This window comes from Mesorhizobium sp. B2-1-1 (assembly GCF_006442975.2).
In the GTDB taxonomy this organism is placed as follows: domain Bacteria; phylum Pseudomonadota; class Alphaproteobacteria; order Rhizobiales; family Rhizobiaceae; genus Mesorhizobium.
Genome location: NZ_CP083954.1, coordinates 4037013 through 4091622, shown reverse-complemented (window position 1 = coordinate 4091622; position 54610 = coordinate 4037013). Strand labels below are relative to the sequence as shown.

The following is a 54610-nucleotide window of genomic DNA, read 5'->3' as shown; positions in this document are numbered from 1 at the left end:
GGCGAGAACCGAAAGATGCTGGTGTTTCCGCTGTCCGACATTCCGGAAATGAGCCGCGGCAAGGGCGTGCGGCTGCAGAAATACAAGGATGGCGGGCTTCTTGATCTCAAGCCATTTACGCTGGAGACCGGTCTTTCCTGGCAGGATTCGGCCGACCGCACCTTTACAAGGTCGCGCGAGGAATTGGCCGAATGGATCGGCGCCCGCGCGTCGGCTGGCCGCATGGTGCCGAAGGGTTTCCCGAGGACCGGGAAATTTGGGTAATCTCCCCCCTCGAGGGGGAGATGCCGCCGAAGTCGACAGAGGGGGTCGGTTCGACTGGACGCAACCTCATTGCTTTGAACAAAGAATGCTAGCGCCTTACGCGCGGCTACCCCCTCTGGCCTGCCGGCCATCTCCCCCTCGAGGGGGAGATCCGCAGCTTCACCATCACCTTTTGAACTATCGTCACGATTGCTGCACTATGTCAGAGCATAAGCCGCGGGATGGCCGGGGAGAGACGAGCGTTTGAAGGAAGCGAAAATCCAGAAACCGGGGCAGCGCCTGTTCGGTCTGTCGACGCCGCTCAGAGCCGCCGTCATCCCACCGCTCTCGGCGGCGCGCTGGCTGCTGGTGCTGATCGTTGCCGCCGGCGTCTATTTCTTCCACGGCTTCCTGTTCCCGGTGCTGGCCGCGCTGGTCATCGCCTTCGCAAGCTGGCCGCTTTACCGGCGGCTTTTGGCCGGTGTCGGCGGCAACCGCACCATCGCCGCCACCTTCGCCATATTGTTCATCCTTGCCTTCCTGGTCATACCGATCGCGCTCGCGGGCACCTACGCCATCAACGAGGTGCGCGAATGGGTCGGCTGGGCGATCGAGACCAACCGGCACGGCGCCCCGACACCGCACTGGATCGCCACGCTGCCTATCGTAGGAGAATGGCTGAACCAGCAATGGACGACCAATCTCGGCCATCCCGGCGGCATCGGCGAACTGATCCAACTGGTCAGCGGCGCCAATATCGGCAGCATCTATCGCGGCGTCCTTGCCGCTGGCGGCAGCGCCTTCGGCCTGCTTTTGACGCTTTTGTTCATGATGATCGCGCTGTTCTTCGCCTATCGCGACGGCGAGCATTTCGCGGGCCAGGTCGATCGCCTGGGCGAGCGCATCCTGCCGACGAGGTGGGAGCGCATCTCGCGGGTCGTGCCGGCGACCATTTCCTCGACCGTGACCGGCATGACCGTCATCGCCATCGGCGAGGGATTGGTGCTCGGCATCGCCTACTGGCTGGCCGGCGTGCCGTCGCCCGTGACGCTTGGCGCGCTCACCGGGGTCATGGCGCTGATTCCCGGCGGGGCACCGCTGTCCTTCACGCTGGTTTCGATCTATCTCGCTGCCAGCGGCTCACCGGTGGCCGGCCTGGCTTTGTTCATCTGGGGGACGGTCGAACTGTTCATCGTCGACAAGACCTTGCGACCGAAGCTCGTCGGCGGGCCGATAAAACTGCCCTTCCTGCCGACCTTTTTCGGCCTGATCGGCGGCGTCAAGACGATGGGCTTTCTCGGCCTGTTCATCGGCCCGGTGCTGATGGCACTGCTGGTGGCGATCTGGCGCGAATGGCTGCGCGAGGTGGAAATGATGGACGAGATGCCTGCTTCCCCTGAACAGGAAGGCTCGCCGTCGCTGATCGAGATCGACGGCGAGGCGAAGAAGATTCAGGCCGGATGACGCACCGCAAGGGCGGCGCGGCGCCTGCGTCCGTCATGCAACTGCCACACCGAATGGACCACCAATGTGACGATCAGGATCGCGCCGCCGATCAGGCTGTTGCGTGACGGCGTTTCGGAAAAGATCAGCCATACCCACACCGGTGCCAGCACGGTCTCCAGAAGGTAGAACATCGCCACTTCCGGTCCGGAGATGTATTTGGGGCCGGCCGCCAGGCAGAAGAACGAAATCGGCATGATCACGGCGCCATTAAAGATGATCCACCAGGGCGCGCTCACATGGATGCCTTCACCTGACACCATGAAGGCCGCCAGCACGAGCGACGGAACCACCCCGACGAGCGCCGTGAAGCCCATGTCCTTGCCGCTGGCCCGCGAAATGGTGATGGCCACGGAAATGAAGAAGGCCGAACACAGCGCCATGAAATTGCCGAACAGGTGTCCGGTGCCGACAGATCCGCCGACGATTACCAGCACGCCGAGGATCATGACCAGCATCGCCGCGAGCGTCACCGCCCGCGGCTTTTCCTGGAGAAACAACCAGGACAAGAGCGCAGCGAACACCGTGTTGAAGGCCAGGATGAACACCAGGTCGGCGGTCGAGGTGTAGAAGACGGCGGTGACGAACGTGATCGAGGTCAGCCCGTAGCATATCGCGGCCGCAAGTCCCGACCAGCCTGGAATGAGCTCGGGCGCGTTTCGGCTCAGCGCCCGCCAGACAGCCCAGATGATCATTGCGGCGATGAAGGTGGCGGCCCCGCGCAAGAGCAGGATCGTCCATGCGCCGCCATCGGCGAGGCGGATCAGCGGAATGTCGAGGGTCAGCGTCAGGCCGCCAATGGCGGTTATCAGAAGGCCCTTCTGGTGGTCGCTGTGGGACGTCATTTGCAAACTTTCGTAATGAAATACAGATGGGACAGCCGATCGGCGCAATGACGCACTCTCCCGCCAAGCGGCTGAAAGACCAGCATCCCCTGCGTTGAAACAGTCAAACGTGGATCTTGGAAAAACTCAGCGTGAGACCGCTTCGTTGGTGTAGCGCTCCCAGCCCTTCGGGCCGAGATGCTCCTGCGGCATGAAGCGCATCTTATAATTCATCTTGCGCGAGCCGTTGACCCAGTATCCCAGGTAGACATGGGGCAGCCCCATCGCCCTGGCGCGAGCGATGTGATCGAGGATCATGAACGTGCCGAGAGACCGCTCCTCGAAGTCGGGATTGAAGTAGGAATACACCATCGACAGGCCGTCGGCCATCTTGTCGGTGAGCGCCACCGCGATCAGCTCGCCCTGTCCCTTGCCGGTGATGAAAGTATCGGGCCCGCGCCGGCGATATTCGATGACCTTGGTGTCGACATGGGTGTCCTCGACCATCATGGCGTAGTCCAGAACCGTCATGTCCGACATGCCGCCGCGGCGGTGGCGGGCATCGAGATAGCTGCGGAACAGCGAATATTGTTCGGTCGAGGGCTCGGCATTGTGCATGGCGCCGACGAGATCGGAATTGTGCTGCAGCACGCGCTTCATGTTGCGGCTGGCGACGAATTCCTGCGCCAGGATGCGCACGGAGACGCAGGCGCGGCAGGTTTCGCAGGCCGGCCTGTAGGCGATGTTCTGGGAGCGGCGGAACCCGCCTTGGGTCAGGAGATCATTCATCTCTGACGCCTTGTCGCCGACCAGATGCGTGAACACCTTGCGCTCGAACTGGCCGTCGAGATAGGGGCACGGCGACGGCGCGGTCAGGAAGAACTGCGGCGACTGGGTCGGGTGCTGCGTCATCGAGTCTCGGAAACACTCCTTCGAATCGCTCTACCTTTGGCGCGGAAAGCGAAAAATTCAACAGGATTGTGAAGGCGTGGCCATGCGGACGCCTTCACATTTGTGCCGACGCCGCGGCGATGCCTGCGAAAATGCGCCTCAGCGGCCGGTGCGGCTGACCACCGTGCCGAGCAGCAGGTCGTGCAGCGTGCGCTTGCGATCGGAAAACAGCGTCACCAGCAGCACCAGCGGCGACAGGATGACGTTGCCGGCCCAGAACAGCACCGAATGGACCACTGCCGTGAGCCCGTCGATCGGCCTGCCGTCGAGCCGATCGAGCCGGATGCCCATCATCTTCATGCCCGTGGTCGCCTGGTTGGCGCTGCCAAGCGTGTTCCAGATGTAGAGAATCGCGACGGCCGGGACCAGGACGCCGAACAGCATCCAGCCAAGGCCGAGGGTCAAAAGCCCGAGGAAGAACACTAATATGGCGACAGGGATGATGAGCAGCGCGACAATGACATAGTCGATCATGACCGCCAGGACACGCCGCGTGCGTACGCCTTCATAGGCCCTCACGTCGTCGAGCCTGGTATTGATGATTTCACCGTCGAGAACGCGAGCGTTCATGTAATTTCCTCGTAACAGGGGCCTGCTTAGCCTGCGCCCCACCTGCTGGGAAAATGGTAAAGGCTGATGGCGGAATCAAGATCGAGCCTTTCCCGGTGCGCAAGGCGGGGGAAGCGGCCGGCGGGCCGGTTGAATTCGCGCCTGACATGGCGTTAGCTTGTTGCGGCGCACCAAAAGCGCCAAGGGGCAGGGACGGGCAGGATGGATTACGACATGCTGGTCATTGGCAGCGGCCCTTCCGGCCGTCGTGCCGCTGTACAATCGGCCAAACTCGGCAAATCGGTACTGGTCGTCGACAGGGGGCGGCGCCTGGGCGGCGTTTCCGTGCACACGGGCACCATTCCGTCGAAGACGCTGCGCGAAACCGTGCTCAATCTCTCGGGCTGGCGTGAGCGCGGCTTCTATGGGCGCGGCTATCGGGTTAAGCAGGACATCTCGGTCGGAGACTTGGTCGAGCGCCTGCACAAGACGCTCGACCACGAGGTCGAGGTGCTGCAGCACCAGTTCATGCGCAACACGGTCAAGAGCTCCCGCGCCGCGGTGAAATTTCTCGGGCCCAACAGGGTCAGCCTGACATCGGACAATGGCGACTACAGCGAGGTCGGCTTCGCCAATGCGCTGATCGCCGTCGGCACCAGGCCGCACCGGCCGGGCGACGTGCCGTTCGACAAGAGCCGCGTGTTCGACAGTGACGAAATGCTCGAGCTCGACCGCTTGCCGCGCACGCTGACGGTCATCGGCGCCGGGGTCATCGGCGTCGAATACGCGACGATCTTTTCGGCACTCGACGTGCCGGTGACGCTGGTCGAGCCGCGCAACACGATCCTCGATTTCGTCGACCGCGAGATCGTCGACGACTTCATCCACCAGATGCGCGACCGCGGCATGACCATCCGGCTGGGAAGCGCCGTGAAGGAGATTGCCTCCAGGCCCGACCATGCAGAGGTCACGCTGGCCGACGGGCGCACCATACGTTCCGAGATCGTGCTCTACGCCGCGGGCCGCACCGGCAATGTCGGTAGCCTCGGCCTCGATGCGGTCGGCATCGAGGCTGACTCCAGGGGACGCATCAAGGTCGATCCGCACACCTTCCAGACCAGCGTGCCCAACATTTACGCCGCCGGCGACGTGATCGGCTTTCCGAGCCTGGCCTCCACCTCGATGGAGCAGGGCCGGGTAGCCGCGTGCCATGCTTTCGGCGTGACATTGCCGCCGCCGCCGGAAACCTTTCCTTATGGCATTTACGCGGTGCCCGAGATCTCCACCGTCGGCCAATCCGAGGAACAGGTGCGCGAGAGCGGCGCCGCCTACGAGGTTGGCGTGGCCCGTTTCCGCGAGACCTCGCGGGGCCACATCATGGGCGTCAACACCGGCTTCCTGAAGCTTCTGTTCTCGATCGAGACACGCCGCTTGCTCGGCGCGCATATCGTCGGCGAGGGCGCCACCGAACTGATTCACATCGGCCAGGCGGTGATCAATCTGGGTGGCACGGTCGACTTCTTTGTCAACAATACATTCAACTATCCCACGCTGGCCGAGGCCTATAAGATCGCCGGGCTGGACGCCTGGAACAGGATGGGGCAGGGATAACCCTGTCGCCGGCCACTATTATCCTCACTCCGCCGCCTCCCGTTTGGCCGTGGGCGATCCGGTTGCGAGCAGCAGGGGCAGGCAGAGGACATAGAGCGTCGCGCCCGCGACCCACACCATGCCTGGGAAGACCATTCGAGTGCGAAAATAGAGCATGGCGATGACGAGTGGTCCGAGCACCGAGACCAGGCTCGTCATGCTGGTGAGCACACCTTGCAATCGCCCCTGGTGATCTGCCGCGACACGTGACGTCAGCAACGATTGCAGCGCCGGGGCTCCGATGCCGCCGAGACAGAAAAGCGGCAACAGCGCGAACGCCATCCAGCCTTGCCAGGCCAGCGCGATCGACACATAGGCCGTGCTGTCGGCAAGGATGGCGACCATGAGCGCTCGCCTTTCGCCCCAGCGCTCGGCGATCGGTCCCGCGACGAAACCCTGGGCTCCGGCATGGAAGAGGCCGAACAATGCCAGCGAGATGCCCACAGTGAAAAGGCTCCAGCGGAATTTGTCCTGCACGTAGAGAACCCAGACGGTGCCGCCGACTTCGCCGACAAGGCCGAGCACGGCAAAGGCGCCGAGCAGCGGCAGGAGGGCCGGAAAAGTCAGGGCCCAACGCAGCGGCGCCAGCGGGTTGAACGACAGCGGCTCGCCTGTGCCGCCGACCCGCTCCGGCTCCGGCAGCAGAAGGAAGGCCAGCACCAGATTGATGCCGGTGAACCCTGTCGCCGCCAGGAACGGCGCGCGCAGCCAGACATCGCCGAGCAGGCCGCCGAGCGCCGGACCGGCGATGAACCCGACGCCAAAAGCGGCGCTCAGATGGCCGAAGGCGCGGGCGCGCCGCTCTTCGCTGCTGATGTCGACCATATAGGCGGAGGCCACCGCCATGCTGGCGCCCGTTAGGCCGGCGATCAGTCGGCCGACGAACAGCAGCGGCAGCGACGGCGCGAAGGTCATGAACAGATAATCCAGCATCGACCCGGCAAGCGACAGAAGCAGCACCGGCCGGCGGCCGTAGCGGTCGGACAACGCGCCGAGCAGGGGCGAAAACAGCACCTGCATTGCGGCATAGGCGGCGAGGAACGCGCCGAAAATCCAGCCAATGTCCTCGACATGGCCAACCTCGCGCAACAGCCCCGGCAGCACCGGCATGATCAGCCCGATGCCGGCCGCGTCCAGCGCCATTGCCGTCAGCACGACGAGATAGGCCCTTTTCATCGAGATGCTTCTTTCCTAAAGTTTATCGGTGATAAGGTAGCGTTTATCACCGATAAATTGGCTGGGCAAGCGAGGTGCATATGAAGCTGGACAAGGCGCTGATCGTGGCGCAGGCGCTCGAGCTGTTGAACGACGTCGGCATCGATGCGCTCTCGACCCGGCTGCTGGCGCAGCGGCTCAAGGTCCAGCAGCCGGCACTCTACTGGCATTTCAGGAACAAGCGCGCCCTGCTCGACGCAATGAACGAGGAGATCCTGCGGCGCGGCCATGGACATCAGGTACCGCTGCCGGGCGAGAGCTGGCAGGAATTCGTACGCAACAACGCCCGCAGCTTCCGCGGCGCCTTGATGGCCTATCGCGACGGTGCGCGCGTCCATGCCGGTACCGAGGCCGATCCGGGCGATCTCGAACATGTCGAACGGTTGCTCACTTTTCTGCGCGAGGCCGGCATGCCTTCCGTCATGGCCATGCGGTTGCTGATGATCGTCGGGCGCTACACGGTGGGCTGCGTCCTCGAGGAACAGGCAGAATATCCGGCCGGCCCGGGTCGAGGTGCAGCGCTCGATGCCAAGGCAAGCGGTTACCCGCTGCTCAGCCAGGCCCTGGCCGATTATCGTGCGGGCGGTCACGAGGCGCTGTTCGAAAGCGGCCTCGACTTGCTGATTGCCGGGGCGCAGGCCGGCATCGCTGAAGGAGGCTGAGCGCGGCGATCCGCGTCTTGCCCGTCAGGCGGCAGGAGCGGGCGGAGCAAGCCATTGCCGCACGATCGCGGCATCGGGGTCGCCGATTTCATGGCCCGAAGCGACGATACGCGCGTCGACCTCGGCGCCGCGCTGGCTGAGCAGCGTTACCAGGGCCGGCGCGAAGGGTCCGTAGGTCAGGTCGGCGGCGCCGGCGACAATCAGCGCCTTGATGCCGGTCAGATCGGTTGCCGGCGTCTCGTCCAGCACCGGCATCGGCCGCAGCAGTGCCGCCCGTCCGACAAGGCCGGGATGGAGCAGCATCAGGCTGGAAACCAGATTGGCGCCGTTGGAATAGCCGAGGAAAGCCGCGCGCTTCGGATCGATCCGGTGCCGCTTCATGGCCTCGGCCATGAAGCGTGCGAAAGCGGCCGTCTCGCGGCGGATGCTGGCCTGCTCGAAGCTGGTCGGCGTGATCCGCTCGAACCAGCGGAAGCCGTCGTCCTGGACGATGCGGCCACGCACGGCGACCAGGCAGGCATGCGGTGCGATCTGCCTCGCCAGCGGCACCAGGGTCGTCTCGTCGACACCTGATCCATGCAGCAGGAACAGGCATTCGTCGCTGGCCCCGCCGGATCCGAAGAAGCGATAGGGAAAGGCCAGATCCAGCCGCGGCAGGCTGTTTTCGACGCTTGTATCGCTCATGCCGTATCCTTTTGATTACATTTCGTTTCACTCAATTTGCCGGCTTCAAAACGCAATATTTTCATGCTCCGCGAAAGTTGATTGAACCGGGCGCATTTCAGTCCGTTTCTGCGCCGATATACTCCATCGCGGAGGAATCGAAGCGGTGCGCCGGGGGTCGCATTGCTGGGCATGAACAACCAGCTTTGAGGCCTTTTGTCGATGACCACCCCAGTTCCAACCGAGCGCGATACGCGCATCGATGTGCTGCGTGCGCTCGCGCTGCTGACGATCTTCGTCGACCATGTGCCGGGCACGGCTTTTGAGACCCTGACCTACAAGAATTTCGGCTTTTCGGATGCGGCCGAGGCTTTCGTGCTGATATCGGGCATTTCGGTCGCGCTTGCCTATGGCACGAAGTTCCGCCCGGGAGGCCGGCTGCTCGCGACGCTGAAAATGTGGCGGCGGGCAGGCGTGCTCTATATCGCCCATATCGTCACCACGATGGCGGTGATGGCATTGTTCTGTGCCGCGGCGGTGTTCGGCCGGCGGCCGGAACTGCTGAAGCTGATCAACATCGAACCGCTGATGAAGGACACGCCCGAGGTGCTGGTCGGCATCGTCACGCTCGGCCACCAACTCGGCTACAACAACATCCTGCCGGTCTACGCGGTGCTGCTTTTGCTGGCGCCGGCCTTCTTGCTGTTCATCAGCTACAGGCCGCTTGCAGCGCTGACAGTGTCCGGCTTGCTATGGCTTGTTGCCGGCATCTGGCAGATCGCCCCGCCGAACTATCCCGAGCCCGGCCTCTGGTTCCTCAACCCGCTGTCTTGGCAATTCCTGTTCAATATCGGCCTTGCCGCCATGCTGCATGTCAGGCGCGGCGGCGTCATTCCAGCCAACCGCTGGCTGATCGGTGCCGCCGCGGCCTATGTGCTGGCCGCGTTGGCATGGGTGCATAGTCCGCTTTGGGGCCAGGTGACCTGGTTCGACCTGCCGGTGGTGCTGACCGGCTTCGACAAGACATTCCTGTCGCTCCCGCGGCTGCTGCACATCCTGGCGGTCAGCTATCTGGTGGTGGCACTGCCTGCGGTCTCGAACCTGTTCCGCACCGGCCCCGACCATCCGCTGGCGATACTCGGCAAGCGTTCGCTTCCGGTGTTCATCGCCGGCACGCTGATCGCCATGGTTGCCCAGGTGATGAAACTGATCAATCCCGGCGGCCTCGCTTATGACAGCCTGTTGCTCGCCGCCGGCATTGCCATGCAGTTCGCGCTCGCTTTCTATCTCGAATGGTTGTCGACCATCGGCGGTTCGGGGAAAGCCAGGACGACGCAAAAGGACGCCAAGCCCGTCCAGCCGTCTTTCGGTATCTCGGCCGTAGCAAGAGCCAACCACTGAGGGTCAGCGAGCCCGGTTTCAGCGGCGCGGTGGAGCCGAGGAGGCGCGCACGATCAGTTCGACCGGCAGCAACTGCCGGCTGACCTTGCCGTCGCTTTCCAGGATTGCCTTGACGGCAAGCCGGCCCATCTCGGCGATCGGCTGTGCGACCGTGGTCAACGGTGGCTCGGACAACTCTGCTTCGGGAACGCCGTCGAAACCGATGACCGAAACATCATCGGGGACATTCAGCCCGCGCGCGCTCAGCCATTCAAGCGTTGCCAAGGCCATCCTGTCCGACATCGCCAGGATGGCCGTGGGTGGTTCGCCGGAAGCAAAGATCGTTTCCAGCCCCGCCTTTGTGGTGGCGGCATCGTTGGCGGTTTCGTAGACGGGCACTTTGGATGTATCGATGCCAACCCGCGAAAGCTCCCGGAAGTAGCCGGTGAGGCGATCGCGTGTCCCCGCATAGGCCGCGGCGCGAAGCTCCTCGGGCGAAATGATGCCTGTCCTGCCGTCGGCGAAAGGCAGCGCCAGCACGGCAAAGCGGCGATGCCCGAGTTCCGTCAGATGGCGCGCCGCCAGGCTGGCGCCGGCGATGTTGTCGACGCCGATCGCCGCGACGGATCCATCCTCCGAATCCAGGTCCAGCGCCACGAAGGGCAGTTTGCGCTCGCGGGCCAATTCGACAAGGCGCGAGCCGCCTTCGATACAGAAGACGATGAAGCCGTCGACCAGGGCGCTCTGGATATTCCAGGCAAGCTGTTCGTTGTTGGCGGCCGAGACTAACGAGATACCGGCCCCGGTCGCATCGCAGGCCTGCGAGATACCGGCCATCATCACGCGCGCGAAGGGATCCTCGAAGAAATAGGAAAGGGGCTCCGCGGTGGCCACGCCGATGGCGTTGACCTTGCCGGCCCGCAGCAGGCGGCCCTTGGGATCGGGGCCGGCATAGCCCATCGCCTCGGCCGCCGCACGGACCCGTTCGCGGACTTCTTCGCGCACGATCTCAGGGCGGCTGAAGACATTGGAGGCGGTACCATGCGAAACACCGGCCGCCTTGGCGATGTCGGCCAGCCGGACGGGTCGTCGATTGCCTGCGGTGAGTGACGCCATTTGCGCGTGCCTCCTGATATGCATTTAGCACGTTCCCGACTTGCATCTAGCACTTTCGTTGGATCGATTCAAATTTTGCTTGACCGGCGGCTTCCATAGGCCTATCTTTGAATCGATCCAACTAAGATCTGCCTGCTGGATTAAACCTGGATGGGAGGTGCGCCATGCATCCTGTTAACTATCTGTTCGAAGACATCTACCGCAACGACTGGAGCATCGGGTCGGCCGCCAACAAGTCCAAGCGCCGCGGCGGAACAAGCCCGTGGATTCGCGATCTGCGCTTCCTGGTGGCGCGCAAGCGGAGCTGACTGGCGTGAATTTTTTGCGTCGGCCTATTGGATCGATTCAATTCAAATCAAGAGGAGAAGAGCCATGCATCCCATGAAGCATCTGTTCGACGACATTTATCGCAATTATTGGGGCATCGGCACGGCCGCGGAGCGGCCAGAGGCGCCGCGCCGCGCGACGCTCTCGGCGCGCAACCGCGATCTTTGGATCCGACTTGAACGTCGCCGGGATTGAAACCGGCCGCGCATCTCAGGGTCGCCGACGCACCACGGCGGAGACAGCTATGGTCAGCCAGCCTGCGATGAGCAGGGTGCCTCCGATCGGCGCCGACATCGGAAACAGCCTCGATCCGAGAAAATCGCGGGCGAGAAGATCGCCCGTGAAAAGCACGAGCCCGACGAGCAGCACCAGGCTGGCTAACCGCAGCGGGCGATTCGCGTCGAGGAGACCGACGGCGAGAAACACCGGTGCGTGCATCAGCAGGAACGATGCCGCCGTACCGGTGAAGGCGCCGCCGAGATGTGCGGCGGCCGCCGACAGCGCCACGCCGGCCGCGCCCACGATGCCGGCGGCGAGCACAAGCAGACGGCTGCCGGTCGTTTCGGTCAGGTTCATGTCGACGCTCCTTCGGTTGATCGGCTGGGCAGTTCGTCAGGGCTTGCCCGCTTCCATCAACATATTCCGCGTCCGCCGCGCCTGGACAATCCAGTTGTAGACCGCGCCGAGCGCCATCAGCACCGACGTGCCGAGAAACACCGCCCGCATGCCGAAATGGCCGCCGACGAAACCGCCGGCAAGCGGTCCGGCGACCTGGCCGACATATTGGGCCGAGATCGAAAGACCGAGCACGTTGCCGCCGACGCCGTCGGGAATGTTGTGGCGGATGACGCTGGTGATGCAAGGCAGCAAACCGCCGAGCGCCAGGCCCATCAGGAAGCGCAGCCCGATCAGTTGCCAGCCGTCGGTGACGAAGGCCTGCGGAATGAGCAGCAGCGCCGACACGGCCAGCGCGCCGACGACGACGTTCCAGTGACCGACGCGGTCGGCGAGCCTGCCAAGCCATGACGCCGACAGGATTGCGCCAAGGGCGGCCGCCGACATCACCACGCCGGCAACGAGCGTCACCCGGCTCTGGTCCTCGATCAGCTGCTGCACATAGACGGTGATGATCGGCTCGATCGACATGGTGGCGAAGGCCAGCAGCATGCCGGTCGTCAGCATGGCCACGACCGGACGCTTGTCGGCAATTTGCGACCAGCCGCTCTTCGGCTTTGCCGCCGTCGCGGCTTTGCTTGCTTGCGGGCGCTGGTTCTCCTTGATCAGGAATGTCGTCGCCAGAAAGGCAAGGAAGATGACGCCGCCGGACAACAGAAAGGTCGCGCGGATGCCGATTACCGGCGGCAGCGCGCCGCCGAGCAAGGGGCCGACCAGCGAACCTGCCGTGATGCCAGCGGACAAGACACCGAGCGCCCAGCCGGAGCGGTCCTTCGGCGTCTGCATGGCCACCAATATGGTCGAGCCGGAGGAATAGCCGCCGGCAAAGCCGATCAGCAGGCGCAGCAGCACCAATTGCCAGACCGTCTCGACCATTCCGGTCAGCGACATGCAGATCGCCATGCCGAAGGAGGCGCGCACCAGCATCAGCTTGCGGCCGTAGCGGTCGCCGAGCCGTCCCCATAACGGCGCAACGAGCGCCGCCGCGAAGAAGGTCGCCCCATAGGCGATGCCCGACCATTGCACGATCGCCGCATGGCCCTCGACGCCCAGTTGCTCGACATAGAGCGGCAGGAACGGCAAGAGCAGGGTCATGGCGATGAGCGTGCTGAACGAACCCGCGAAGCAGACGGCGAGATTGCGCCGCCAGTGGATATTGTAGCCGCCCTGTTCCGTATCGTTCTGCGTCATGCCGTGCCTGCGTGTGCCAGGGATTGTTGTGGATACCATTTTGGGATACCAAGTCGGTATCCGTCATGGACCCACAGCCCGACCGCTGTCAATGCGGGCACGTGAAAAGGCAACAACGATGTCGCAGATGCACAACGTCGAACGGCAGCTCCGCGAGATGATCCTTGGACTTGAGATCGGCCCGGGTGAGAAACTCACCGAGCGCTGGATCGAAAGCCGCTTCGGCGCCTCGCGCACGCCGGTCAGGGCTGCGCTGCTGCGGCTCGAAACCGAAGGGCTGGTCGGCAGGGACGGGCGCGGCTGGACGGTCTCGCCCATCAACCTGGCCGAACTCGAGCAGATCGCGGTCTACCGCGAAGCGGTCGAGGTCGCGGCCTTGCGGCTGACATGCGGGCTTGCCGACAGAAGTGCCGTCGATGTCATCGAGGCTATGCTCGTCTCCTGCGACGACGACACTCCGCGCGAGGAATGGCATCGCGTCGGCATGGATTTCCACATCGAGCTGGCGCGACTGTCCGGCAATGAATTCCTGTTTCGGGCCGTCCGCGACGCGATGACCAGGCTTTCGCGCGCCCGTTGGCTGGAGGTACGCGATGGAGCGGCCCTTGGCCGCGCGTGGGCCGAACATCATGCCATCCTGGCCGCCGTGCGGAGCGGCGATGCACAGGAAGCCGCGCGCTTGCTCTCGCAGCATATCGTGGGCAGTCGCGACCGTCTGTTGACGTCGCTGGCCAATGATCGCCGCGGCCTTCGCGCCAGGGGATTTGCCGTCGTGGCGGCATAATGCGGCCTGCAGGGCAGGCCACTCGCCGCCGAAAAAAGGACCACCGGCCCCGAGCCCCACTTTCGGCCTCGCTTCGCGGACGCCGATGGCGTAGGACCGGGCGATGGAAAACAACCGATTTGAAGTACCCGTGACCGTCAAATCAGTCACGGCGGGAAGTACACAGCTCTTACGCTCGGCCCGCGAGGCTTCCGACTATCTCATGAACAGCTGGCCCGGCAAGCGCACCCCCAAGCATCGCGCGGCGCTGCAGGCCTGCCACGATGCGCTGGCCGGCGACAAGCCGGCCATGAACGCAAGGCGCGCCTTTATCGCGGCGGCGCGTGAAGTGGACGTCTTCGTCAGCGACAAGGCGCCGGCCTGATCCAGGCCGGATTGCCGCCGCGCGCCGTCATTCCTCTGTTTCAATCTCGGCGTCAGTCTCGGGTTTCTGACGCTCCCGCGCCGCAGCCTTGGCCGCCAGCTTTTCGGCCTTCTTGGCCGCCTTCTGGCGATCGCGTTCTTTGCGTTCCTGATCGTAATTTGGTGCTCGTGCCATAGCGGCTCCTTTTTTGCTGTTCTTGTGGGCTGACTACGCGTCGTTCGCCTTCCGATGTCTCGGAGCCGGCACCAGGGTTCCTATAAGCTGCTTCGGTCGATCACAAGGTCGGCGGCGCCGAAACGCTCCTTTGCCGTCAGCTGCTGATGCCAATAGGGATAGAGCAGGGGCGGGCGGCTGACCGCGTCGAGGCGATCACGTTCCTCGCCGGCCAGCGTCAGGCTGGCCGCCGCGATATTGTCCCTGAACTGGGCCTCATTGCGCCCGCCGATCACAAGCGAGCTGATAGCCGGCCGGCCAAGCAGCCAGGCAAGCGCCACCTGTGCGGCGGACACACCGCGGGCCTTACCGATTTCGACCAGCACATCGACGATCCGCCACAGCCGGTCCTCGTCGCGGATTGGCGGTTCGGACCAGCCGGCGACCTGGCGCGCGGTCGGGCTGTCACGGTGATACTTGCCCGACAGCAGGCCTCCCGCCAGTGGGCTCCACACCAGCACGCCCAATCCCTGGTCGACCGAGATCGGCAGCAGCTCGTATTCGGCTTCGCGTGCTTCGAGCGTGTAGTGGATCTGCTGGGTGACGAAGCGCGGCTGATGGCGGGTGTCACTGATGGAGAGCGCCTTCATCACCTGCCAGCCGGAATAGTTGGAGCAGCCGATATAGCGGATCTTCCCCTGGCCGACCAGCGTGTCGAGCGCGGCGATGGTCTCTTCGAGTGGCGTCACGCCGTCCCATTCGTGCAGGAAATAGATATCGATGACGTCGGTCTTGAGCCGCTTAAGGCTTTTCTCGCATTCGCGGATCAAATGATGGCGCGACAGGCCTTCGTCATTGGGACCGTCGCCGATGCGCATGCGCGCCTTGGAGGCGATCAGCACGTCGTTCCTGCGCTTGCCGCCGAGTGCCTCGCCGATGATCTCCTCCGACAGGCCGTCCGAATAGACATTGGCCGTGTCGATGAGATTGATGCCGGCATCAATGCACAGATCGATCATGCGCTTCGCCTCGGCGAGATCGCTGTTGCCCACAGCCGCGAACGGGCCGGCGCCGCCAAAGGTCATGGTGCCCATCGTCAGCGCCGAAACCTTCAGGCCGGAACGGCCGAGAGTGCGGTATTCCATGTCAGTCCTCGCGATTGAGAAGAATGGCCCGATCAGGTTGCTGGATTTGTAGGACAATCCGTGCGGCTTGTCGCCCTCCGGCCCCAGCACACCGATGAGCGGCCGTGGCGTGCCCCTGCAATAAAACCGTCATTGCCGGCCTATACTCAGTCGATCAGGGCGTTGCGCGCCGCCGTCAGGACGCGACGCCCGGTCGTTGCCGGAGGCGGCAGCTTGCAGATGGAGGAACACCGATGAATGAATCCATACCCAAGTCCGGCGCCCGGGACTGGCTGGAAGCCGAACTCGCCGACACGCTCGACGAGGACTATGAACTGGAGATGTCGGAACCGGCGCTGTCGCTGGAGATCGCCAGGATCTACAAGAACGCGCATCCGCCTTCTATCGACCGCATGCAGTATTTTCGCGACCTGATCGGGCTGCAATCCGAGCTGATCAAGCTGCAATCCTGGGTCGCCTACCACAAGAAGAAGCTTGTGGTGATCTTCGAAGGCCGCGATTCGGCTGGCAAGGGCGGCGTCATCAAGCGCATCACCCAGCGGCTCAACCCGCGGATCTGCCGCGTCGTGGCGCTTCCGGCACCGACCGAGCGAGAGACGTCGCAATGGTATTTCCAGCGTTATGTGCCGCACCTGCCGGCCGGCGGCGAGATCGTTCTGTTCGACCGCTCCTGGTACAACCGTTCCGGCGTCGAGCGGGTGATGGGTTTCGCTGGGCCCGATCAGGTGGAGGAATTCTTCCGTGACGTGCCGGAGTTCGAGCGCATGCTGGTCCGTTCGGGCATCACGCTGGTCAAATACTGGTTCTCGATCACCGACGAGGAACAACAGATGCGCTTCCTGATGCGCATCCACGATCCGATGAAGCAGTGGAAGCTGTCGCCGATGGACCTGCAGTCGCGGGTGCGCTGGGAACAGTACACCAAGGCCAAGGAAGAGACCTTCGCCCGTACCAACATTCCGGAGGCGCCCTGGTTCATCGTCGAGGGCAACGACAAGAAGCGCGCCCGGCTGAACTGCATCGACCACCTCTTGCAGCAGGTTCCCTATGAAGAGGTGCCGCACGAGGAGATCACGCTGCCCGAGCGGGTCTTCAATCCCGAATACGAGCGCCAGGTGCTGCCGCGCGAGCTCTACGTGCCCGAGAAGTATTGAACGAGAGTTTGTCCTTCTCCCCGTATAGTGACGGGGAGAAAGGATCTGCACCAAGGGTTGCCAATTCCCACTGTCGCAGACAACTAATTCCTAAGTCCGCTTGATGACGACATGCGTGGCAAGCGGCGTCGCTACTTGTTCGCTGCACGCGTAGCCGAGCTTCGGCATATCAATCCCGGCGAAGAGGTGCTCGCCGGAGCCGAGCAGCACCGGCGAGATCGCCAGATGCATCTCGTCGATGAGCCTCTCCTGGAGGTACTGCCGGATGGTGGCGACGCCGCCGCCGACCCGCACATCGCTGCCATTGGCCGCTGCCCTTGCCTGCTCGAGCGCCGAATGGATGCCATCCGTAATGAAGTAAAAGGTCGTGCCGCCCTCCATGACGATCGGCTCGCGCGCATGGTGGGTCAGCACGAAGACCGGCACATGATAGGGCGGGTTGTCGCCCCACCAGCCCTTCCAGTTTTCGTCAGGCCATTCGCCGCGGATCGGCCCGAACATGTTGCGGCCGAGGATCCAGGCGCCGACATTCTCGAAGCTGCGCGCCGCGAACGCCTCGTTGATATCGGTTGTGCCGCCATCGTCTCCGAGCACCATCTTGCGGAAGGTGCGGGTACCGATCATCCATTTGTGCAGGGCTTCCCCACCGACGCCGAGCGGGTTTTTCAAATCCTGGTCGGGACCGGCGCCGTAACCGTCGAGCGACAAGGTGAATGCGTTGACGCGAAGTCTGGACATGGAAAGCCTCCTCAGACCAGTTGTATTTTGCAAGCAGTTACTTTCTAGCAAACCGATTGCAAATTGCAAGTAGTATTTTCCGCGATCGAAAAGATGCATATCCGTACTTCGCCTATGCGATGTCCAGAGTGTTGCCTGATGGTTGGTGCGGATGCCAAAATGGCGGTTGCCGAGACAGCCGCTATACCGGCTCATTTGCCGGTGGGTCCATGAAGAGCATATGGTTTGAAGGCGCTGGGAGGAAACTATGCTCTCAGCATCTCCGCCACCTCAGGGGCGAAATAGGTCAAAATGCCGTCGCAGCCGGCGCGTTTGAACGCAAGAAGCGATTCCAGCATAGCCTTTTCGCCGTCGATCCAGCCATTGGCGCCCGCCGCCTTGATCATCGAATATTCGCCCGACACCTGGTAGGCGAAGGTTGGCACCGCAAATTCGTCCTTCAGCCTGCGGATGATATCGAGATAGGGCAGGCCGGGCTTGACCATCAGCATGTCGGCGCCTTCGGCCAGGTCCTGCTCGGCCTCGCGCACCGCTTCGTCTGAATTGGCGTGGTCGATGTAATAGGTCTTCTTGTCGCCCTTGAGCAGGCCGGCCGTGCCGACCGCCTCGCGGTACGGCCCGTAGAAGGCGGAGGCGAATTTCGTTGCATATGACATGATCGCCACGTCCTGGAAACCGTTTGCGTCGAGCGCGTCGCGGATGGCGCCGATGCGGCCGTCCATCATGTCGGACGGCGCGATGATGTCGGCGCCGGCCGCTGCTTGTATGACGGCCGCCGCGGTTACCTGTTCCACCGTCTCGTCATTGACGATGAGGCCGTCGCGCAGGATGCCGTCATGACCATGGCTGGTGAACGGGTCGAGCGCGGCGTCGGTGATGACGCCGATCTCAGGCACCGCGTCCTTGATCGCGCGCGTGGCGCGGTTGATGACGTTGTCGGGGTCGAGGATATGCGAGCCGGTCTGGTCGCGCAGCGAAATGTCCACATTGGGAAAGGTGGCGAGCGCGGGGATGCCGAGCTTCGCCGCGCGTTCGGCCTCCTTGACGGCAAGATCGATCGACAGGCGGAAGACGCCCGGCATGGCGGCGATCGGCTCGCGCACTTGTCTGCCGTCGACGACGAAGATCGGCCAGATCAGGTCGTCGACGGAAAGCCTGTTCTCCTGCACCAGGCGCCGCGACCAGTCGGCCTTGCGCATGCGTCGCAAGCGGCGGCTGCCGGTGATGTCGTCGACGCTGCGCGCGCCGGCAGGTTTTGCGGGGGTGAATCTGTTCATCGCCAAAACTCTCGTTTGGCCGGCTTTTATCACGCACCCGTGGTGCTGACCAATGCGACACGTTTGTGCCAGCAATCCGATCGGGTCTCTATTCGGGTTGCCCATTGCCCGAAAGGATCTGCGCCGCACCGCGCATGCCGACGCGGAACGCCTCGTCGAAGCCGACGCCGCGCACTTGCCAGGCGTAGGTCTTGCCGGCCTTCGCCAGCCGCCAGTCGGCGATCCAGCCCAACTCCTTACCGCTCCAGACGATGCTGCCGGAAAGCGCTTGGTCGGCGCCGGCCATTTTCGCAACCGTGTCCAGCTTCGCCATGTCGGCGTCGCGCATGATCCTGTCGTCCAGCCCCGCCTTCGACAGCAGCGCTGCCGTGGGGAAGGTTACCTGCATGGCGATCGGCGCGGCGGCATTGCCGAACGACTCGCGCATCAGCACGCCGCGCTCGTCATCGGCATCGAGCGCGAAATGCTTGACGCCGCGCTCGGTCGACAAGAACACCGCCAGCCGTGGCCTTTCGGTCAGCCATGGCCTGCTGCCGAGCGAAGCCAGCACCGGATCGATCATCGCCGGGCTGTACTGGCAGTAGAGATTGTGAGGCCGATCATACGTGCCCTGATCGTCATGGTTGGGAATGCCTTCCATGCGATCGCGGTAGCGAAAGGCCGTCACGAAGCTGCCGGCCTTGTCGCGCAGCGCCGCCATCTCCGGTTTCGCCGGCAGGCGCTGGTCGCCGGAAACCCGGACCAGAACCGCGTCGAGGCAACGTTTGAAGCCGGCCTGGCGGTTCTTCTCGTACCGACCGTTGACGATGGTCTGCGACTGGTAAAGATCGGCGAGGCTTGCCGCCAGGGTCGGTTGCAAAGCCAGGCAAATGACGATCAGCCCGATCGTCATCGGCACGAGGCGCGCAAATCCAGCCATGAGCAACACCCCATTGGAAACCCGCTACAGCTGCGCAGTCGCCGTGCGGTTCCCGGCGTTGCGGCGACAACGGCTCTTTTAGCACTAGGCTCCGGCACGAGCCAAGACGCGCTGCCGGCATGCCGGCATTGACGCGGCCATGGGCCACGCTTTAGCACTTCAGTCCCGGCGGAGCGGGGGAGGGATTCTTTCACGATGGATTTTGGCGGAGGCGACGAGATCCGCTTCGAACATCTGGGCCGGGCCGGCATCGTCACGTTGACGCGGCCGCGGGCACTCAATGCGGTCACGCACGGCATGGTCAATGCACTCGCCAAGGCATTGCACGCTTGGGAGCGGGACTGGAGCGTCGACGTCGTCGTCGTCAAGGCCGAGGGTAGGGCGTTTTCGGCCGGGGGCGACATTCTCCACATCTATGAGGCCGGCCGGGCCGGTAAGCCGCCTGTCGAGTTCTTCGCCGACGAGTATCGGCTGAACGCCCAGATCGCGCGTTTCAAAAAACCTTATGTGGCGCTGATCGACGGCATCGTCATGGGCGGCGGCGTCGGCATCTCCTTTCATGGATCGCACCGGGTGATGACGGAAAATGCGCAGTTCGCCATGCCGGAGGTGGGTATCGGCTTTTTCCCGGATGTCGGCGCCAGCCATCTGCTGCCCGATCTTGGCGGTTCCTTCGGCATGTACCTGGCGCTGACCGGCAATCGTATCCGCTATGGCGACGCGTTGTGGTCCGGGCTGGCCACGCATACGATCAAGGCGCAGGACCAGGCTGGCTTTCTCGACCAACTCGCCGCCACCGGCGATCCCGAATCGGTGCTGCGCGGCTTCTTCATCCCGGCGAAGCGCGAGACGGACAGGCAGGTGCTGGAGGCGATCGCCCATCACTTCGCGCAGGCGTCGCTTGCCGATATCATCGGCAGCCTGGAGCAGGCGGCAGGGAGCGATGAGTTTGCGGCAAGGACGCTGGCGACGATCCTGACGCGCTCGCCGACCAGCCTTCGTGTCGCCTGGCGCCAGATCACTGCCGGCCTGACGCTGCCGATGGATCAATGCATGAAGATGGAGTTCCGCATCCTCAACCGGATGCTCGCGGGCCACGATTTCTACGAAGGCATACGCGCCACCATCATCGAAAAGGGTTCCAAGCCGCAATGGCTGCCGGCAACCCTCGATGCGGTCGACGACGCGGATGTCGATGCCTATTTTTCCTCGCTCGGTGAACGGGAACTCGCGCTATGAGTGAGGTGACGTCCAGACGCGTCGTGCTTCAGCCTTCAGGGGTGGAGGTTATCTTCGCCTGGTTCCAGCGAATCATATCAGGATACTGCCTGCTGTTCGGTATCCTGTACTGGATCAGGCTTATCGGCTTCTATCCCGGCTCGCTGTGGCGCTTCGACCTGATGCCGGTCCACTGGCAGGTGACAGCGGTGATGCTCGCCGTGTTTTTTCCCTTTGCCGCAGCCGGCCTATGGATGCTGGCCTCCTGGGGCCCGGTGATCTGGTTCATCTGCGCCGTGACGGAGATCGTCATGTATGCCGGCTTTCCCGAACTCTTCGGCCACCGCCCGCTCATCGTCGTCTCGCATGCGGGGGTGGCGCTGCTCTATGTCGTTTTCCGCCTCGTCATCTATCTGCAGAAGCGGTCGCCCCGGACCTGAAGCCGGCACGCGCCGCCGGCGATCCGGCGGATCGGATTTCGCCCTGAAATCATTGGCTAAATCTTTAGGTTAATTATCCTTGCTCGAGTGACCGTTCGTTAAGCGTCTTGCGAAACCTATTACCGGTAAGCTCTTGTTAGCCTTGGCGTTTAAGTCGAATTTTATGAGTATTCGATAGTGTCGCGATCAAGGTGAAAAACAAAAAATCACCAGGGCGACAAACGAGAGGCAAAGACAATGATCAATTCGCGTCCGGCGGCAAAGACCGCCAACGTTTCCGACGATCGCCGCGAGGCAATCCGTTCCCTGTACATGGAATCGCTCCAACTGGTCGAGCGCCTGCACCGCCGTCTGCTCGACGTGATCAAGGACGAGTTCGACCGCAATGGCCGTTCCGACATCAACGCCATCCAGGCGCTGCTGCTCTTCAACATCGGCAATTCGGAGCTGACTGCCGGCGAGTTGCGCTCGCGGGGCTACTATCTCGGCTCGAACGTCTCCTACAATCTCAAGAAGCTTGTCGATCTCGGCTTCATCAACCACCAGCGCTCGCGCATCGACCGTCGTTCGGTCCGCGTCTCGCTGACGCCGAAGGGCAACGAGGTGGCGGACGTGGTCGCCGGTCTCTATGAGCGCCATGTCGGCTCGATCGAGCAGGTCGGCGGCATCAACACCGACGAATTCAAGCAGATGAACCGCGCCCTCCAGCGCCTCGACCGCTTCTGGAACGACACCATCGCTTACCGGATGTAAGCCACATCCCCAATCAGAAGCCGCGCCACAGAAGCGCGGCCGCAACAGCGACCTCCAGTCAGGGCCGGTGCCGAAAAGCATCGGTCTTTTCTTTTCGTTGCGCTGGCCGAAGCAAATTGCGGGCCAAGGCCACGTTGCCGCCATATTCCAATGGAACCGAAGATGGCAGTGATGCTGTGGTGAAGACCATGAGTTCACCCGCAGCCGCGTAGCCTTGCGCGTTTTCACACCGAGGTGATGCGGACCATGGTTGGCTAATTGTTAAGATTGCCAATTTTAGAGTGCGGGCGAGATCGCCCGATGATCAACGCAGCAAGTGTTCGAACTGCTACAAATGTCTGGAACGTCCATGAGAACCAGCCGCCGTTTCTTCCTTTCCGGAGCCTCCGCGCTCGCAGCCGCCGTTGTTGCCGGCCGCGCCAGCGCGCAGGATGTGATCGGGGACATCCTGAAGTCCTCGGCGCGCGGCAACTGGGACGATCAGTTCGACGCCCGCGCCAGCGCAGGCGGCAAGGTGGCCTCGACGCTGCCGATCTTCAGCCCGCAGACCGTGGCCTTCACCGAGCAGGCTGTGGCGCAGTACCAGAACATCGTCGGGCAGGGCGGCTGGGTCGAGGTTCCCGCGACCAAGAAACTGCAGCTCGGCGTCGACGATCCCGATGTCGTGCCGTTGCGCAAGCGCCTGATGGTCGCCGGCGACCTGTCGCAGAGCGCCGGCATCTCGACGGCCTTCGATTCCTATGTCGACTCGGCGGTCAAGCGCTTCCAATTGCGCCACGGCCTGCCGGCCGACGGAGCGCTGGGCAAATATACCTACGCGGCGATGAACGTTTCGGCGCAGATCCGGCTCGGCCAGTTGCAAACCAATCTCCAGCGATTGAAGGAGAAGGCGGGCACGCTTGGCAGCCGTTATGTGCTGGTCGATATTCCGGCAGCGCAGGTCGAGGCGGTCGAGAACGATCGCGTCGTGCTTCGCCATACCGCGATCGTCGGCAAGATCGATCGCCAGACACCGATCGTCAATTCCAAGATCAACGAGATCATCGTCAATCCATATTGGAACGCGCCGGTGTCGATCGTGCGCAAGGACATCATCCCATTGATGCGCAAGGACCCCGATTATCTCAAGAACAGCCATATTCGCCTGTTTGCGCCAGACGGCAGCGAAGTCGATCCGATGAATGTGGACTGGTCGACCGATGACGCGGCCAAGTACCGTTTCCGCCAGGACCCCGGTTCGGACAACGCCATGGCGTCGGTGAAGATCAATTTCCCGAGCCCGGACGGTGTCTACATGCACGATACGCCGCAGCAGAGCCTGTTCGGCAAGATGATGCGCTTCGATTCCTCGGGTTGCGTGCGCGTGCAGAACGTGCGCGACCTCGTCACCTGGATCCTGCGCGACACGCCCGGCTGGGACCGTCAGCATTTCGAGGCTGCGATCAAGACCGGCGAAAACACGCCGGTCCAGGTCACCAACCCGGTGCCGGTGCATTTCCTCTATCTCTCGGCCTGGTCGACGGGCCCCGGCGTCGTCCAGTTCCGCGACGACATATATGGCCTCGACGGAAACAACGAGCTGCAGATCACTTCGTCGCTCTAAGCGATTGATTATTCAGGGAAAAGGCCGCTCTTGAGCGGCCTTTTTCTGTCGCCGCCGCTAGGCCGTTCACACCGCCGCTGACCTCCAACTCTGCGTAGGCGCGCTCCGGCTGGACGAAGCGCGGGCGATTGCGCATGGTCGGCAAAACTGCCGGAATCGGACCATGCAAGTTGCCGTCTTCATCCTCGTCGTGCTCGTCCTAGTGGCGCTTTCCGGTGCATTGGTGCGGCTGGTGCGGGTGCCGCTGCCGGTGCTGCAGATCGCCATGGGTGCTGCGCTGGCCTGGCCGGCGCGCGGGCTGCATGTCGAGATCGATCCGGAACTGTTCCTGCTCGTATTCATTCCGCCGCTTCTGTTCGCCGATGCCTTTGCTGCGCCCAAACGCGAGCTTGTCGCCTTGCGTGGCCCTATCCTCGACCTTGCCATTGGACTGGTCTTCTTCACCATCGTCGGATTTGGCTACGCCTTGCATTGGCTCGTGCCCAGCATCCCGCTCGTCGTCGCTTTCGCGCTCGCCGCGGTGCTGTCGCCGACCGACGCGGTGGCGGTGTCTTCCATAGTCGACAGGAACATCGTTCCGGCGCGGCTGATGCACATATTGGAAGGCGAGTCGCTGCTCAACGACGCGTCGGGTCTGGTCATGTTCCGCTTTGCCGTGGTGGCGGCATTGACCGGCAGCTTTTCCTTTGCCGCGGCCTCGCTGAGCTTTCTCTATGCCGTGGCTGCCGGCATCCTCGCCGGCATGGCGGCGCTGTTCGTTGCCGCCAAGGCGCTGCAACTGCTCAACCGCATCGGCGGCGTGCCGGCGGAGGCGCAGGTTCTGGTCATGATCCTGGTGCCTTTCGTCTCCTATCTCGGCGCCGAGCATATCGGCGCCTCGGGCATCCTGGCGGCGGTCACCGCCGGCCTGTTGACCGGAGTTTCCGGCATGTTCCGCTTTCTCGGTGTCTCGGCGCGCATGCAGACGATGTCGCTGTGGTCGACGCTGTCCTTCGTCTTCAACGGCGCGCTCTTCATTCTGCTTGGCCTGCAATTTCCCGATATCATCCGTAAGGTGCCGCCGGAGTTGTCCAGCCGGCACTGGATCATCGAGCCGGTGCTGACAGTCCTGCTGCTGACCCTTTGCCTGATCGGCCTGCGTTTCCTGTGGATATGGATCGGCGACATGGCGGGCGCCATGGCGGCGCGGCTCGGCAAGCGAAAGGCCGAGCCGTTCGGCCTGCGCGTGCGGCTCGCCGGATCGGTCGCCGGCGTGCGCGGAGCGATCACGTTGGCCGGTATCCTGTCGCTGCCGCTCACCTTGCAGGACGGCTCGCCGTTCCCGGCCCGCGACGTGGTGATCTTCCTCGCCGCCGGGGTCATCATCTGCTCGCTGGCCATCGCCAGCCTCGCGCTGCCGAAGATCGCTCGCGGGCTGGTCGAACCGGGCGAGGACCCGGCAGCGGCCGAGGAGCGCCGGGCGCGGGTCGGCGCAGCCAATGCGGCGATCGCCAGGATCGAGAGCATCGCCAATGAGGCAGGCGAGGGCGGGGCCGTCGAGGCACGGCTCGCCGTTGCCGACAGCATCGTCGCCGGCTACCGGCGCCGCATCGCCGCCTCCGACGAGGCCGACGAAGCGCGTGCCGAGGCGCGTGAGGCGAGCCGTCTGGAGCTTGAACTCAGGGCGGCCGGCATAGAAGCCGAGCGCGCCGCGCTACGCGCCATGTTTCTCAGCCGCGAGATCAATGACCATACGATGCGGGCGCTGTTTTCCGAGATCACCTTGACCGAGGCTCTTCTGAAGCAGCGGCGCGACAGGAAATGACGGTTCGCCGCTCTGCTTGCCGCAATCGGGCCAGCAAATTTCGCGCCGCAAACGTGGCGAGGCGAAAACAACTGTGTTAATGGCGCGGCGAACCCAATCCTGTCACACAAAAATGTGCAGGGGTTTGGGACAACGGCATGCGCAAGACAAAACCGACCTCCGGACCTAAGGAATTCAGGCCATGGCAACAGCAGCGGCAGCGTCGAACAAATTCGAATCCTTCTTCGAAACCACGCTGGAAGATGCCGATCCGGAAATTTTCGGCGCGATCCGCAACGAACTCGGACGCCAGCGCCACGAGATCGAACTGATCGCGTCTGAGAACATCGTCTCGCGCGCCGTGCTCGAAGCGCAGGGTTCGATCATGACCAACAAATACGCCGAGGGTTATCCGGGCAAGCGCTATTATGGCGGCTGCCAGTTCGTGGATGTCGCCGAGGAGCTGGCGATCGAGCGCGCGAAAAAACTGTTCGGCTGCAACTTCGCCAATGTGCAGCCCAATTCCGGCAGCCAGATGAACCAGGCGGTGTTCCTGGCTCTCTTGCAGCCGGGGGACACCTTCATGGGCCTCGACCTCAATTCCGGCGGGCATTTGACGCACGGCTCGCCAGTCAACATGAGCGGCAAATGGTTCAAGGTCGTGTCCTACGGCGTGCGCAAGGACGACCACCTGCTCGACATGGACGCCATCGAGAAGACGGCGCATGAGACGAAGCCGAAGCTGATCCTGGCCGGCGGCACCGCCTATTCGCGCATCTGGGACTGGAAGCGCTTTCGCGAGATCGCCGATGCGGTCGGCGCCTACCTCATGGTTGATATGGCCCACATCGCCGGCCTCGTCGCCGGCGGCGTGCATCCCTCGCCGCTGCCGCATGCCCATGTGGTGACGACCACCACGCACAAGTCGCTGCGCGGCCCGCGCGGCGGCATGATCCTGTGCAACGACGAGGAGATCGCCAAGAAGATGAACTCGGCGGTGTTCCCCGGCCTGCAGGGCGGACCGCTGATGCATGTCATCGCCGCCAAGGCGGTTGCCTTCGGCGAGGCGCTGAAGCCGAGCTTCAAGCTCTATGCCGAGAGCGTCGCCGCCAACGCCAAGGCGCTGGCGTCCAGCCTACAGGAGACTGGCCTCGACATCGTGTCGGGCGGCACCGACAACCACCTGATGCTGGTCGACCTGCGCCCCAAGAATGCCACCGGCAAGCGCGCCGAAGCAGCGCTTGGGCGCGCCAACATCACTTGCAACAAGAACGGCATCCCCTTCGACCCGGAAAAGCCCTTCGTCACCTCCGGCGTGCGGCTCGGCACGCCCGCCGGCACAACGCGCGGCTTCGGCCAGGCCGAGTTCCGCGAAATAGGCAAGCTGATCGCCGAGGTGCTGGATGGCCTCAAGGCCGCCAATTCCGATGAGGGCAATGCCTCGGTCGAGGCCGCGGTCAAGGCCAAGGTCGTGGCGCTGACCGATCGATTCCCGCTCTACCCTTATCTCGGTTGACCTCGCGCCACGCGTCATCTCTTATCCGCCAGCGGCGCGCCGACCCCCGATCGGTCGACGCGCCGAACTGGAGACCAGACGATGCGTAATTTCCGTCCCGCCATCCTTGGCGCCCATGGCTTGCTGGCCGTTTCCCTGACATTGCCCGGGACTGCCCTTGCGCAGACCGCCCCTGAAGTGCCCGCCACCGCTACCTTCGGCAGATGGACAACCATCGTCGATACGCTCGACACCGGGCAGGATGCGCGCAAGACCTGCGCCGCTTCGACTGCCTTTTTCGATGCCAGCGGCAATTCGGGCACGCTGACGCTGTCGATCTCGAACGGCGACGCCATGCCGCCGGACGCCTACCCGGCCATCATGCTTATTGTCGACAACCGGAACCTGCCCACTGGCAAGAAGATCGCCGCGACTTTTGGTGATCCTGGCGTCAAGGTTTCCGCCACCGTCTATTCGAACGATGCCGTGAACGGCCGTCCCAGCTGGACGGTCGACAACCAGCCCAAGACCAGTCTCGCGCTCTTGCGAGCCATGCGCAAAGTCACCTCGCTCGATGTCGCTTTCGGCAAAGAGGCTTTCGCCAGCATTCCGATGGACGGCTTCACTAAAGCCTACCGCAACCTCGGCACATCATGCGGCTTTCCGACCAAGGACGTTGCACCCTAGCCAAGCGCGCGAAGGCGGGTGCTGGCAATCTGCCTCGCGGCTCGCTATCTCTGACGCGAAAGGGTCTGCGTGCCTTGCCATCGTGGCAAAAGGCTCTAAGCCTTTTCGCCTCACCAGATTCGTGAACCCAAGGCTCTCAATGCGCTGTCCCTATTGCCAGTCCGAAGATACGCAGGTGAAGGATTCGCGCCCCGCCGAGGATGGCGCGGCGATCCGCAGGCGTCGCGTCTGCCCCGATTGCGGCGGCCGTTTCACCACCTTCGAGCGCGTGCAGTTGCGCGACCTCGTCGTGGTCAAGAAGTCGGGGCGAAAAGTGCCTTTCGACCGCGACAAGCTCTTGCGCTCCGTCGAGATCGCGGTGCGCAAGCGCAATGTCGATCCCGAGCGCATTGATCGTGCCGTGACCGGCATCGTGCGCCAGCTGGAAAGCTCCGGCGAGACCGAAGTGGCCTCGGGCGAGGTTGGGCGGCTGGTCATGGAAGCGCTGAAGTCGCTCGACGACGTCGCCTACGTCCGCTTCGCCTCGGTCTACCGCAATTTCCGCGAGGCCAAGGATTTCCATGAGCTGCTGGGGGAATTGAAAGGCGACGAGGACAAGAGCGAAGAGGACGCTGGCTGAGCATGGCGGAACACAGCGAGGCCGGACAGGCAGCCCTTGACCGCCGTTTCATGGCAGCCGCACTCAGACTGTCGCGCAGGAATGCGGGCCGGACCTCAACCAATCCTTCCGTTGGTACACTCATCGTGCGCGACGATGGCTTGGGCCCGATGATTGTCGGCACCGGCGTCACCGCTGTCGGCGGCCGCCCGCATGCCGAGACCGAGGCGCTCGCCGAAGCGGGCGAACTGGCGCGCGGCGCCGCCGCCTACGTCACGCTGGAGCCTTGCGCGCATCACGGCCGCACGCCGCCTTGCGCTAATGCACTGGTCACTGCCGGCATCGCGCGCGTCGTTGGCGCCGCCAGCGACCCCGATCCGCGCGTGTCGGGCCAAGGCTACGCGATCCTGCGCACCGCGGGCGTCGAGGTTGTGGAGAATGTCCTGGCGGCGGAGGCCGCCGAGCAGATGGCCGGCTATCTCATTCGATCGCTTAGGAAACGGCCGGAAGTGACTCTCAAGCTAGCGCTTTCCAGCGACGGCAAGATCGGCATGGAAAGGGCTGGGCAGGTGTCGATCACAGGCGACATTGCGCGCCGTGAAGTCTATCTAATGCGCGCCGAGGCTGATGCCATCCTGATCGGCATTGGCACGGCGCTGGAGGACGACCCGGCGCTGACGGTGCGCTTGCCCGGACTGGAGAACCGGTCGCCGGCGCGCATTGTGCTCGACAGGCAGATCAGGCTGCCTGAGACTTCGAAACTGGTGTCCGGTGTCGACCGGGTGCCGCTCTACGTCGCGGCTTGCCTGGAAGCCCATCCTCTGCGGCGGGCAACGCTCGAACGCGCCGGCGTGCGTTTCATCGGCACCGAGACGCATGAAGGCGGCGTGGCGCTGCCGGAACTGCTCGAGGATCTTGCTGCGCTCGGTATGGCCAGCGTGCTGGTCGAAGGTGGAGCCAAGGTGGCCAGCGCCTTCCTGTCGGAAGGCCTGGTTGACCGCATCGTGCTGTTCCGGGGGCCGGAGGCGATTGGCAAGGGGGGCATTGCATCGCCCATCGATGCCAACCATGTCCCGGCGGGATTTCGCAAACTGCGCGAGATGCGGTTCGGCGAGGACAGCTACGCCGAGTGGATAAGAGACTTTTAGGATCAACACCGATGTTTACCGGCATTGTTACCGACATAGGCACCGTCGCGGCCGTCAAGCCGCTGCGGGAAGGCGTGGGATTGCGTATCGACACCGCCTATGATCCCGAAACCATCGCCATCGGCGCCTCGATATCATGCGGCGGCGTTTGCCTTACCGTGACGGCCTTGCCCGACAGCGGCTCGAACGCGCGCTGGTTCGAAGTCGAGGCCTGGGAGGAGGCGCTCCGGCTGACGACGGCGATGGGCTGGAAGTCAGGCACGCGCATCAATCTTGAGCGGGCGCTGAAGATCGGCGACGAGCTTGGAGGCCATATCGTGTCGGGCCATGTCGACGGCACCGCCGAGATCGTCGAGCGCAAGGATGAGGGCGACGCCGTTCGCTTCACGCTGGAAGCGCCGCGCGAACTGGCGAAGTTCATCGCGCCGAAAGGCTCCGTCGCGCTCGACGGCACCTCGCTCACCGTCAACAAGGTGGAAGGCACCCGCTTCGACGTGCTTCTGATCCACCATTCGCTGACCGTCACCACCTGGGGTGAGCGCAAGGTCGGCGACCGCGTCAATCTCGAGATCGACACCATGGCCCGCTATGCGGCGCGGCTGGCGGAAGCGGCGAAAGAGGGGCTTTGAGCATCGCCGAGCTGTTCATGAGGAATTGGCGATGATGGAAAGCAGGAATTCCCAAGGGCAGGATCGGCTGACGTCGGCGATGTAGATGCGCGCCGAGTAATGGACCCCGCCATTGTTGCCTGGACTGAAAGCCTCTCTATGGACTGCCCGATCTCGGGAACCCGCCCAGGAAGGCGATAGCCCGACACGGCTGCCGCAATCTTGTGCTTGCGATCAATCCGGCTTCGGCCTAAGTCACCGGCGATCCCGGAGACATTTATGGCTGGCACATCCCAACACGGTAAAGCGTTCATTCGCCCGAAGAAGAAGGCCCACCTTCTCGTTATCGAGGCACGCTTCCACGACGATCTTGCCGACGCGCTGCTCGAAGGCGCGACGAGCGCGCTTGACGAAGCGGGTGCGACCTACGACGTCGTCACCGTTCCAGGTTCGCTCGAAATTCCCGCCGTCATTACCTTCGCGCTGGACGGCGCGGCGGAAGGCGGCATGAACTATGACGGCTTCGTCGCGCTTGGCACCGTCGTCCGCGGGGACACCTATCACTTCGATATCGTCGCCAATGAATCCAGCCGCGCACTGATGGACCTGTCCGTGCAGGACTCGGTCTGTATCGGCAACGGCATCCTGACCACGGAAAACGACGCACAGGCCTGGACGCGAGCCAAGCGTTCGGAGGGCGACAAGGGTGGCTTTGCCGCGCGCGCGGCGCTGACCATGATCGCGCTCAAGGAACGACTGGGAGCGCGATCGTGAGCGACCCCGCTTCGCCCGGACAGCCCACGGTGCGACACGCCAACAAGCGCGGCGCGGCGCGGCTTGCCGCCGTGCAGGCCCTCTATCAGATGGATGTCGCCGGCAGCGGCGTCTTCGAGATCACTGCCGAATACGAAGCGTTTCGCCTCGGCAAGGAAGTCGATGGCGCGCTTTACCGCGAGGCGGATGCCCAATGGTTCCGCGCCATCCTCACCGGTGTCGTCGAGGACCAGAAAACCATCGATCCGGTTATCCGCCAGGCGCTGACCGATGACTGGCCGCTGTCGCGCCTCGATTCGACACTGCGCGCAATCCTGCGCGCCGGTGTCTACGAACTGATCAAGCGCGAAGACGTGCCGGTGGCGGTGATCGTTTCCGAATACGTCGATATCGCCAAGGCTTTCTACGAGGAAGACGAGCCGAAGCTGGTCAACGCCGTGCTCGATCGCGTCTCCCGTCGGGTGCGTGGCGAGGGACGCGGCAAGGACGCTTCATGACGGCGGTCGCCATCGAGGCGGCCAGGGAGGCGCGGCGCACCGCGTTGATCCTCGCCGCCTCGCAGGCGATCATCGGTTCGGCAGCGCCCATCGCCATCTCCATGGGCGCGCTTGCCGGTCAATATCTGCTCGGCCCGGACAAGTCGCTGGCGACGGCGCCGATCACCGGCTTCAATCTCGGCGTGGCACTCGGTGCGCTGCCGGCGGCGGCCATCATCCGCGCCATGGGCCAGCGCGGCGGCTTCGTGACCGGTACGATCGTCACCGCGCTTGGCGGTCTGGTCGCGACGCTGGCACTCTTCCATGGCAGTTTTTGGCTGTTTGCCTTCGGCCTGACGGTGATCGGTGTCGGTGGCGCCTTCGTCCAGCAGTTCCGCTTTGCCGCCGCCGACAATGCGCCGCCGCAGTTCAAGGCGCGCGCCATCTCCTTCGTGCTGGCGGGCGGCATCATCACCGCCATTCTCGGACCGCAGATTGTCATCTTCACCCGCGAGTTGTTCGCACCGGTGATGTTTGCCGGTTCGTTCGCATCCATCCTGGTGCTAGCCGCCGTCGGCGCGGCGATCCTGTCATTGCTGCGCCTGCCGGCGAGGGCCGCCGCCGGCGGAACGGAAATTGCCGGCAGCGATGCCCGGCCCTTGGCCGAGATCGTCACGCAGCCGCGTTTCGTCGCGGCACTCTTCTGCGCGGTCGGCAGCTATGCCCTGATGAGCTTCGTCATGACCGGCGCGCCGCTCGCCATGGTCGGCTGCGGCCTGTCGGAGGACGATGCGACGCTCGGCATTTCGTGGCATGTCATGGCAATGTTCGGGCCGAGCTTCTTCACCGGATCGCTGATCCATCGCTTCGGTGCTGAACGCATTGTCGCGGTCGGCCTCCTGCTGCTGATCGGCTGTGCGGTCGTCGCGCTGTCCGGCTTGGCGCTATGGCAATTCTGGACGGCGCTGATCCTGCTCGGCCTCGGCTGGAATTTCGGCTTCATCGGCGCCACGGCCATGGTCGCGGCAAGCTACCGGCCTTCCGAAAAGGGCAAGGTGCAGGGGTTCCACGACTTCGTCCTGTTCGGCTCCGTGGCCTGCGCCTCGCTGATGTCGGGCATGGTCTACAATGCCTGGGGCTGGACCATGCTGAACTGGATGATCTTTCCCGTCACCGTGCTATGCTTCGTCGCGCTCGGCGCGCTGAGGATTGCGAGCTTGCGTCTGGCTTGACGCCCAATTTGAATTTATGCGTCCGGCGGCAGAACCTGAAGCACTCGCGCTATGAACATGTGAAACTCAGCCATGTAGTTGCGCAGGAAGTCCTCAGTGGATTCGACCGTCACCTCGCCGTCGTCGGTGATCAGCCCCGGCGTGAACTGTATGTAGGCTTCAGGCGCGTTCATCTGGGGCGAATTGCAGAAACTCAGAACGCTTCGAAGGCTTTGTTGGGCGACGGCGGTCGCGATGGCGCCCGGCGATGTTCCGATGACGGCCGACGGTTTGCGCGCGAACGAATTCTTGCCGTAGGGCCGACTGGCCCAGTCGATTGCGTTCTTCAATCCACCAGGGATCGAGCGGTTGTACTCCGGGGTGACGAACAATACGGCCTGGACGGAGGCGATCGCCTTTTTGAAATCCCGGGCTGCCGGTGGGAAGTCGGCGTCATAGTCGTAGCTGTACAGTGGCAGATCCTTGAAGGCGATTTCGGTCATGTCGAGTTCGGGAGGGGCAAGTTGAACGAGCGCCTTCGCGAGCTTGCGGTTGATGGATTCCCGGGCAAGACTGCCGATGAGGTAACCGACTTTGTGTATGGCCATGACACGCTCTCCGTGTTTGCCACCCGCACCCTCACCGCATTATCCGCCAGATGGCAGCAGATCGCCAGCGTCGCGTCGCAATTGGCCTTCCGAACAAAAATATTGCGTCTGTACCACTTGTTATGAAACCGTGTGCCCCGACGAGACGTTGGAGCCGTGCTCATATGCGGCACCGAATTCCGGTTCACAGCAAGGGATTTTCACAATGTTTTCAATCAAGCTTCTGGCTGGCGCGGCGCTCGCGCTCGGTATTGCGATAGCATCGGCGAATGCTCAGGTGGTCGTCTCCTCGAAGATCGACACCGAGGGCGGCGTGCTCGGCAACATCATCCAGCTCGTCCTCAACGCCAACAACATCAAGACCACTGACCGCATCCAGCTCGGCGGCACGCCGGTGGTGCGCAAGGCGATCACCGCCGGCGAGATCGACATCTATCCCGAATACACCGGCAATGCCGCCTTCTTCTTCGAGAAGGCCGACGACCCGGTCTGGAAGGACGCCGCCAAGGCCTATGAGACGGCCAAGAAGCTCGATTACGACGCCAACAAGATCGTCTGGCTGTCGCCGTCGCCGGCCAACAACACCTGGGCGATCGCACTGCGCAAGGAGGTGGCCGAAACCAATAAGCTCGCCACCCTGTCCGACTTCGGCAAATATGTCGCCGGCGGCGGCAAGGTGGTGCTCGCGGCCTCGGCCGAGTTCGTCAATTCAGCCGCGGCCCTGCCGGCGTTCCAGACCACCTACGGCTTCACGTTGAAGCCTGACCAGTTGATCACGCTCTCCGGCGGCGACACGGCCGCGACCATCGCGGCGGCAGCCAACCAGACCAATGGCGCCAACGCTGCCATGGTCTACGGCACTGACGGCGGCATCGCGCCCTCCGGGCTGGTCGTGCTCGACGACGACAAGGGCGTGCAGCCGGTCTACCAGCCGGCGCCGGTCATCCGCGAGGCGGTGCTGAAGGAGCATCCCGAGATCGAGACGTTGTTGAAGCCGGTCTTCGCCAAGCTCGACCTCATCACGCTGCAGGAACTCAACGGCCGCGTCCAGGTCGGCGGAGAGCCGGTCAAGGGTGTGGCGGAAGACTTTTTGAAGAAGAATGGGTTCTTGAAGTAGTCAGCGCTTAGCTGACCGTGATGCTGGTGCGAGGCGCCCCCCTCTGGAAGCTGCCGATCTCCCCCCTTGCGGGGGAGATGTCCGGCAGGACAGAGGGGGGTGCTGTCCCGCCGACCTCTCAACTCGTCACAGCTGCGCGCTCGGACAGGACCGTTTTCGAACAAGCCGACGCTCGAAAGTTGGCGATCCTTCACACCCCCCTCTGGCCTGCCGGCCATCTCCCCCGCAAGGGGGGAGATCGGAAATCGCGTCGGCTTTCGCCAGTCGCCAGCCAACTGTGTACCTCGTGGCAGATTTCCCCCTTTGAGGGGCAGCCATGACCCTCCGCTTCGACAAGCTCGGCGTGGTCATCGCCGCGATCGCTGCCTATGCGGCTTTCGTAGCACCCTTCGCCACGTTCCGCGCCAATCGCATCGTGCCCGGCCAGGCGCGCTCGATCGTAGAGGCACTTCCGGCAATGGCCGGCCCGCTGCTTTTGGCCATCGTTGTCGCAGCCGCGCTTGTCGCGCTGCTGAAAACGCCGCTCGTCCTGCGCCTTGCCGCCAGCGTGATCACGCTGGCGGCTCTCGCGCTGTTGATCGGCGTCACCGGGACATTCCTGACCCCGGCAGGCAATACCTTCGCGCGCGTTTCGCCGGCCTCCGGGTTTTGGCTGCTGATCTTTGCCTTTACCCTCCTGCTGGCCGACGTGCTGACGAGAATGAACCTGTCTCCCTGGTCACGTGTCGGCGTGCTTGTCGTTGCCGCGCTCGCCATCGGGCTGCTGCTCATATCGGGATCCTGGGACAGCCTTTCGATCCTCAAGGAATATTTCAACCGTGCCGACAGTTTCTGGGCCGAGGGCGCCAAACATGTCACGCTGGCGCTTGGTTCGCTGGCGGCGGCGGTGATACTGGGCCTGCCGCTTGGCATCCTGTGCCATCGCGTCGAGCGCCTGCGCGCCGGCGTGCTCAACGTGCTCAACATCGTCCAGACCATTCCCTCGATCGCGCTGTTCGGCCTGCTGATCGCGCCGCTCGGCTGGGTGGCGGCGCATGTGCCGGGAGCGGCCGCGCTCGGTATCCGCGGCATCGGAACGGCACCTGCGTTCGTGGCGCTGTTCCTCTATTCGCTGCTGCCGGTCGTCGCCAATACCGTGGTCGGCCTTGCCGGTGTGCCGCATGCCGCCAATGACGCGGCGCGCGGCATGGGCATGACGGATCGCCAACGCCTGTTCGGCGTCGAGTTTCCGCTGGCCTTCCCAGTGATCCTCACCGGTATCCGCATCGTGCTTGTGCAGAACATCGGCCTCGCCACCATCGCCGCCCTGATCGGCGGCGGCGGCTTCGGCGTGTTCGTGTTCCAGGGCGTCGGCCAGACCGCGATGGACCTGGTGCTGCTTGGCGCCGTGCCGACGGTTGCGCTCGCCTTCGCTGCTGCCATCATTCTCGACGCGGTGATCGAAATGACCTCAACCAAGCGCAGGGCGGACCCCGCATGATCGAGATCGAACGCATTACCAAGCGCTACGATGCGACCACGGTGGTCGATGAAGTCTCGATGATCATAGAGCCCCGCACCCTTTGCGTCATCGTCGGCACCTCGGGCTCCGGCAAGACGACGCTGCTTCGCATGATCAACCGGCTGGTCGAGCCGACTTCCGGCGTCATCAAGCTCGACGGCGCCGACAACCGCTCGGTGCCCGGCTACGAGCTGCGGCGCAGCATCGGCTACGCCATCCAGGGCCATGGCCTGTTCCCGCACCGCACGGTGGCGCAGAACATCGCCACCGTGCCGGCGCTGCTTGGCTGGGACAAGGATCGCATCAAGGCCCGTGTCGACGAACTGATGACGCTCTACCAGCTCGACCCGCAGGCCTACGGGCCGCGCTATCCGCACGAGCTCTCTGGCGGCCAGCAACAGCGCGTCGGCGTCGCCCGCGCGCTCGCGGCCGAACCCAATGTGCTGTTAATGGACGAGCCGTTCGGCGCGCTTGACCCGATCATCCGCACCAAGGCGCAGGAAGATCTGCTTGCAATCCAGAGGCGCTTCGGCACCACCATCATCCTCGTCACCCACGACATGGAAGAGGCCGTGCATATGGGCGACAAGATCGCCGTCATGGATGCCGGCAAGCTGGTACAATATGCCAGGCCGGCGGAGATACTGGCGAGGCCGGCCAGCGGCTTCGTCGAGACCCTGGTCGGCGCCAGCGAAAAACCGTTCCGGCTGCTGTCGCTCGGCCGCGTGCGCGACGCAGTCGAAAAGGGCGCGGCGGAAGGTGAGGCGATTCCTGGCGACGCCAGCCAGCGCGACGCGCTGGCCGAACTTCTCTGGTCTGGCCGTCCGGCGCTGCCGGTCAAGGATGCCGACGGCAAGCCGCTCGGTCGCGTTACCATCGACGGCTTGGTGAAGCGTGCGGCGAGGCCGGCATGAAAGCCTGGCTGCCGTTGCTGCTCAGGCTTGCGCTGGTGGTGCTGCTGGTCGCTTTCGTCACCAGCCCCGGCTGGTTCGAGCCGCTGCTCAAGCCGCTGACCGAGAACGGCGCGCCGGTGATCTACAATCAGGGCAGCTTGCTGACGCTGATGCTGCTGCACCTGCGCACCGTGCTGATCGCCACGCTCGCCGCCACCATCGTGGCGGTCGCGCTCGCCATCCTGGTCACCAGGCCTGCCGGCGCCGAATTCCTGCCGCTGTCACGCAGCCTGGTCAATATCGGCCAGACTTTCCCGCCGGTGGCGGTGCTGGCGCTTGCCGTGCCGGCGGTAGGGTTCGGCGAGAAGCCGACGCTGATCGCATTGTTCCTCTATGGTCTGCTGCCGATCTTCGAGAACGCGCTGACCGGCCTGACGACGTTGCCCGGCAATGTCATGGAAGCGGCGCGCGGTGCCGGCATGACCGGTTGGCAAAGGCTGCTGAAGGTCGAATTGCCGCTCAGCGCGCCGGTCATCCTAGGCGGCATAAGGCTGTCGGTGGTTATCAGCCTGGCCACCGCCACCATTGGCTCGACGGTTGCAGCGAAGACATTGGGCGAGGTGATCATTGCCGGGCTCTTGTCCAACAATCTCGCTTTCATCTTGCAGGGCGGCCTGATCGTTGCCGCCTTGGCCGTGCTGATCTATGATGGGTTGTCGGCGGTCGAACGCTATGCCGCGCGGCGCATGGGGCGCCAGGCCGAGTAGGCTTCTGTCCCGGTGCTCCGATCTTTCAACGTCCACTTGAACGGGCAGGGTGGTCGAGCGTCAGTTCGAGTTCGATGCCTTGCTCTTTGCAGATCCAGCGGCGGCAGATGACGGCAAAGTCGTGTTGTGTGCCGGCTTTCACGAGCGAGACAAGATCACCCACGGCGCAATCGCTGCCGAGCTGGAGCGCCTCGATGGGTTCGGCGATGACTTGCTTGCCGGCATAATGTCTTGCGCTGGCCGTGAGCGTAATCAACACCCGCCTGCCAGTTGCGCGATCTTCGGGACTCGGCGATTGCTTGGGCCGATGCCCCGATCCTTCAGCAGGAGTTCTTGCCATGACCTTGCGCTTCTCCAAGATCGTCATGTGTCTCTGTCTGGCGGCTTTCGCCTTTCTTGTCGCTTTCGGCAACGTCACCGATTACGGCTCAAACTTCGCCTTTGTCCAGCACGTGCTGAGCATGGACACGACCTTTCCCGGCAACGCGCTGATGTATCGCTCGATCACCAACCCCTCGCTATGGACGACGGGCTACTGGCTCATCATCGCCGGCGAGGCGCTGACCTGTCTGCTCTACCTGATCGCGGCCTGGAACCTGTGGCAAGCGCGCAATGCCAGCGGAGAGGTTTTCAACGATGCCAAGAAATTCGCCGTTATCGCCGCGACGATGGGATTCCTGATCTGGTATCTTGGATTTATGGTGGTGGGCGGCGAGTGGTTCGCCATGTGGCAATCGAGCATCTGGAACGGCCAGCAGAAGGCATTCGTGTTCTACATGACCATGCTGGCGGTGCTGATCTTCGTCGTCCAGCCAGACGGTGATCTGCGCCAAACCTGAGTGCTGATCCGTGATTTCAATCGATATAAAGCAGCAGCGGCATGGCGACACCTGCCGCCGTCTGGCTCTTTTGGGCGAAAGCCGGGCAAAAACCGAACAATATCTTGACGTTCGCGGCCCTGTTTCGCATACACCGCTGCGAAGAGGGGGATTCCGCGCACGGGATTCCGTCTTTGTCTCAACGGCCCAGGGAGGGGTTCTTTTGGGCCAGCAATCGAGGAAAACCCGGCATGACCATAATTTCCGCCGTCATCGCCTGCGGCCTGCTTTCTGTCCTTTACGCCATCTGGGCGACACGTTCGGTCCTCGCGTCGGACCAGGGCAATGCACGCATGCAGGAAATCTCCGCCGCCATCCGTGAGGGCGCGCAAGCCTATCTGGCGCGCCAGTACACCACCATCGCCATCGTCGGCGTGGTCGTGCTGCTGCTCGCCTGGTGGCTGCTGTCCATCACCGCCGCGATCGGCTTCCTGATCGGGGCCGTGCTTTCGGGCGCGGCCGGCTTCATCGGCATGCATGTTTCGGTGCGGGCCAATGTTCGCACGGCACAGGCCGCTTCCAACAGCCTTGCCGCCGGCCTCGACATCGCATTCAAGTCGGGCGCCATCACCGGCATGCTTGTTGCGGGCCTTGCCCTGCTTGGCGTGTCGATCTACTACCTGATCCTCACCCATTTCATGGGGCTTCAGCCCAATGACCGTATCGTCATCGACTCGCTGGTTTCGCTCGGCTTCGGCGCCTCGCTGATCTCGATCTTCGCCCGTCTCGGCGGCGGCATCTTCACCAAGGGTGCCGATGTCGGCGGCGATCTGGTCGGCAAGGTCGAAGCTGGTATTCCCGAGGATGATCCGCGCAACCCCGCCACCATTGCCGACAATGTCGGCGACAATGTCGGCGACTGCGCCGGTATGGCGGCCGACCTGTTCGAGACCTATGCGGTGACAGTCGTCGCCACCATGGTGCTGGGCGCCATCTTCTTTGGCGGCACCGCGGTTCTGAGTGCCGCGATGCTCTATCCGCTCGCTATCTGCGGCGCCTGCATCCTGACCTCGATCGTCGGTACTTTCTTCGTCAAGCTCGGCTCCAACGGTTCGATCATGGGCGCGCTCTACAAGGGGCTGATCGTCACCGGCCTGTTGTCCATCGTGGGCTTGGGCGTCGCCACCTCGGCCACGCTTGGCTGGGGCGAGGTCGGCACTGTCGCCGGCATGGTCATCACCGGCAAGAACCTGTTCATCTGCGGCCTGATCGGCCTCGTGGTGACCGGTCTCATCGTCGTGATCACCGAGTACTACACCGGCACCAACAAGCGTCCGGTCAACTCGATCGCCCAGGCGTCGGTGACCGGGCACGGCACCAACGTCATCCAGGGCCTTGCGGTCTCTCTGGAATCGACGGCACTGCCGGCCATCGTCATCGTCGGCGGCATCATCTCGACCTATCAGCTCGCCGGCCTTTACGGCACGGCGATCGCCGTCACCACCATGCTCGGCCTTGCCGGCATGATCGTCGCGCTCGATGCCTTTGGCCCGGTCACCGACAATGCCGGCGGCATCGCCGAAATGGCCGGCCTGCCCAAGGAAGTGCGCCACTCCACCGACGCGCTCGACGCGGTCGGCAACACCACCAAGGCGGTGACCAAGGGCTATGCCATCGGTTCGGCGGGCCTCGGCGCACTGGTGCTGTTCGCGGCCTATTCGAACGACCTGAAATTCTTTGCCGCCAATGGCGACAAATATCCCTACTTCCAGGGCATGGGCGAGGTCTCCTTCGATCTTTCCAACCCCTACGTCGTCGCCGGCCTGATCTTCGGCGGCTTGATCCCGTATCTGTTCGGTGGCATCGCCATGACGGCCGTCGGCCGCGCGGCGGGCGCCATCGTCGAGGAGGTGCGCAAGCAGTTCCGTGACGACCCGGGCATCATGGCCGGCACGTCCAAGCCGAACTATGCGCGCGCGGTAGATCTTCTGACCAAGGCGGCGATCCGGGAAATGATCATCCCGTCGCTGCTGCCGGTGTTGGCGCCGCTCGTCGTCTATTTCGGCGTGCTGCTGATCTCGGGCTCGAAAGCGTCGGCCTTTGCGGCTCTCGGCGCCTCTCTGCTCGGCGTCATCGTCAACGGCTTGTTCGTCGCCATCTCGATGACTTCGGGCGGCGGCGCCTGGGACAACGCCAAGAAGTCGTTCGAGGACGGATTCACCGACAAGGACGGCATCAAGCACCTGAAGGGTTCCGAGGCGCACAAGGCCTCGGTGACCGGCGATACGGTCGGCGATCCCTACAAGGACACGGCCGGCCCGGCGGTCAACCCGGCGATCAAGATCACCAATATCGTGGCGCTCCTGCTGCTGGCGGTGCTGGCGCACGGCTGAGCGGCAAAGCTCGACAATGAAAACCCGCGGGGAGCAATCCTCGCGGGTTTTTATTTGACGGCGGTTTTGGAACGCGGAAAACGAATTTCAACGGCTGCGTCCGCGTCCTGCCGTCGCTGTCTGCCCATCGCCGACGAGCCGGCCTCTCCCGCCCCATGATAACAAAAACCCGTGGGATCGCTCCCACGGGTTTTTGGTCGCCTGAGATGGTGCTGCCATCCCCAAGGGGAGGCGGGTCTGAGATCAGGGAGTGCCGCCGCCGGGAATGCCGGGCGCCAGCTTGCTGGCGCCGTTGATGATCTGGCTGAGGAAGTTCTGGTCCTTGCCGCCAGTCGGCGTGGTGCGCGAGATGAAGTCGAAGATCTTGCCGTCCTTCAGGCCGTAATTGGCGATCTGGGTGACCCGCCCATCGGCCCCGAAATAAACCGCCAGCACATGCTGATCGATCAGCCGGGGCTTGTCGAAGGCGACATAGCGCTTGCGAGTCTGCGAGATGTAGTAAAAGGCTTCATTGTCGAAGGTCGCCGTCGTCGAGGGCGTGCCGAGCGCGAGCAGCACCTGCTCGCGGCTTGAGCCGACCGGCACCGAATCGATCGCCTGCTGATCGATGACATACCCCTGCGTCAGCGTTTCGCTGGGGTTCAGATCACCGATCATCTTGGAACTGTTGCAGGCCGAAAGCGCCGCAATGATGGCCAGCAGCGAGATCGCGCCAGCGGGCCTGGAAGAGAAGGTCGACTTGAAATTCAGCGCGCGCAACAACAATTCTCCATTATATCGCCGCAACTTGCGCTGGGCCGCAAAACCGGTAAACCAGCTTGCTTGCCGATGCAACAAGGCCAATTCAACAAACGGTCCCCGGAGACCATCCCCATGTTCCAGCGCCTTTTTGGTCGCGAACGCCACGCCAACCGCGCCATCACCGACGCGCTTTACGCACAAATCGTGGCGGCCGCGCGGCAGACCGTATTTTATTCCCACTGGAATGTGCCGGACACGCCGCTTGGGCGTTTCGAAATGCTGTCGCTGCACATGTTCCTGGTCCAGCACCGGCTGCGTGGGGAAGACGGCGTGGCGCAGGAGATCGCGCAGGTGCTGATCGACGAGTTTTTTCTCGACGTCGACCATTCGCTGCGGGAACTCGGCATTGGCGATGTCGGAGTGCCCAAGCGCATGAAAAAGCTGGCGAAGATGTTTTATGGCCGCACCGCCGCCTATGACGACGCATTGGAGCGCAATGATCATGATGGGCTCACCGCCGCCCTTGCACGCAATGTCCGGCCCGACGCCGCGGCCTGGGCGGAAGCGTCACGACTGTCCGACTATGTCGCCGATGCCCGCAACCGGCTGGCCACGCAGCCGTGCCGGGCGATCGTCTCCGGCACGGTGACCTTTCCGCTCGCCCAGGAGGCAGATCGATGAAGCACGCCGATCCGCAAAGTCCGGTATCGTTTTTTGCCAACGTCGCCCGCCTGCCGCAGAAGGGCTTGCCGGTGGTCATCGAGGCCGACGCCACCCAGCGCGCGACACTCGCCGAAGAGCACAGCTTGCTCTCGGTCGAAGCCTACCGTGCCGAATTCCTGGTGACGCCGTGGAAACGCAATGGCGTGAAGGTCAGCGGCCGGGTCGAGGCCGACATCACCCAGGCCTGTATCGTCACGCTCGATCCGGTCGGGGCGCATATCGACGAATCATTCGAGGCTCTGTTCCTGCCCGAGGATTCCAAGCTTGGACGACAGGGATTCGAAGGCGGCGGCGAGATCCTGCTCGACGCGGATGGACCTGACAGTCCCGAAACATTTTCAGGCGACACGATCGATGTCGGGGCACTCGCCGAGCAGTTCTTCGGACTGGCCATCGATCCTTATCCGCGCAAGCCGGGTGCGTCGCTTGATGCCGGCCGCGAGGCCGAACCGGTGGAGAATGAATTTCAGCAGAAACTGCGGTCGCTGTTGGGAAAATCCTGAAAACCTCACCCGCGACGGAAAAGTCGGTTGTGCGAATGTCCAAAACCGCTATTTTCGCCGAACCTTCGCGATCACTAAAACGATCCGCCGCCTAAGCAAAACCGTGAGATGAATACCGCGTGATCAGGATTTCCATCGATGCCATGGGCGGCGATCACGGACCAGCCGTGGTCATTCCGGCGCTCATGACGGTCGCGACCCGCCGTCCCGACGTCCGCTTCGTCATCTACGGGCGGGAGGAGGCCGTACGACCCGAACTGGCCAAATTTCCCAAGCTGGCCGGTGTGAGCGAATTCTTCCACTGCGAGGTGGCCGTCAGGATGGACGACAAGCCGAGCCAGGCACTGCGCCATGGCCGCTGGAAATCGTCGATGTGGAAGGCTGTCGAGGCGGTCAAGTCGGGTACGGCGGACGCCTGCGTCTCGGCCGGCAACACCGGCGCGCTGATGGCGATGTCGAAATTCTGCCTGCGCACCATGGCCACCATCGACCGCCCGGCGATCGCGGCACTTTGGCCGACGCTGCGCGGCGAAAGCGTGGTCCTCGACGTCGGCGCCACCATTGGCGCGGATGCGCACCAGCTCATTGATTTTGCCATCCTTGGAACCGGCATGGCCCGATCGGTCTTCGGCGTCTCGCGGCCCAGTGTCGGCCTGCTCAATGTCGGCGTCGAGGAGATCAAGGGCCAGGAAGAGGTCAAGGAGGCTGGGCGCATGCTGCGTGAAGCCAATATGGCCTCGATGAACTATCACGGTTTCGTCGAGGGCGACGATATCGGCAAGGGCGTGGTCGACGTCGTCGTCACCGAAGGCTTCGCCGGCAACATCGCCCTGAAGACGGCGGAAGGCACGGTGCGCCAGATTGGCGGCTACCTGCGGGCGGCGATGAGCCGTACGCTGATGGCCAGGATCGGCTATATCTTCGCCAAGGGCGCGTTCGATCGCCTGCGCGAAAAGATGGATGTCGGCCGCTCCAATGGCGGCGTTTTCCTGGGGCTGAACGGCATTGTGGTGAAAAGCCACGGCGGCGCCGATTCGGATGGTTTCGCCGCCGCCATCGAACTCGGCTACGATATGGTGCGCAACAATCTGCTCGACCGCATCGAGGCCGACCTGGACTTGTTCCATGCGCGCAATCCGCATGCCCAGACATCTAGGAAATCCGACGTCGTCAGCGACGCAAAGGAATAGGAAAGAACTTTGATCAGATCAGTCGTGCGCGGCATGGGCGCCGCGCTGCCCCGCCGCATCATGAAGAATGCCGACTTTGAAGGCATGGTCGAAACCTCGGACGAGTGGATCGCCCAGCGCACCGGCATCCGCCAGCGCCATATCGCGGCCGACGACGAGACCACCGCTTCGCTGGGTGAGGCGGCGGCGCGCGCAGCGCTCGCCGATGCCGGCCTGACACCCGGAGACATCGACCTGATCGTGCTGGCGACCTCGACACCCAACAATACTTTTCCGGCCACGGCCGTCGAAATCCAGAACCGGCTCGGCATGCATCACGGCTTTGCCTTCGACCTGCAGGCGGTATGCTCGGGCTTCGTCTATGCGGTAACCACGGCCGACCTCTATATTCGCGGCGGCTTGGCCAAGCGCGTGCTGGTGATCGGCTCGGAGACCTTCTCGCGCATCCTCGACTGGACCGATCGCTCGACCTGCGTACTGTTCGGCGATGGCGCCGGCGCCCTGGTTCTTCAAGCCGGCGAAGGGGGCGGCAGTATTGCCGACCGCGGTGTGCTAGCGATGAGCCTGCGCTCCGACGGCGCGCACAAGGACAAGCTCTTTGTCGACGGCGGGCCTTCGACGACGGGAACGGTCGGCTATCTCAGGATGGAAGGCCGCGAGGTCTTCAAGCATGCGGTGGGCATGATCACCGACGTCATCGAGGCGACGTTTTCGCAGGCCGGCATCACCGCCGACGACCTGGACTGGTTCGTGCCGCATCAGGCCAATAAACGGATCATTGACGCTTCCGCCAGGAAGCTCGGGATAGCTGAGGAAAAGGTGGTGGTGACGGTCAATCTGCACGGTAACACCTCGGCTGCTTCCGTGCCGCTGGCGCTTTCCGTGGCTGTTGCCGATGGCCGCATCAAAAAGGGCGACCTTGTGCTTCTGGAAGCGATGGGCGGCGGCTTCACCTGGGGCGCGGTTCTGCTTCGCTGGTAAGTGCCGAACGGTCCGGTTCGGTCCTTGACCTTGCCGGATCAATTACTTAGGCTCTGCCGCTGTTGTATCGATTTTATGTTTGAGCTGATGGGACGGTCGCATGGGGGGAAAGACACTTACGCGCGCCGACCTTGCCGAAGCCGTTTACCGCAAGGTAGGTTTGTCGCGCACTGAATCGGCCGAACTCGTCGAGGCGGTGCTGGACGAGATCTGCGAGGCGATCGTCCGTGGCGAGACGGTGAAACTGTCGTCTTTCGCGACGTTCCACGTCCGCTCCAAGAACGAGCGCATCGGGCGCAATCCCAAGACCGGCGAAGAGGTGCCGATCCTGCCGCGCCGGGTGATGACCTTCAAGTCGTCGAACGTGCTGAAGAACCGCATCTTGCGCTCCCACCAGAGTGGCAAGGCAAAGGGCGGCAAGTAGGCTCGCTGCAAATGCACGGTTGAAAACAGGCCTTGCGATGATGCCGGGCTTGAATATTGCCTCACAAACCGCTGAAATGAGACCCGATTCGGCAACATGGCCGGATTGGTGTTCCGCGTGATCGTTACGCGCAGCCGGAATGAGCTCCCCTCCTGTCGAGGGAATCTCGTTCGAACGCCGGTTCCCATGTCCCGGGATCATGCTCCAGTGTGAGGATTTCGCCCATGGACAAGAGCCCTGACGCCTTTCGCACCATCAGCGAGGTCGCCGAAGACCTCGATCTGCCGCAGCACGTGCTGCGCTTCTGGGAAACGCGTTTCAACCAGATCAAGCCGATGAAACGCGGCGGCGGCCGCCGCTACTACCGGCCGCAGGATGTCGAACTGATCAAGGGCATTCGCCATATGCTCTACGACCAGGGCTACACCATCAAGGGCGTGCAGAAGCTGTTGCGCGAAAATGGCAACCATTTCCTGGTTGCCATCGGCAATGGCGATATGGCCGCCGTCGAGGCGATCTCGCAACGAAAGCAGGCCGACCAGGTGCCGTTGACGGCGGCAGCGCAGCCGCGCGGCGGAGATGACGAACTGGTTGGCCAGCCGAGGGTCAAGCCCAGCCGCCGTTTCTTCGGTCTTGGCAAGAGCGACGAGGAAGGCCCGGTCCAGCCGGACGCTTCGAAACTGTCGCGGGACAATCGCGCGCTGTTGCAGGAAGCGTTGTTCGACCTCCTCGAATGCAAGCGCCTCCTCGACCAAGTGCGCTGACGGGCAACCGGCCGGCGCCTGAAGAACGGGAACCCGCCTTTGGGTGATGCGTTACGTTTTCTTGAGCAAGACAAGGCTTGAGCAGACAAGGAAACGCATCATGGCATTATTCTCGACCCTCTCGGACGTCGATCTCGACAGGCGGGTCGCTGCACTCTCCAGGGAATTGGCGGCCCTGAAGAAGGCTGCGTCCAGGCGGGGCGGCGCCTATTACGAAGACGGTCGCGACGCGGCGCTTGACACGTATTCCGACCTTGCGGAACGTCTGCACGATGCGTTGCCGGCGATCCGCGAGCGGGGCAGGGCGATCGAGAAATCCGCCCGCGAGCATCCGGCGACGGCCGCGGCGATCGGCTTTGTGGTGCTTGGTCTGGTCGCCAGTCTGCTGTTCAGCCGGCGCTGACCTTTATTTATTCCTCGGTTCCGCTGGATCGGTGCGCGGGCGATTCATGTTGCCCGAAAGTGCACCCGGTTTAGGACAGCGGCACCTGTGGGTGCCACGAAAAAAGGGCCATAGCCCCAGCTTGTCGGTCTGCAGCACGAACAGGGGTTTTTTCGTCAGAGCAGGCGCTCGTTGTAGCGCTGCGAGATCGCGCTGATACGGCGCGTATCCGGAGGAAACCAGGAGAAGACCGGCTTCGAACAAGAAGCCAAAGCCGGTCTTCTCATTGGCAGTCGGTTAAGCTCAGGCCTTCTTGCCCATAACCTTGTGGTGGTGATGATGGTAGTGGTGGCTGCGATGGTGCTTGCGATGATGACGATGATGCTTGTGCATCGGCGCGGCATCAGCGCTGGTCGCGCCGAGGATTGGCATGGTGAATGCAAGTGCAACTGCAAGCCCGAGGGCCGAGAGGAGGGACTTCTTCATGGATATCTTCCTTTTTTCGCAGGCAATCTGAATCAGGCCAACAGCCTGTTCGCCGCGAGCGGGATTACGCTCCCGATTTTTTTCGTCAGTATTTCCCGAATATAGAATTTTGTTTCTGGAATGTGTCTGGCGGCGCAGGCTGTGGGCTCCGCCGACAGGCTGAGCCCACAGCGCCGATGAGCGGGAGAAATTTCGATACGGGGCCGCAGACGCAACCGGCTTACATGGGCGGGACCACGCCATTGTTGCCGACCACGACGCGGTTGGCACTCAGCGTGCCGTCGGCGCCGCGCGTCGCGGTGACCACGACGGGCGCGCCGGGCTTGAGATCGCCCGGCGTGGCCGGCGCGAAGGTGACGACCGGCGTCTTGTCGGGGATTGAGATCTTCTTTGTCTGGCCGTTGTCATAGGTCAGCGTCACCGCGCGGCCATTCACGTCGGTCACGTCGGCGACGGTGCCGTTGGTCATGCGGCTGTTGGGCTTGAGGTCCCAGGCGCGGTCGCCTTCGCCCGTGCCTTTCAAGGCTGCGGGAAACACCACGACCTCAAGCGCGCCGCTGCCGCCATCGGCCTTCGACAGGGATGCTATGCCGAGGAAATCGCCGAGCTTGATGTCCTTTACCGACGCGCCCGCGACGCCCGATATCTTCCATCCGGCAGCGAGCTTGATCTTATCCATGCCACCCTGGCGGTTTTTCACCGTCAGCTGGGATTGGTCGGAACTGGCCACGACGCCGCGCACCCGCACCGTGTCTGCCGCCGGCGCGCTGGTTGCAGCAAGGCCAAGGCTGGAAAGCGTGCCGAGCACGATCATGATTGTCCGCAATTTCATCGCATCGATCCTTTCAGGAAAATGACAGCCGCGCCGGCAACGTCTTGGGTTTCGCGCCGGCGCAATTGAACCAACGAACGGGGTCGTAAAAATCATCGAGGGACGAGGTGATCAGGTGTTCAAAAGAACTTGATCGAGAGCGGTTGCGAGCGGCGTCCGCCAGGCATGGTTCACGATGCTGTGACGGCCAGTTTGTGACTTGGCAAATCACCCGCAAGCGGGCATGTTCTCGCCGTCTCAGGCAACACCATTTTCATCAAACTCTTTCAGCCAACGGAGTTGCCAATGCCATACAGTGCAAAGCGCGAACCCCTCCCGGAACTGGTTGCCAGCGAAGCCGGGCAAGGCCATAGCGCCCTCAGAACGATTCGGGAAACCAAGGGATACAGTGTCGAGGAGCTTTCCCTGACAACCGGTCTGTCGGTCGACGAAATCGAGGATATCGAGAACGGCAGGACGGCCGATCCGTCGCAACTGCGCCGTATTGCGTCGGCGCTTCGGCTTCCTCAGGAGGCGCTGCTCGGCACGGCCGTGCAGGCGCGGGCCGCGCAAGACCGCCCCGCGCTGTAGCGCCAGTGCCATGCATGTTCGAAAACCCGCCGGGGACCTTGGCGGGTTTTCTGTTTGCCGTGACTGAAGGCTTCGGCACGTGTTTATGGACGCGCCGGCCTAGCTTGCTGCTTCGTCATTTCGATCCGCGGGGTTTCGATGAGCTTGGAATCCGTTCGTGCCTTCTTTGCCAGCAAGGCGCCTGACATCGACGTGATCGTGACTGACGCGAGTTCGGCAACCGTAGCATTGGCTGCGCAGGCGCACGGCGTGTTGCCGGCACAGATCGCAAAGACGATCTGCCTTCGCGTCGGCGAACGCACCATGCTGGTCGTGACCAGCGGCACCGCCAGGCTGGACAATCGCAAGTTCAAGGATCGGTTCGGCAGCAAGCCGCGCATGCTGGAGGCCGCTGAGGTTATCGAGGCAACCAGCCATCCGGTCGGCGGTGTCTGCCCGTTCGGCCTGCCGGCGCCGCTGCCGGTCTATTGCGACGTGTCGCTGCGCGGTTTCGAAGAGGTGGTGCCCGCCGCCGGCGCCACCAACGCGGCGGTGCGCATCGCACCGCAACGCATGGCTGATCTCACCGGCGCCGAATGGGTCGATGTGTGCCAGGGGTAGATGGCGATAGATGAGACGGACTTTGGGGGTAAGTCCTTGTTTAAAATGGTCGGAGTGGCCGGATTCGAACCGACGACCCCTTGACCCCCAGTCAAGTGCGCTACCGGGCTGCGCTACACTCCGGACCGCGCAAAGCCATATATATTCGAGGCTTGGCGCGCAAGCGCTAAAACCGCCTCCGGAAGCAGAACCAACCATCGCCGATAAATCGCGTCAAACCTGACCGGAAGTCCCACGGGCGTTCGCGGGTCGCTCCGTGGACCATGCCATGAGCAAGGCTTCCTTCAGGGTAAATGCCTCCACCTGTCGGGGCTCTCTTGGCCGGGAATTGCTTTCCAAACGTGGCGTCGCCGTTCGAGGCGGGGAAGATGTCGCCCTGCATTCAGAGATGACGGGCCCGGCGATGGCTCAATCCGGTGGCGGAAATAAATTCCCTTTCGCCAACTCCCGCCTTGGAACAAACCGCCCCCGGTCCGGTTTGGCAACCGTCCGGGGAACTTAGGAGGGACGAAATGACCGGCAAACTCCATATCGGCCTTCCGTGCGCGATCATCGTCGCGGCGGCCAGCATCAGTGCGTTCTCGGATCCGCTGCCTCCTGACATCACCTATCGGCCATTGCCGAGCCAGCCCTTTTCCGCGGTGAAAGCCGATGACGAGGCGCAGAAGCCTGGCGTGATGGAGCGTCAGAAGAAGCTTTTGGAGCAACGTTATGATCTGGCTGACCGTCCGATACCGGGCGTGATGATGACCAACGGCAAGAAGCCGGTCCAGGGTGGCGTCAGGGTCAAGCTGGCGGGTGGCTCGACCTGGGACAGGCTAAGCTCGATGAGCCCCGGCGATATTCGTGACCAGGGTCTTCTGCCGGCTGGCTTCCTGCCGCTACCTCATGTCAAGCAGGCTGCCGGAGGCCAAGTGTTTCCCGAGAAGGAAATCCGCGAGATCGGCCGCCAGGAAGGCCGTGATCTGCGCCGCTTCGACGTCGATTTCGATCTTCCCGATCACCTGACGCCCGAATTCCCGCCACCGATTTTCCTGACCACCCACCCTGAACTCGGCGATGTCTCGCGCGGCGAACTGCTTACCATCCGCAATTACTACGAGATCATGAACGGCATCATCACCCCAGTACAGATGGAAGGTTTGCGGCTTCTGCTGACGCCATTCCCGCAGGAAGAGTTCAATCAGACCGAGGACCGCAAGGTCGCTGGCCAGAGCATGGGTGTCGCCTGCCTTGATTGCCATTCCAATTTCAACACTAACGCCGCCTTCCATCAGACACCCGACATCAGGCCGCAGGCGGCGCGCTTCCGTCTCGACACCACCAGTCTGCGCGGCCTCTTCAACCAGCAGATACATGGATCGAAGCGCTCATTGCGGTCCGTGGAGGATTTCACCGAATTCGAGCAGCGCACCGCGTATTTCAATGGCGATCATGTCAGTGCCACCCGCAAGGGCGTCAACCTGCCTGACCGCCCGAACCAGGTGGCGATGATGGCACAGATGCAAAACATCATCGATTTCCCGCCGGCGCCTAAGCTCGATCCGTTTGGCCGCCTCGATCCGGCACTGGCGTCAGCAGAGGAATTGAAAGGGGAAGCGGTGTTCATGGGCAAGGGCCGCTGCTCCCAATGCCACAATCCCCAGACGTCCTTCATGGACAACAACATGCACGATCTGAAGCTCGATCGTTTCTACAAGCCAGGACAGACCGTCAACGACATGGTCGAGCTTCCCGACGGTCCGATCAAGACGTTCACGCTGCGCGGCATCAAGGACACGCCGCCCTATTTGCATGACGGCCGCCTGATGACGCTCGCCGACACGGTCGAGTTCTTCAATCTGGTGCTGGGCACCAAACTCGACCAATCGGAAAAGGACGCGCTGGTCGCCTATCTGCTCGTGCTCTGAGAAAGCTTCCCGAGGAGGTTCGCATGCGTCTACTCGCAACTGTCGTGGGGCTTGCGCTTCTGCCTGCCGCCACCGCCTTCGCCCAGTTCGGCAATCCGGCTGGCATGGCGCCGGACACGATGAAGGAATCTCCCGGCAAGCCAATGCCTCACCAAACCAACTATCAGGACCGGCTGTTCGCGCAGCTTACCGCTGCTGGCGGTCTGGCCGAGGTCCGCTTCGGCGAGCTTGCCGGAAAATCCGAAAATGCCGCGGTGAAAGACTTTGCCCGCAGGATGGTTGACGACCACCAGAGGGCGAACGACAGGCTGAAGTCGCTCGCCGAAGCGGCCAAGATGCCGCTTCCGCCTGGGCTGGATGCCGAGCACGAGGAGATGCGTACCAGGCTGGAAAAGCTTACAGGCGTCGAATTCGATCTGGCTTACATCAGCGGCCAGATTGTCGAGCATCAGAAGACTGTGCAACTCCTTGAATGGGAGATCGGCTCCGGCCAGGATCCGGATGTCCAGCATTTCGCCTCGGATATCCTGCCGGCCGTACTTGAGCATCTGCGAATGGCGCGGGATATCCGCAGCAAGCTGGTGAACCCGGCATTGGCCGATGCCTCGGGCCAGAGCAAGAAGTGACCGTCGCGTCGGCGGCCAATCCGCGCGTCGACAGCCCTCTGGCCGAGCCTGCCATAGCCCGGGCGGAGCCATCCTCTCCGCTCGCGGTTTGGGCGAGCAACCCAAAGGGAGAGCTTCATGACACAATCGCGCGACTGGTTGATACAGTGGCTGAGAGACGCTCACGCCATGGAGGAGCAGGCCGAGACGATGCTCTCCGGGCAACTGTCACGCCTCGAAAGCTATCCGGAACTCGGCGACCGCATCCGTCAGCATCTCGACGAGACGCGGCAGCAGGCCTCGCGCCTCAAAAGCTGTCTTGACCGGATCGGAGAGGGATCCTCCGCGATGAAAGACGCAGGCGGCAAGCTCACCGCCATGGCCCAGTCGATCAGCGGCGTGTTTGCCGGCGACGAGGTGATGAAGGGCTCGCTCGCCAGCTATACTTTCGAGCATATGGAGATTGCCTCCTACACGATGCTCATCGCCGCGGCCAACGCCGAAGGGGAGGCCGAGGTGGCGCGTGTGTCTGAGCAGAATCTGCGCGAAGAGGAGGCGATGGCGGATTGGCTCAAGAGCCATCTCGCCGAGACGACGCAGATGTTCCTGTCTCGCGCCGCGGCCGACAGCGATGCCGCAAAACGATAATCGGGCCTGTCATCGCGTCGAATTTCGCCGGCCATGATCGTGCGACAGCGGCAGCGCGCGCTGCCTGTCGGCGGCGGCGACTATCGAGCCGATAGCGCTCCGCGGTCACGTGAAGCTTTCGGCATCGCCAGCCGTAATTGCCGCTGATGACGGTGTTCCAGCGCGATCGCGCCCCAGACCAATCCGAGCAGCAGATAGACGTGGCGCCAATGGTCGATGTCGATGAAGGTGCCGAGCCCGACATTGCCGATGAAGGCGACATAGGCGCACAGGAGATAGGGCTGCCATGGCCGGTCGCGCAGCAGGATGCGGAATCCGGCACATATCGTCCAGAGGACAAGCGTCAGGAACGATACGAAGCCGAGCCAGCCATAATCCATCAGCATCTTCAGCCAGATGTCGTGGGTGTCCTCGCCGAAGATGGTGCCGAACACCAGAGGCCCGATGCCGAACGGGTGCTCCATCGCCATTTGGAAGCCGATTGCATAGCGGGCGAAGCGGCCGAGGCGGGCGGTGTCGTAGCTCTGTTCGAGATGGGCACGGTTGGAGAACATTTCCGCCACGCCCGGCAGCTGCAGGATGACGATCATGGCGATCGTCAGCAGCGACAATGCCGCGATGGTCATCACCACCACGCGCAGCCGGAACATGCCGCTGTTGCTCTGCAGGAACAGGCAGCCGGTAAGCAGAACGGCAGAGACGGCAAACATGCCCCAGGCGCCGCGCGAGAAGGAGAAGAAGATGCCTGATGTGATGATGAGCAGCGGCACCGCCAGCAGCGGCATGCGCGAGACCGGCCCGGTCAGCAGCAGATAGAGCAGATAGATGCCGGGCAGAACCAGGAACGGCCCGAACACGTTCGGGTCCTGGAAGGCGCCTGCGGCGCGGTCGTATTTGGTGAACATCTCCGCGCCCGGGAAGGCATGGAAATAGCCTGCTATGCCGAGCAGCGAAGTCATCACCGCGGATACGACATAGGCAATGAAGATCAGCCGGTAGAGGCTCGGCTGCGTGGCGGTGACCGATGCGAAGAAGACCGCGCTGAAGGCGAGAAACAGCGACACTGCAAGGTAGAGCGGCGTGTTGGCGAGGTCTGACATCTGCGTCATGGCGATCATGCCGCCAATATTCATCGTCACCAGAAGCACCAGCAGCGGCGCGGCCGCGCGCGAAATCCTCAAACCGAAAAGCGCCCAGATGGCGATCAGGCCGGCCATGTAGATTTCGTAAGGAGCCGGCTCGCTGATAACGAAGCCGGAAAGCAGGATGCCGAGCCCGACCGCGCCCGAGGAAATCAGTGCGATCAGCTTGGCATTGACCGCCGCGCGCGGCAGGTCATGGGTGACCGCGCTCAATAGGCGTTTTCCGTGTTGAGCAGCCGGATCGGCGTCAGGAACAGGATCCGCAGGTCGAACAGCATCGACCAGTTCTCGATATAATAGAGGTCGTATTCCGTCCGCATGCGGATCTTCTCGTTGGTGTCCATCTCGCCGCGCCAGCCATTGATCTGCGCCCAGCCGGTGACGCCGGGCTTGACCTTGTGGCGCGCGAAATAGCCGTCGACCACTTCGTTGTAGAGCAGGTTGTGCGACTGCGCGGCAATCGCGTGCGGCCGCGGGCCGACCAGCGACAGCGAACCCAAGAGCGAATTGAAGAACTGCGGCAGCTCGTCGATCGAGGTCTTGCGGATGAAGCGGCCGACGCGGGTGACGCGCGGGTCGTTCTTGGTGACCGTCTGTCTGGCGGTCGGGTCCGACCGGTCGGCATACATCGAGCGGAATTTGTAGACTTCGATCACCTCATTGTTGAAACCATGCCGCTTCTGGCGAAACAGCACCGGTCCCTTGCTGTCGAGCTTGATGGCGATAGCGGTCGCCAGCATCACCGGTGAGAACACGACGATGCCGATCAGGCTGAAAACGATGTCGAAGGCGCGCTTGGCCACCGAATCCCAGTCGTTGATCGGCTTGTCGAAGATGTCGAGCATCGGCACCGAGCCGATGTAGGAATAGGCGCGTGGACGAAACTGCAGCGCGTTCGAATGCGCCGACAGCCGGATGTCGACCGGCAGCACCCACAGTTTCTTCAGCAATTGCAGCACGCGCGATTCGGCGGTCAGCGGCAGCGACACGATCAGCATGTCGATGCGGGCGATGCGGGCGAATTCGATCAGCTCCGAGATTGTGCCGAGCTTAGGATAGCCGGCGACGATAGGCGGCGAGCGTTTGTCGCTGCGATCGTCGAAAATGCCGCAAATGCGGATGTCGTTGTAGGGCTGCCTCTCGACCGAGCGGATCAGGACCTCCGCTGCCTTGCCGCCGCCGACGATGACGGCGCGCCGCTCCATGTGGCCGTCGCGCGCCCAGCGCCGGATCAGCTTCGACATCACCAGCCGCAGGCCGAAGATGAGAATGAAACCGACGGCGAACCAAGTGCCGAACAGCAATCGTGAATAGTTTTCAGATATCTTCATCACGAATGCCGTCAGCGCCATGAGGGCGAACGTGCCGGCCCAGACCAGCAGCAAACGGCCAAAATTGGCGATCGGCCGCATGAGTGAGACGATCTGGTAGCAATCGGTGACGTCGAGCAGCACCACTGCAAGGAACGACGCGGCGGCGATCGTCAGCGGATATTGCCAGGCGAAATAGTTGAAGAAGCCGACAAAGTAGAAATAGACGCCGAGGCCGGAAAGGAACAGCACTGCGAACTCGACCATCCGCAGGACGCCGCTCACCATGATCGGCGACATCGTATCGCGCCGGTATTGCGAGGCGACCTGACGGGCGACATCATTCATGCCGCCCGGCATGCCGCCATCGGTCGGGGTGTCGAGTTTGCGCACAGCCTCTGCCGAAAAGCGGTGCACGGGATCGA

62 protein-coding genes and 1 tRNA gene (2 of these 63 only partly in view) are annotated in these 54610 nt (G+C 63.1%); 42 read left to right on the top strand and 21 right to left on the bottom strand.

Annotated elements, in window-relative coordinates; all coding sequences use genetic code 11:
- Positions 1 to 264 carry the final stretch of a DNA topoisomerase IV subunit A gene (gene parC, locus FJ972_RS20210; RefSeq protein ID WP_140515655.1) on the top strand. The gene continues 1989 nt to the left of window position 1, outside the view, so 264 of the gene's 2253 nt are visible here — the last part of the coding sequence; its start codon lies off the left edge, out of view; the stop codon is at positions 262 to 264.
- Between the two features lie 243 nt (positions 265 to 507).
- Entirely contained in the window at positions 508 to 1707 is a 1200-nt protein-coding gene (locus FJ972_RS20205) for an AI-2E family transporter (protein WP_140515657.1), read from the top strand.
- On the opposite strand, the gene FJ972_RS20200 is transcribed toward FJ972_RS20205, so the two are convergent.
- From FJ972_RS20200 to FJ972_RS20190, 3 genes are all read right to left on the bottom strand, one after another.
- On the bottom strand, positions 1695 to 2591 hold the full coding sequence (locus FJ972_RS20200; protein ID WP_140521753.1) for a DMT family transporter: 897 nt from the start codon (positions 2589 to 2591) through the stop codon (positions 1695 to 1697). The genes FJ972_RS20205 and FJ972_RS20200 overlap by 13 nt on opposite strands.
- Before the next feature lie 126 nt (positions 2592 to 2717).
- A complete protein-coding gene (locus FJ972_RS20195) occupies positions 2718 to 3482 on the bottom strand; it encodes an arginyltransferase (protein ID WP_140494092.1) in 765 nt (254 codons plus the stop codon).
- A 138-nt stretch (positions 3483 to 3620) separates the two neighbouring features.
- Positions 3621 to 4091: an RDD family protein gene (locus FJ972_RS20190; protein ID WP_140521755.1), complete on the bottom strand. Its 471-nt coding sequence runs from the start codon at positions 4089 to 4091 to the stop codon at positions 3621 to 3623.
- A gap of 201 nt (positions 4092 to 4292) precedes the next feature.
- Between FJ972_RS20190 and sthA the strand changes: the two genes are divergently transcribed.
- Positions 4293 to 5681, top strand: coding sequence for a Si-specific NAD(P)(+) transhydrogenase (gene sthA / locus FJ972_RS20185; protein WP_140494088.1), 1389 nt, complete (start codon positions 4293 to 4295; stop codon positions 5679 to 5681).
- Positions 5682 to 5705: 24 nt separating this feature from the next.
- On the opposite strand, the gene FJ972_RS20180 is transcribed toward sthA, so the two are convergent.
- Positions 5706 to 6896 carry a TCR/Tet family MFS transporter gene (locus tag FJ972_RS20180; protein ID WP_140494086.1) on the bottom strand — a complete coding sequence of 397 codons (1191 nt, stop codon included), beginning with the start codon at positions 6894 to 6896 and terminating at the stop codon, positions 5706 to 5708.
- 80 nt (positions 6897 to 6976) lie between these two features.
- On the opposite strand from FJ972_RS20180, the gene FJ972_RS20175 reads away from it, so the two are divergent.
- A complete protein-coding gene (locus FJ972_RS20175) occupies positions 6977 to 7597 on the top strand; it encodes a TetR/AcrR family transcriptional regulator C-terminal domain-containing protein (protein WP_140494084.1) in 621 nt (206 codons plus the stop codon).
- A gap of 24 nt (positions 7598 to 7621) precedes the next feature.
- Here the strand turns inward: FJ972_RS20175 and FJ972_RS20170 are convergent, their stop codons facing one another.
- On the bottom strand, positions 7622 to 8281 hold the full coding sequence (locus tag FJ972_RS20170; RefSeq protein ID WP_140515667.1) for an alpha/beta hydrolase: 660 nt from the start codon (positions 8279 to 8281) through the stop codon (positions 7622 to 7624).
- A gap of 201 nt (positions 8282 to 8482) precedes the next feature.
- On the opposite strand from FJ972_RS20170, the gene FJ972_RS20165 reads away from it, so the two are divergent.
- A complete protein-coding gene (locus FJ972_RS20165; RefSeq protein ID WP_140521757.1) occupies positions 8483 to 9661 on the top strand; it encodes an OpgC family protein in 1179 nt (392 codons plus the stop codon).
- Positions 9662 to 9679: 18 nt separating this feature from the next.
- On the opposite strand, the gene FJ972_RS20160 is transcribed toward FJ972_RS20165, so the two are convergent.
- A complete protein-coding gene (locus tag FJ972_RS20160) occupies positions 9680 to 10756 on the bottom strand; it encodes a substrate-binding domain-containing protein (protein ID WP_140515671.1) in 1077 nt (358 codons plus the stop codon).
- A 164-nt stretch (positions 10757 to 10920) separates the two neighbouring features.
- On the opposite strand from FJ972_RS20160, the gene FJ972_RS20155 reads away from it, so the two are divergent.
- Positions 10921 to 11064: a hypothetical protein gene (locus tag FJ972_RS20155; RefSeq protein ID WP_140494076.1), complete on the top strand. Its 144-nt coding sequence runs from the start codon at positions 10921 to 10923 to the stop codon at positions 11062 to 11064.
- A 73-nt stretch (positions 11065 to 11137) separates the two neighbouring features.
- A complete protein-coding gene (locus FJ972_RS20150) occupies positions 11138 to 11278 on the top strand; it encodes a hypothetical protein (RefSeq protein WP_181167406.1) in 141 nt (46 codons plus the stop codon).
- 15 nt (positions 11279 to 11293) lie between these two features.
- Here the strand turns inward: FJ972_RS20150 and FJ972_RS20145 are convergent, their stop codons facing one another.
- The gene (locus FJ972_RS20145; RefSeq protein WP_140521759.1) at positions 11294 to 11659 is read right to left on the bottom strand and encodes a DUF423 domain-containing protein; all 366 of its coding nucleotides are present in this window, start codon (positions 11657 to 11659) and stop codon (positions 11294 to 11296) included.
- Positions 11660 to 11695: 36 nt separating this feature from the next.
- A complete protein-coding gene (locus FJ972_RS20140; protein ID WP_140521761.1) occupies positions 11696 to 12949 on the bottom strand; it encodes a multidrug efflux MFS transporter in 1254 nt (417 codons plus the stop codon).
- Positions 12950 to 13067: 118 nt separating this feature from the next.
- Here FJ972_RS20140 and FJ972_RS20135 point away from each other — a divergent pair, with 118 nt between their 5' ends.
- The gene (locus FJ972_RS20135; protein WP_140494070.1) at positions 13068 to 13733 is read left to right on the top strand and encodes a GntR family transcriptional regulator; all 666 of its coding nucleotides are present in this window, start codon (positions 13068 to 13070) and stop codon (positions 13731 to 13733) included.
- 130 nt (positions 13734 to 13863) lie between these two features.
- Entirely contained in the window at positions 13864 to 14097 is a 234-nt protein-coding gene (locus FJ972_RS20130) for a DUF982 domain-containing protein (protein WP_246670991.1), read from the top strand.
- A gap of 27 nt (positions 14098 to 14124) precedes the next feature.
- On the opposite strand, the gene FJ972_RS20125 is transcribed toward FJ972_RS20130, so the two are convergent.
- Positions 14125 to 14271 carry a hypothetical protein gene (locus tag FJ972_RS20125; protein ID WP_140494066.1) on the bottom strand — a complete coding sequence of 49 codons (147 nt, stop codon included), beginning with the start codon at positions 14269 to 14271 and terminating at the stop codon, positions 14125 to 14127.
- An 80-nt stretch (positions 14272 to 14351) separates the two neighbouring features.
- Positions 14352 to 15395: an aldo/keto reductase gene (locus tag FJ972_RS20120; RefSeq protein ID WP_140515679.1), complete on the bottom strand. Its 1044-nt coding sequence runs from the start codon at positions 15393 to 15395 to the stop codon at positions 14352 to 14354.
- Between the two features lie 233 nt (positions 15396 to 15628).
- Here FJ972_RS20120 and ppk2 point away from each other — a divergent pair, with 233 nt between their 5' ends.
- Entirely contained in the window at positions 15629 to 16549 is a 921-nt protein-coding gene (gene ppk2 / locus FJ972_RS20115; protein ID WP_140494062.1) for a polyphosphate kinase 2, read from the top strand.
- Positions 16550 to 16639: 90 nt separating this feature from the next.
- Here the strand turns inward: ppk2 and FJ972_RS20110 are convergent, their stop codons facing one another.
- The 3 genes from FJ972_RS20110 to FJ972_RS20100 form a co-directional block, all read right to left on the bottom strand.
- A complete protein-coding gene (locus tag FJ972_RS20110; protein WP_140521763.1) occupies positions 16640 to 17287 on the bottom strand; it encodes a dihydrofolate reductase family protein in 648 nt (215 codons plus the stop codon).
- Between the two features lie 245 nt (positions 17288 to 17532).
- On the bottom strand, positions 17533 to 18564 hold the full coding sequence (gene hemB, locus FJ972_RS20105) for a porphobilinogen synthase (RefSeq protein ID WP_140521765.1): 1032 nt from the start codon (positions 18562 to 18564) through the stop codon (positions 17533 to 17535).
- An 88-nt stretch (positions 18565 to 18652) separates the two neighbouring features.
- Positions 18653 to 19483 carry a DUF2066 domain-containing protein gene (locus tag FJ972_RS20100; protein ID WP_140521767.1) on the bottom strand — a complete coding sequence of 277 codons (831 nt, stop codon included), beginning with the start codon at positions 19481 to 19483 and terminating at the stop codon, positions 18653 to 18655.
- 195 nt (positions 19484 to 19678) lie between these two features.
- On the opposite strand from FJ972_RS20100, the gene FJ972_RS20095 reads away from it, so the two are divergent.
- The 13 genes from FJ972_RS20095 to FJ972_RS20035 all read left to right on the top strand — a co-directional run bounded on the left by FJ972_RS20095 (position 19679) and on the right by FJ972_RS20035 (position 32298).
- Positions 19679 to 20722 (top strand): enoyl-CoA hydratase/isomerase family protein, encoded by a 1044-nt coding sequence (locus tag FJ972_RS20095; RefSeq protein ID WP_140521769.1) that lies wholly within the window; start codon positions 19679 to 19681, stop codon positions 20720 to 20722.
- Positions 20719 to 21141, top strand: coding sequence for a DUF6163 family protein (locus FJ972_RS20090; protein WP_140521771.1), 423 nt, complete (start codon positions 20719 to 20721; stop codon positions 21139 to 21141). Before FJ972_RS20095 ends, FJ972_RS20090 begins: the two co-directional genes overlap by 4 nt.
- Before the next feature lie 237 nt (positions 21142 to 21378).
- Complete coding sequence (gene ldtR, locus FJ972_RS20085; protein WP_013896002.1) at positions 21379 to 21894, top strand: transcriptional regulator LdtR; 516 nt, start codon at positions 21379 to 21381, stop codon at positions 21892 to 21894.
- Positions 21895 to 22243: 349 nt separating this feature from the next.
- Positions 22244 to 23497 carry a L,D-transpeptidase family protein gene (locus FJ972_RS20080; protein WP_140494050.1) on the top strand — a complete coding sequence of 418 codons (1254 nt, stop codon included), beginning with the start codon at positions 22244 to 22246 and terminating at the stop codon, positions 23495 to 23497.
- Positions 23498 to 23660: 163 nt separating this feature from the next.
- Complete coding sequence (locus tag FJ972_RS20075) at positions 23661 to 25301, top strand: Na+/H+ antiporter (RefSeq protein ID WP_140494048.1); 1641 nt, start codon at positions 23661 to 23663, stop codon at positions 25299 to 25301.
- Between the two features lie 181 nt (positions 25302 to 25482).
- Complete coding sequence (glyA, locus tag FJ972_RS20070) at positions 25483 to 26796, top strand: serine hydroxymethyltransferase (protein ID WP_140494046.1); 1314 nt, start codon at positions 25483 to 25485, stop codon at positions 26794 to 26796.
- An 81-nt stretch (positions 26797 to 26877) separates the two neighbouring features.
- Positions 26878 to 27462, top strand: coding sequence for a hypothetical protein (locus tag FJ972_RS20065; RefSeq protein WP_140494043.1), 585 nt, complete (start codon positions 26878 to 26880; stop codon positions 27460 to 27462).
- A 139-nt stretch (positions 27463 to 27601) separates the two neighbouring features.
- Positions 27602 to 28081 (top strand): transcriptional regulator NrdR, encoded by a 480-nt coding sequence (nrdR, locus tag FJ972_RS20060; RefSeq protein WP_010915593.1) that lies wholly within the window; start codon positions 27602 to 27604, stop codon positions 28079 to 28081.
- Between the two features lie 2 nt (positions 28082 to 28083).
- Positions 28084 to 29208: a bifunctional diaminohydroxyphosphoribosylaminopyrimidine deaminase/5-amino-6-(5-phosphoribosylamino)uracil reductase RibD gene (gene ribD, locus FJ972_RS20055; protein WP_140521773.1), complete on the top strand. Its 1125-nt coding sequence runs from the start codon at positions 28084 to 28086 to the stop codon at positions 29206 to 29208.
- An 11-nt stretch (positions 29209 to 29219) separates the two neighbouring features.
- Positions 29220 to 29837, top strand: coding sequence for a riboflavin synthase (locus FJ972_RS20050; RefSeq protein WP_140521775.1), 618 nt, complete (start codon positions 29220 to 29222; stop codon positions 29835 to 29837).
- A gap of 258 nt (positions 29838 to 30095) precedes the next feature.
- Positions 30096 to 30590 carry a 6,7-dimethyl-8-ribityllumazine synthase gene (ribH, locus tag FJ972_RS20045; protein WP_140494037.1) on the top strand — a complete coding sequence of 165 codons (495 nt, stop codon included), beginning with the start codon at positions 30096 to 30098 and terminating at the stop codon, positions 30588 to 30590.
- Positions 30587 to 31087, top strand: a complete 501-nt coding sequence (gene nusB, locus FJ972_RS20040; RefSeq protein ID WP_140521777.1) for a transcription antitermination factor NusB — start codon at positions 30587 to 30589, stop codon at positions 31085 to 31087. Before ribH ends, nusB begins: the two co-directional genes overlap by 4 nt.
- Entirely contained in the window at positions 31084 to 32298 is a 1215-nt protein-coding gene (locus FJ972_RS20035; protein ID WP_140521779.1) for an MFS transporter, read from the top strand. The genes nusB and FJ972_RS20035 overlap by 4 nt, the downstream gene beginning before the upstream one ends.
- A 14-nt stretch (positions 32299 to 32312) precedes the next feature.
- On the opposite strand, the gene FJ972_RS20030 is transcribed toward FJ972_RS20035, so the two are convergent.
- Positions 32313 to 32885, bottom strand: coding sequence for an NADPH-dependent FMN reductase (locus tag FJ972_RS20030; RefSeq protein ID WP_140494031.1), 573 nt, complete (start codon positions 32883 to 32885; stop codon positions 32313 to 32315).
- Here FJ972_RS20030 and FJ972_RS20025 point away from each other — a divergent pair.
- From FJ972_RS20025 to FJ972_RS20005, 5 genes are all read left to right on the top strand, one after another.
- Positions 32802 to 33011, top strand: coding sequence for a hypothetical protein (locus FJ972_RS20025; RefSeq protein WP_181165181.1), 210 nt, complete (start codon positions 32802 to 32804; stop codon positions 33009 to 33011). The two genes, FJ972_RS20030 and FJ972_RS20025, sit on opposite strands and share 84 nt — an antisense overlap.
- 79 nt (positions 33012 to 33090) lie before the next feature.
- Positions 33091 to 34002 (top strand): ABC transporter substrate-binding protein, encoded by a 912-nt coding sequence (locus FJ972_RS20020; RefSeq protein ID WP_140521781.1) that lies wholly within the window; start codon positions 33091 to 33093, stop codon positions 34000 to 34002.
- A gap of 316 nt (positions 34003 to 34318) precedes the next feature.
- A complete protein-coding gene (locus FJ972_RS20015) occupies positions 34319 to 35482 on the top strand; it encodes an ABC transporter permease (protein WP_140521783.1) in 1164 nt (387 codons plus the stop codon).
- Positions 35479 to 36417, top strand: a complete 939-nt coding sequence (locus FJ972_RS20010) for an ABC transporter ATP-binding protein (protein ID WP_140521785.1) — start codon at positions 35479 to 35481, stop codon at positions 36415 to 36417. Before FJ972_RS20015 ends, FJ972_RS20010 begins: the two co-directional genes overlap by 4 nt.
- Complete coding sequence (locus FJ972_RS20005; RefSeq protein ID WP_140494023.1) at positions 36414 to 37163, top strand: ABC transporter permease; 750 nt, start codon at positions 36414 to 36416, stop codon at positions 37161 to 37163. The genes FJ972_RS20010 and FJ972_RS20005 overlap by 4 nt, the downstream gene beginning before the upstream one ends.
- 25 nt (positions 37164 to 37188) lie before the next feature.
- On the opposite strand, the gene FJ972_RS20000 is transcribed toward FJ972_RS20005, so the two are convergent.
- Positions 37189 to 37521: a hypothetical protein gene (locus FJ972_RS20000; protein WP_226880353.1), complete on the bottom strand. Its 333-nt coding sequence runs from the start codon at positions 37519 to 37521 to the stop codon at positions 37189 to 37191.
- Here FJ972_RS20000 and FJ972_RS19995 point away from each other — a divergent pair.
- Both FJ972_RS19995 and FJ972_RS19990 read left to right on the top strand, forming a co-directional pair.
- Positions 37502 to 38002: a DUF2165 family protein gene (locus FJ972_RS19995; RefSeq protein ID WP_140521789.1), complete on the top strand. Its 501-nt coding sequence runs from the start codon at positions 37502 to 37504 to the stop codon at positions 38000 to 38002. The two genes, FJ972_RS20000 and FJ972_RS19995, sit on opposite strands and share 20 nt — an antisense overlap.
- Positions 38003 to 38232: 230 nt before the next feature.
- On the top strand, positions 38233 to 40374 hold the full coding sequence (locus FJ972_RS19990; RefSeq protein ID WP_140521791.1) for a sodium-translocating pyrophosphatase: 2142 nt from the start codon (positions 38233 to 38235) through the stop codon (positions 40372 to 40374).
- A gap of 243 nt (positions 40375 to 40617) precedes the next feature.
- On the opposite strand, the gene FJ972_RS19985 is transcribed toward FJ972_RS19990, so the two are convergent.
- On the bottom strand, positions 40618 to 41133 hold the full coding sequence (locus FJ972_RS19985; protein ID WP_140494015.1) for an outer membrane protein assembly factor BamE: 516 nt from the start codon (positions 41131 to 41133) through the stop codon (positions 40618 to 40620).
- Positions 41134 to 41247: 114 nt separating this feature from the next.
- On the opposite strand from FJ972_RS19985, the gene FJ972_RS19980 reads away from it, so the two are divergent.
- From FJ972_RS19980 to FJ972_RS19950, 7 genes are all read left to right on the top strand, one after another.
- Complete coding sequence (locus FJ972_RS19980; protein WP_140494013.1) at positions 41248 to 41796, top strand: ubiquinol-cytochrome C chaperone family protein; 549 nt, start codon at positions 41248 to 41250, stop codon at positions 41794 to 41796.
- On the top strand, positions 41793 to 42341 hold the full coding sequence (locus FJ972_RS19975) for a YceD family protein (RefSeq protein ID WP_140515709.1): 549 nt from the start codon (positions 41793 to 41795) through the stop codon (positions 42339 to 42341). Before FJ972_RS19980 ends, FJ972_RS19975 begins: the two co-directional genes overlap by 4 nt.
- 119 nt (positions 42342 to 42460) lie before the next feature.
- Complete coding sequence (gene plsX / locus FJ972_RS19970; protein WP_140494009.1) at positions 42461 to 43531, top strand: phosphate acyltransferase PlsX; 1071 nt, start codon at positions 42461 to 42463, stop codon at positions 43529 to 43531.
- A gap of 9 nt (positions 43532 to 43540) precedes the next feature.
- Positions 43541 to 44512, top strand: coding sequence for a beta-ketoacyl-ACP synthase III (locus FJ972_RS19965; protein ID WP_140521793.1), 972 nt, complete (start codon positions 43541 to 43543; stop codon positions 44510 to 44512).
- 100 nt (positions 44513 to 44612) lie between these two features.
- Complete coding sequence (locus tag FJ972_RS19960; protein WP_140494007.1) at positions 44613 to 44936, top strand: integration host factor subunit alpha; 324 nt, start codon at positions 44613 to 44615, stop codon at positions 44934 to 44936.
- 224 nt (positions 44937 to 45160) lie between these two features.
- Positions 45161 to 45700 (top strand): MerR family transcriptional regulator, encoded by a 540-nt coding sequence (locus FJ972_RS19955; RefSeq protein WP_140494005.1) that lies wholly within the window; start codon positions 45161 to 45163, stop codon positions 45698 to 45700.
- Positions 45701 to 45800: 100 nt separating this feature from the next.
- A complete protein-coding gene (locus tag FJ972_RS19950) occupies positions 45801 to 46103 on the top strand; it encodes a hypothetical protein (RefSeq protein WP_140515713.1) in 303 nt (100 codons plus the stop codon).
- Between the two features lie 282 nt (positions 46104 to 46385).
- Here FJ972_RS19950 and FJ972_RS19945 read toward each other — a convergent pair whose 3' ends face one another.
- Together FJ972_RS19945 and FJ972_RS19940 are read right to left on the bottom strand one after the other, a co-directional pair.
- Positions 46386 to 46568 carry a hypothetical protein gene (locus tag FJ972_RS19945; protein ID WP_140521795.1) on the bottom strand — a complete coding sequence of 61 codons (183 nt, stop codon included), beginning with the start codon at positions 46566 to 46568 and terminating at the stop codon, positions 46386 to 46388.
- 220 nt (positions 46569 to 46788) lie between these two features.
- Positions 46789 to 47400 carry a hypothetical protein gene (locus tag FJ972_RS19940; protein ID WP_140521797.1) on the bottom strand — a complete coding sequence of 204 codons (612 nt, stop codon included), beginning with the start codon at positions 47398 to 47400 and terminating at the stop codon, positions 46789 to 46791.
- Positions 47401 to 47685: 285 nt separating this feature from the next.
- Here FJ972_RS19940 and FJ972_RS19935 point away from each other — a divergent pair, with 285 nt between their 5' ends.
- Positions 47686 to 47970 (top strand): helix-turn-helix domain-containing protein, encoded by a 285-nt coding sequence (locus FJ972_RS19935; protein WP_140521799.1) that lies wholly within the window; start codon positions 47686 to 47688, stop codon positions 47968 to 47970.
- Positions 47971 to 48108: 138 nt separating this feature from the next.
- Entirely contained in the window at positions 48109 to 48570 is a 462-nt protein-coding gene (locus FJ972_RS19930; protein WP_140521801.1) for a YbaK/EbsC family protein, read from the top strand.
- Between the two features lie 46 nt (positions 48571 to 48616).
- Here the strand turns inward: FJ972_RS19930 and FJ972_RS19925 are convergent.
- A tRNA-Pro gene (locus FJ972_RS19925) sits at positions 48617 to 48693 on the bottom strand.
- A gap of 389 nt (positions 48694 to 49082) precedes the next feature.
- On the opposite strand from FJ972_RS19925, the gene FJ972_RS19920 reads away from it, so the two are divergent.
- The 3 genes from FJ972_RS19920 to FJ972_RS19910 all read left to right on the top strand — a co-directional run bounded on the left by FJ972_RS19920 (position 49083) and on the right by FJ972_RS19910 (position 51733).
- Entirely contained in the window at positions 49083 to 50480 is a 1398-nt protein-coding gene (locus FJ972_RS19920; RefSeq protein WP_140521803.1) for a cytochrome B6, read from the top strand.
- Positions 50481 to 50503: 23 nt separating this feature from the next.
- Positions 50504 to 51106, top strand: coding sequence for a DUF4142 domain-containing protein (locus FJ972_RS19915; RefSeq protein WP_140521805.1), 603 nt, complete (start codon positions 50504 to 50506; stop codon positions 51104 to 51106).
- Between the two features lie 117 nt (positions 51107 to 51223).
- A complete protein-coding gene (locus FJ972_RS19910; protein WP_140493990.1) occupies positions 51224 to 51733 on the top strand; it encodes a ferritin-like domain-containing protein in 510 nt (169 codons plus the stop codon).
- Between the two features lie 80 nt (positions 51734 to 51813).
- Here the strand turns inward: FJ972_RS19910 and FJ972_RS19905 are convergent, their stop codons facing one another.
- Both FJ972_RS19905 and FJ972_RS19900 read right to left on the bottom strand, forming a co-directional pair.
- Positions 51814 to 53088 carry an O-antigen ligase family protein gene (locus tag FJ972_RS19905; RefSeq protein WP_140521807.1) on the bottom strand — a complete coding sequence of 425 codons (1275 nt, stop codon included), beginning with the start codon at positions 53086 to 53088 and terminating at the stop codon, positions 51814 to 51816.
- Positions 53085 to 54610, bottom strand: partial view of an undecaprenyl-phosphate glucose phosphotransferase gene (locus FJ972_RS19900; protein ID WP_140493986.1) — the 3' portion only. 10 nt of this gene lie beyond the right edge of the window; the window shows 1526 of its 1536 coding nt (coding positions 11-1536); its start codon lies off the right edge, out of view — the gene reads right to left on this strand; the stop codon is at positions 53085 to 53087. The genes FJ972_RS19905 and FJ972_RS19900 overlap by 4 nt, the downstream gene beginning before the upstream one ends.

Coding starts and splice junctions, on each gene's coding strand:
- FJ972_RS20180 (WP_140494086.1), bottom strand. CDS start 6,896: ATGAAAAGGGCCTATCTCGTCGTGCTGACGGCAATGGCGCTGGACGCG.
- FJ972_RS20095 (WP_140521769.1), top strand. CDS start 19,679: ATGGATTTTGGCGGAGGCGACGAGATCCGCTTCGAACATCTGGGCCGG.
- FJ972_RS19980 (WP_140494013.1), top strand. CDS start 41,248: ATGTTCCAGCGCCTTTTTGGTCGCGAACGCCACGCCAACCGCGCCATC.
- FJ972_RS20035 (WP_140521779.1), top strand. CDS start 31,084: ATGACGGCGGTCGCCATCGAGGCGGCCAGGGAGGCGCGGCGCACCGCG.
- FJ972_RS20150 (WP_181167406.1), top strand. CDS start 11,138: ATGAAGCATCTGTTCGACGACATTTATCGCAATTATTGGGGCATCGGC.
- FJ972_RS20155 (WP_140494076.1), top strand. CDS start 10,921: ATGCATCCTGTTAACTATCTGTTCGAAGACATCTACCGCAACGACTGG.
- FJ972_RS20050 (WP_140521775.1), top strand. CDS start 29,220: ATGTTTACCGGCATTGTTACCGACATAGGCACCGTCGCGGCCGTCAAG.
- ppk2 (WP_140494062.1), top strand. CDS start 15,629: ATGAATGAATCCATACCCAAGTCCGGCGCCCGGGACTGGCTGGAAGCC.
- FJ972_RS20065 (WP_140494043.1), top strand. CDS start 26,878: ATGCGTAATTTCCGTCCCGCCATCCTTGGCGCCCATGGCTTGCTGGCC.
- ribH (WP_140494037.1), top strand. CDS start 30,096: ATGGCTGGCACATCCCAACACGGTAAAGCGTTCATTCGCCCGAAGAAG.
- FJ972_RS20110 (WP_140521763.1), bottom strand. CDS start 17,287: ATGTCCAGACTTCGCGTCAACGCATTCACCTTGTCGCTCGACGGTTAC.
- FJ972_RS19960 (WP_140494007.1), top strand. CDS start 44,613: ATGGGGGGAAAGACACTTACGCGCGCCGACCTTGCCGAAGCCGTTTAC.
- FJ972_RS20135 (WP_140494070.1), top strand. CDS start 13,068: ATGTCGCAGATGCACAACGTCGAACGGCAGCTCCGCGAGATGATCCTT.
- FJ972_RS20175 (WP_140494084.1), top strand. CDS start 6,977: ATGAAGCTGGACAAGGCGCTGATCGTGGCGCAGGCGCTCGAGCTGTTG.
- FJ972_RS20005 (WP_140494023.1), top strand. CDS start 36,414: ATGAAAGCCTGGCTGCCGTTGCTGCTCAGGCTTGCGCTGGTGGTGCTG.
- FJ972_RS20200 (WP_140521753.1), bottom strand. CDS start 2,591: ATGACGTCCCACAGCGACCACCAGAAGGGCCTTCTGATAACCGCCATT.
- FJ972_RS20030 (WP_140494031.1), bottom strand. CDS start 32,885: ATGGCCATACACAAAGTCGGTTACCTCATCGGCAGTCTTGCCCGGGAA.
- FJ972_RS20145 (WP_140521759.1), bottom strand. CDS start 11,659: ATGAACCTGACCGAAACGACCGGCAGCCGTCTGCTTGTGCTCGCCGCC.
- FJ972_RS19990 (WP_140521791.1), top strand. CDS start 38,233: ATGACCATAATTTCCGCCGTCATCGCCTGCGGCCTGCTTTCTGTCCTT.
- FJ972_RS20075 (WP_140494048.1), top strand. CDS start 23,661: ATGCAAGTTGCCGTCTTCATCCTCGTCGTGCTCGTCCTAGTGGCGCTT.
- FJ972_RS19915 (WP_140521805.1), top strand. CDS start 50,504: ATGCGTCTACTCGCAACTGTCGTGGGGCTTGCGCTTCTGCCTGCCGCC.
- nrdR (WP_010915593.1), top strand. CDS start 27,602: ATGCGCTGTCCCTATTGCCAGTCCGAAGATACGCAGGTGAAGGATTCG.
- FJ972_RS19930 (WP_140521801.1), top strand. CDS start 48,109: ATGAGCTTGGAATCCGTTCGTGCCTTCTTTGCCAGCAAGGCGCCTGAC.
- FJ972_RS19940 (WP_140521797.1), bottom strand. CDS start 47,400: ATGAAATTGCGGACAATCATGATCGTGCTCGGCACGCTTTCCAGCCTT.
- FJ972_RS20015 (WP_140521783.1), top strand. CDS start 34,319: ATGACCCTCCGCTTCGACAAGCTCGGCGTGGTCATCGCCGCGATCGCT.
- FJ972_RS19935 (WP_140521799.1), top strand. CDS start 47,686: ATGCCATACAGTGCAAAGCGCGAACCCCTCCCGGAACTGGTTGCCAGC.
- FJ972_RS20120 (WP_140515679.1), bottom strand. CDS start 15,395: ATGGAATACCGCACTCTCGGCCGTTCCGGCCTGAAGGTTTCGGCGCTG.
- FJ972_RS20020 (WP_140521781.1), top strand. CDS start 33,091: ATGTTTTCAATCAAGCTTCTGGCTGGCGCGGCGCTCGCGCTCGGTATT.
- ldtR (WP_013896002.1), top strand. CDS start 21,379: ATGATCAATTCGCGTCCGGCGGCAAAGACCGCCAACGTTTCCGACGAT.
- FJ972_RS19955 (WP_140494005.1), top strand. CDS start 45,161: ATGGACAAGAGCCCTGACGCCTTTCGCACCATCAGCGAGGTCGCCGAA.
- FJ972_RS20195 (WP_140494092.1), bottom strand. CDS start 3,482: ATGACGCAGCACCCGACCCAGTCGCCGCAGTTCTTCCTGACCGCGCCG.
- FJ972_RS19945 (WP_140521795.1), bottom strand. CDS start 46,568: ATGAAGAAGTCCCTCCTCTCGGCCCTCGGGCTTGCAGTTGCACTTGCA.
- FJ972_RS19975 (WP_140515709.1), top strand. CDS start 41,793: ATGAAGCACGCCGATCCGCAAAGTCCGGTATCGTTTTTTGCCAACGTC.
- FJ972_RS19950 (WP_140515713.1), top strand. CDS start 45,801: ATGGCATTATTCTCGACCCTCTCGGACGTCGATCTCGACAGGCGGGTC.
- FJ972_RS20170 (WP_140515667.1), bottom strand. CDS start 8,281: ATGAGCGATACAAGCGTCGAAAACAGCCTGCCGCGGCTGGATCTGGCC.
- FJ972_RS20140 (WP_140521761.1), bottom strand. CDS start 12,949: ATGACGCAGAACGATACGGAACAGGGCGGCTACAATATCCACTGGCGG.
- glyA (WP_140494046.1), top strand. CDS start 25,483: ATGGCAACAGCAGCGGCAGCGTCGAACAAATTCGAATCCTTCTTCGAA.
- FJ972_RS20090 (WP_140521771.1), top strand. CDS start 20,719: ATGAGTGAGGTGACGTCCAGACGCGTCGTGCTTCAGCCTTCAGGGGTG.
- FJ972_RS20160 (WP_140515671.1), bottom strand. CDS start 10,756: ATGGCGTCACTCACCGCAGGCAATCGACGACCCGTCCGGCTGGCCGAC.
- FJ972_RS20100 (WP_140521767.1), bottom strand. CDS start 19,483: ATGGCTGGATTTGCGCGCCTCGTGCCGATGACGATCGGGCTGATCGTC.
- FJ972_RS20125 (WP_140494066.1), bottom strand. CDS start 14,271: ATGGCACGAGCACCAAATTACGATCAGGAACGCAAAGAACGCGATCGC.
- FJ972_RS19995 (WP_140521789.1), top strand. CDS start 37,502: ATGACCTTGCGCTTCTCCAAGATCGTCATGTGTCTCTGTCTGGCGGCT.
- ribD (WP_140521773.1), top strand. CDS start 28,084: ATGGCGGAACACAGCGAGGCCGGACAGGCAGCCCTTGACCGCCGTTTC.
- FJ972_RS19910 (WP_140493990.1), top strand. CDS start 51,224: ATGACACAATCGCGCGACTGGTTGATACAGTGGCTGAGAGACGCTCAC.
- FJ972_RS20190 (WP_140521755.1), bottom strand. CDS start 4,091: ATGAACGCTCGCGTTCTCGACGGTGAAATCATCAATACCAGGCTCGAC.
- hemB (WP_140521765.1), bottom strand. CDS start 18,564: ATGAACAGATTCACCCCCGCAAAACCTGCCGGCGCGCGCAGCGTCGAC.
- FJ972_RS20080 (WP_140494050.1), top strand. CDS start 22,244: ATGAGAACCAGCCGCCGTTTCTTCCTTTCCGGAGCCTCCGCGCTCGCA.
- sthA (WP_140494088.1), top strand. CDS start 4,293: ATGGATTACGACATGCTGGTCATTGGCAGCGGCCCTTCCGGCCGTCGT.
- FJ972_RS20010 (WP_140521785.1), top strand. CDS start 35,479: ATGATCGAGATCGAACGCATTACCAAGCGCTACGATGCGACCACGGTG.
- FJ972_RS19920 (WP_140521803.1), top strand. CDS start 49,083: ATGACCGGCAAACTCCATATCGGCCTTCCGTGCGCGATCATCGTCGCG.
- FJ972_RS20165 (WP_140521757.1), top strand. CDS start 8,483: ATGACCACCCCAGTTCCAACCGAGCGCGATACGCGCATCGATGTGCTG.